The sequence below is a fragment of the Streptomyces sp. NPDC001868 genome, from assembly GCF_040297125.1.
GTDB lineage: Bacteria > Actinomycetota > Actinomycetes > Streptomycetales > Streptomycetaceae > Streptomyces.
The window spans coordinates 55,716-112,886 of record NZ_JBEOYO010000008.1; the positions used below are offsets into that span (position 1 = coordinate 55,716).

Annotated in this window: 45 protein-coding genes and 6 pseudogenes (2 of these 51 running past the window's edge); 32 read left to right on the forward strand and 19 right to left on the reverse strand. The window is 71.3% G+C overall.

Annotation, left to right across the window (positions count from 1 at the left end; translation table 11 throughout):
* The 4 genes and pseudogenes from ABT147_RS12275 to ABT147_RS12290 all read left to right on the forward strand — a co-directional run.
* Positions 1-265: pseudogene (locus ABT147_RS12275) on the forward strand (IS5 family transposase) (its annotated part extends 431 nt beyond the left edge of the window); the annotation flags it as partial.
* A 57-nt stretch (positions 266-322) separates the two neighbouring features.
* Positions 323-527 (forward strand): annotated as a pseudogene (locus ABT147_RS12280) (helix-turn-helix domain-containing protein); the annotation flags it as partial.
* 150 nt (positions 528-677) lie between these two features.
* The gene (locus ABT147_RS12285; RefSeq protein ID WP_351404752.1) at positions 678-1,958 is read left to right on the forward strand and encodes a DUF418 domain-containing protein; all 1,281 of its coding nucleotides are present in this window, start codon (positions 678-680) and stop codon (positions 1,956-1,958) included.
* 46 nt (positions 1,959-2,004) lie between these two features.
* Complete coding sequence (locus ABT147_RS12290; protein WP_351404754.1) at positions 2,005-2,397, forward strand: RICIN domain-containing protein; 393 nt, start codon at positions 2,005-2,007, stop codon at positions 2,395-2,397.
* A 379-nt stretch (positions 2,398-2,776) separates the two neighbouring features.
* Here ABT147_RS12290 and ABT147_RS12295 read toward each other — a convergent pair whose 3' ends face one another.
* Positions 2,777-3,346, reverse strand: a complete 570-nt coding sequence (locus ABT147_RS12295; protein WP_351404756.1) for an acyl-CoA dehydrogenase family protein — start codon at positions 3,344-3,346, stop codon at positions 2,777-2,779.
* Between the two features lie 439 nt (positions 3,347-3,785).
* Here ABT147_RS12295 and ABT147_RS12305 point away from each other — a divergent pair, with 439 nt between their 5' ends.
* The gene (locus ABT147_RS12305; RefSeq protein WP_351404758.1) at positions 3,786-4,592 is read left to right on the forward strand and encodes an SGNH/GDSL hydrolase family protein; all 807 of its coding nucleotides are present in this window, start codon (positions 3,786-3,788) and stop codon (positions 4,590-4,592) included.
* Positions 4,593-5,135: 543 nt separating this feature from the next.
* On the opposite strand, the gene ABT147_RS12310 is transcribed toward ABT147_RS12305, so the two are convergent.
* A complete protein-coding gene (locus tag ABT147_RS12310) occupies positions 5,136-5,711 on the reverse strand; it encodes a PadR family transcriptional regulator (protein WP_351404760.1) in 576 nt (191 codons plus the stop codon).
* Positions 5,712-5,836: 125 nt separating this feature from the next.
* Here ABT147_RS12310 and ABT147_RS12315 point away from each other — a divergent pair, with 125 nt between their 5' ends.
* Positions 5,837-6,229: a nuclear transport factor 2 family protein gene (locus ABT147_RS12315; RefSeq protein ID WP_020269986.1), complete on the forward strand. Its 393-nt coding sequence runs from the start codon at positions 5,837-5,839 to the stop codon at positions 6,227-6,229.
* 251 nt (positions 6,230-6,480) lie between these two features.
* Here ABT147_RS12315 and ABT147_RS12320 read toward each other — a convergent pair.
* A pseudogene (locus ABT147_RS12320) lies at positions 6,481-6,690 on the reverse strand (transposase); the annotation flags it as partial.
* 324 nt (positions 6,691-7,014) lie between these two features.
* On the reverse strand, positions 7,015-7,437 hold the full coding sequence (locus tag ABT147_RS12325) for a pyridoxamine 5'-phosphate oxidase family protein (protein ID WP_351404763.1): 423 nt from the start codon (positions 7,435-7,437) through the stop codon (positions 7,015-7,017).
* A 227-nt stretch (positions 7,438-7,664) separates the two neighbouring features.
* Here ABT147_RS12325 and ABT147_RS12330 point away from each other — a divergent pair, with 227 nt between their 5' ends.
* Positions 7,665-7,838: a hypothetical protein gene (locus ABT147_RS12330; RefSeq protein WP_351404765.1), complete on the forward strand. Its 174-nt coding sequence runs from the start codon at positions 7,665-7,667 to the stop codon at positions 7,836-7,838.
* 146 nt (positions 7,839-7,984) lie between these two features.
* On the opposite strand, the gene ABT147_RS12335 is transcribed toward ABT147_RS12330, so the two are convergent.
* The 3 genes from ABT147_RS12335 to ABT147_RS12345 all read right to left on the reverse strand — a co-directional run bounded on the left by ABT147_RS12335 (position 7,985) and on the right by ABT147_RS12345 (position 10,057).
* The gene (locus ABT147_RS12335; RefSeq protein ID WP_351404767.1) at positions 7,985-8,686 is read right to left on the reverse strand and encodes a response regulator; all 702 of its coding nucleotides are present in this window, start codon (positions 8,684-8,686) and stop codon (positions 7,985-7,987) included.
* A 175-nt stretch (positions 8,687-8,861) separates the two neighbouring features.
* On the reverse strand, positions 8,862-9,560 hold the full coding sequence (locus ABT147_RS12340) for a CBS domain-containing protein (RefSeq protein ID WP_351404768.1): 699 nt from the start codon (positions 9,558-9,560) through the stop codon (positions 8,862-8,864).
* Between the two features lie 32 nt (positions 9,561-9,592).
* Positions 9,593-10,057 carry a Crp/Fnr family transcriptional regulator gene (locus ABT147_RS12345; RefSeq protein WP_351404771.1) on the reverse strand — a complete coding sequence of 155 codons (465 nt, stop codon included), beginning with the start codon at positions 10,055-10,057 and terminating at the stop codon, positions 9,593-9,595.
* Between the two features lie 287 nt (positions 10,058-10,344).
* Between ABT147_RS12345 and ABT147_RS12350 the strand changes: the two are divergent.
* A pseudogene (locus ABT147_RS12350) lies at positions 10,345-10,641 on the forward strand (amino acid permease); the annotation flags it as partial.
* A gap of 199 nt (positions 10,642-10,840) precedes the next feature.
* On the opposite strand, the gene ABT147_RS12355 reads toward ABT147_RS12350, so the two are convergent.
* Positions 10,841-10,969 carry a hypothetical protein gene (locus tag ABT147_RS12355; protein ID WP_351404773.1) on the reverse strand — a complete coding sequence of 43 codons (129 nt, stop codon included), beginning with the start codon at positions 10,967-10,969 and terminating at the stop codon, positions 10,841-10,843.
* 195 nt (positions 10,970-11,164) lie between these two features.
* Here ABT147_RS12355 and ABT147_RS12360 point away from each other — a divergent pair, with 195 nt between their 5' ends.
* From ABT147_RS12360 to ABT147_RS12375, 4 genes are all read left to right on the forward strand, one after another.
* Complete coding sequence (locus ABT147_RS12360) at positions 11,165-11,794, forward strand: DoxX family protein (protein ID WP_351404776.1); 630 nt, start codon at positions 11,165-11,167, stop codon at positions 11,792-11,794.
* Between the two features lie 159 nt (positions 11,795-11,953).
* The gene (locus ABT147_RS12365) at positions 11,954-12,898 is read left to right on the forward strand and encodes a universal stress protein (protein ID WP_351404778.1); all 945 of its coding nucleotides are present in this window, start codon (positions 11,954-11,956) and stop codon (positions 12,896-12,898) included.
* 36 nt (positions 12,899-12,934) lie between these two features.
* On the forward strand, positions 12,935-13,957 hold the full coding sequence (gene adhP / locus ABT147_RS12370) for an alcohol dehydrogenase AdhP (RefSeq protein WP_351404780.1): 1,023 nt from the start codon (positions 12,935-12,937) through the stop codon (positions 13,955-13,957).
* A gap of 5 nt (positions 13,958-13,962) precedes the next feature.
* Entirely contained in the window at positions 13,963-14,841 is an 879-nt protein-coding gene (locus ABT147_RS12375; RefSeq protein ID WP_351404783.1) for a universal stress protein, read from the forward strand.
* 17 nt (positions 14,842-14,858) lie between these two features.
* On the opposite strand, the gene ppk2 is transcribed toward ABT147_RS12375, so the two are convergent.
* A complete protein-coding gene (gene ppk2 / locus ABT147_RS12380) occupies positions 14,859-15,662 on the reverse strand; it encodes a polyphosphate kinase 2 (protein WP_351404785.1) in 804 nt (267 codons plus the stop codon).
* A 48-nt stretch (positions 15,663-15,710) separates the two neighbouring features.
* Between ppk2 and ABT147_RS12385 the strand changes: the two genes are divergently transcribed.
* Entirely contained in the window at positions 15,711-18,092 is a 2,382-nt protein-coding gene (locus tag ABT147_RS12385) for a phosphoketolase family protein (RefSeq protein WP_351404787.1), read from the forward strand.
* Between the two features lie 90 nt (positions 18,093-18,182).
* Here the strand turns inward: ABT147_RS12385 and ABT147_RS12390 are convergent, their stop codons facing one another.
* From ABT147_RS12390 to ABT147_RS12400, 3 genes are all read right to left on the reverse strand, one after another.
* Positions 18,183-18,881: a universal stress protein gene (locus ABT147_RS12390; RefSeq protein WP_351404789.1), complete on the reverse strand. Its 699-nt coding sequence runs from the start codon at positions 18,879-18,881 to the stop codon at positions 18,183-18,185.
* A gap of 84 nt (positions 18,882-18,965) precedes the next feature.
* Positions 18,966-19,547 (reverse strand): Rv1733c family protein, encoded by a 582-nt coding sequence (locus tag ABT147_RS12395; protein ID WP_351404791.1) that lies wholly within the window; start codon positions 19,545-19,547, stop codon positions 18,966-18,968.
* Positions 19,548-19,731: 184 nt separating this feature from the next.
* Positions 19,732-20,124 carry an STAS domain-containing protein gene (locus ABT147_RS12400; RefSeq protein WP_351404793.1) on the reverse strand — a complete coding sequence of 131 codons (393 nt, stop codon included), beginning with the start codon at positions 20,122-20,124 and terminating at the stop codon, positions 19,732-19,734.
* Positions 20,125-20,345: 221 nt separating this feature from the next.
* Between ABT147_RS12400 and ABT147_RS12405 the strand changes: the two genes are divergently transcribed.
* From ABT147_RS12405 to ABT147_RS12425, 5 genes are all read left to right on the forward strand, one after another.
* Positions 20,346-21,416, forward strand: a complete 1,071-nt coding sequence (locus ABT147_RS12405; protein WP_351404795.1) for a zinc-dependent alcohol dehydrogenase family protein — start codon at positions 20,346-20,348, stop codon at positions 21,414-21,416.
* 429 nt (positions 21,417-21,845) lie between these two features.
* A complete protein-coding gene (locus ABT147_RS12410; protein ID WP_351404797.1) occupies positions 21,846-23,561 on the forward strand; it encodes a sensor histidine kinase in 1,716 nt (571 codons plus the stop codon).
* Between the two features lie 215 nt (positions 23,562-23,776).
* Positions 23,777-24,535: an HAD family hydrolase gene (locus ABT147_RS12415; protein WP_351404800.1), complete on the forward strand. Its 759-nt coding sequence runs from the start codon at positions 23,777-23,779 to the stop codon at positions 24,533-24,535.
* Positions 24,532-26,937, forward strand: coding sequence for a glycoside hydrolase family 65 protein (locus ABT147_RS12420; RefSeq protein ID WP_502983079.1), 2,406 nt, complete (start codon positions 24,532-24,534; stop codon positions 26,935-26,937). The genes ABT147_RS12415 and ABT147_RS12420 overlap by 4 nt, the downstream gene beginning before the upstream one ends.
* Positions 26,938-27,066: 129 nt before the next feature.
* Positions 27,067-27,969 (forward strand): universal stress protein, encoded by a 903-nt coding sequence (locus ABT147_RS12425; protein ID WP_351404802.1) that lies wholly within the window; start codon positions 27,067-27,069, stop codon positions 27,967-27,969.
* Positions 27,970-28,042: 73 nt separating this feature from the next.
* Here ABT147_RS12425 and ABT147_RS12430 read toward each other — a convergent pair whose 3' ends face one another.
* On the reverse strand, positions 28,043-29,614 hold the full coding sequence (locus ABT147_RS12430) for an oleate hydratase (protein WP_351404804.1): 1,572 nt from the start codon (positions 29,612-29,614) through the stop codon (positions 28,043-28,045).
* A gap of 414 nt (positions 29,615-30,028) precedes the next feature.
* On the opposite strand from ABT147_RS12430, the gene ABT147_RS12435 reads away from it, so the two are divergent.
* From ABT147_RS12435 to ABT147_RS12465, 7 genes are all read left to right on the forward strand, one after another.
* Entirely contained in the window at positions 30,029-30,940 is a 912-nt protein-coding gene (locus ABT147_RS12435; protein ID WP_351404806.1) for a universal stress protein, read from the forward strand.
* Positions 30,941-31,041: 101 nt separating this feature from the next.
* Positions 31,042-31,773, forward strand: coding sequence for a CBS domain-containing protein (locus ABT147_RS12440; RefSeq protein ID WP_351404808.1), 732 nt, complete (start codon positions 31,042-31,044; stop codon positions 31,771-31,773).
* Between the two features lie 29 nt (positions 31,774-31,802).
* Positions 31,803-32,315 (forward strand): flavodoxin domain-containing protein, encoded by a 513-nt coding sequence (locus ABT147_RS12445; protein WP_351404810.1) that lies wholly within the window; start codon positions 31,803-31,805, stop codon positions 32,313-32,315.
* A 172-nt stretch (positions 32,316-32,487) separates the two neighbouring features.
* Entirely contained in the window at positions 32,488-33,501 is a 1,014-nt protein-coding gene (locus tag ABT147_RS12450) for a 2-hydroxyacid dehydrogenase (RefSeq protein WP_351405183.1), read from the forward strand.
* 167 nt (positions 33,502-33,668) lie between these two features.
* A complete protein-coding gene (gene pflB / locus ABT147_RS12455; protein ID WP_351404812.1) occupies positions 33,669-35,927 on the forward strand; it encodes a formate C-acetyltransferase in 2,259 nt (752 codons plus the stop codon).
* Complete coding sequence (pflA, locus tag ABT147_RS12460) at positions 35,924-36,661, forward strand: pyruvate formate-lyase-activating protein (RefSeq protein ID WP_351404814.1); 738 nt, start codon at positions 35,924-35,926, stop codon at positions 36,659-36,661. Before pflB ends, pflA begins: the two co-directional genes overlap by 4 nt.
* A gap of 100 nt (positions 36,662-36,761) precedes the next feature.
* Complete coding sequence (locus tag ABT147_RS12465; RefSeq protein ID WP_351404817.1) at positions 36,762-37,655, forward strand: universal stress protein; 894 nt, start codon at positions 36,762-36,764, stop codon at positions 37,653-37,655.
* Positions 37,656-37,709: 54 nt separating this feature from the next.
* Here ABT147_RS12465 and ABT147_RS12470 read toward each other — a convergent pair whose 3' ends face one another.
* The 5 genes and pseudogenes from ABT147_RS12470 to ABT147_RS12490 form a co-directional block, all read right to left on the reverse strand.
* Positions 37,710-38,375 (reverse strand): DUF4389 domain-containing protein, encoded by a 666-nt coding sequence (locus tag ABT147_RS12470; protein ID WP_351404819.1) that lies wholly within the window; start codon positions 38,373-38,375, stop codon positions 37,710-37,712.
* A gap of 132 nt (positions 38,376-38,507) precedes the next feature.
* On the reverse strand, positions 38,508-41,174 hold the full coding sequence (gene adhE / locus ABT147_RS12475) for a bifunctional acetaldehyde-CoA/alcohol dehydrogenase (RefSeq protein ID WP_351404821.1): 2,667 nt from the start codon (positions 41,172-41,174) through the stop codon (positions 38,508-38,510).
* A 226-nt stretch (positions 41,175-41,400) separates the two neighbouring features.
* On the reverse strand, positions 41,401-42,120 hold the full coding sequence (locus ABT147_RS12480; RefSeq protein WP_351404823.1) for a CBS domain-containing protein: 720 nt from the start codon (positions 42,118-42,120) through the stop codon (positions 41,401-41,403).
* 22 nt (positions 42,121-42,142) lie between these two features.
* Positions 42,143-44,836, reverse strand: coding sequence for a pyruvate, phosphate dikinase (ppdK, locus tag ABT147_RS12485; protein WP_351405185.1), 2,694 nt, complete (start codon positions 44,834-44,836; stop codon positions 42,143-42,145).
* A 453-nt stretch (positions 44,837-45,289) separates the two neighbouring features.
* A pseudogene (locus tag ABT147_RS12490) lies at positions 45,290-45,340 on the reverse strand (hypothetical protein); the annotation flags it as partial.
* 56 nt (positions 45,341-45,396) lie between these two features.
* Here ABT147_RS12490 and ABT147_RS12495 point away from each other — a divergent pair.
* From ABT147_RS12495 to ABT147_RS12515, 5 genes and pseudogenes are all read left to right on the forward strand, one after another.
* A pseudogene (locus ABT147_RS12495) lies at positions 45,397-45,642 on the forward strand (helix-turn-helix domain-containing protein); the annotation flags it as partial.
* A gap of 141 nt (positions 45,643-45,783) precedes the next feature.
* Entirely contained in the window at positions 45,784-46,812 is a 1,029-nt protein-coding gene (gene gap / locus ABT147_RS12500; RefSeq protein ID WP_351404825.1) for a type I glyceraldehyde-3-phosphate dehydrogenase, read from the forward strand.
* 528 nt (positions 46,813-47,340) lie between these two features.
* Positions 47,341-48,270 (forward strand): oxygenase MpaB family protein, encoded by a 930-nt coding sequence (locus tag ABT147_RS12505; RefSeq protein ID WP_351405187.1) that lies wholly within the window; start codon positions 47,341-47,343, stop codon positions 48,268-48,270.
* Entirely contained in the window at positions 48,252-50,528 is a 2,277-nt protein-coding gene (locus ABT147_RS12510; protein WP_351404827.1) for a serine/threonine-protein kinase, read from the forward strand. Before ABT147_RS12505 ends, ABT147_RS12510 begins: the two co-directional genes overlap by 19 nt.
* 94 nt (positions 50,529-50,622) lie before the next feature.
* On the forward strand, positions 50,623-52,242 hold the full coding sequence (locus ABT147_RS12515) for a phytoene desaturase family protein (protein WP_351404829.1): 1,620 nt from the start codon (positions 50,623-50,625) through the stop codon (positions 52,240-52,242).
* A gap of 34 nt (positions 52,243-52,276) precedes the next feature.
* On the opposite strand, the gene ABT147_RS12520 is transcribed toward ABT147_RS12515, so the two are convergent.
* On the reverse strand, positions 52,277-54,052 hold the full coding sequence (locus tag ABT147_RS12520; RefSeq protein ID WP_351404832.1) for a serine hydrolase domain-containing protein: 1,776 nt from the start codon (positions 54,050-54,052) through the stop codon (positions 52,277-52,279).
* Between the two features lie 489 nt (positions 54,053-54,541).
* On the opposite strand from ABT147_RS12520, the gene ABT147_RS12525 reads away from it, so the two are divergent.
* The gene (locus tag ABT147_RS12525; RefSeq protein ID WP_351404834.1) at positions 54,542-55,654 is read left to right on the forward strand and encodes an NAD(P)H-dependent flavin oxidoreductase; all 1,113 of its coding nucleotides are present in this window, start codon (positions 54,542-54,544) and stop codon (positions 55,652-55,654) included.
* A 233-nt stretch (positions 55,655-55,887) separates the two neighbouring features.
* On the forward strand, positions 55,888-57,171 hold the 5' portion of the coding sequence (locus ABT147_RS12530; RefSeq protein WP_502983080.1) for an acyl-CoA synthetase. It continues 210 nt past the right edge of the window; only the first 1,284 of its 1,494 coding nucleotides appear in the window; it begins with the start codon at positions 55,888-55,890; its stop codon lies off the right edge, out of view.

Genomic DNA, 57,171 nt, shown 5'->3' on the forward strand with positions numbered 1-57,171 from the left:
CGACATCGACCGCCGCCGGCTGCGCGAACGCGGCATCACACCGAAGATCGCCCGGCGCGGCGAGCCGCACGGCTCGGGCCTGGGGTAAATCCGATGGGTTGCCGAGTCCGCCATCGCCTGGCTCCATGGCCCCCGCCGACTGCGGATCCGCTGGGAAGCACGCGACGACATGCACGACGCCTTCCTCCAGCTCGCCCACTCCATGACCCTCGCCCGGAAGAATCCGGCATCTGAAAGGACCCCCGAAAGCCCAACCGGCCGATGACCTCCAGCTCGCCGTACAGAGGCCCTGAACTCCTGGGCACGGCCACCGCGGTCGTCGCAGCAGCGTGTAGCCCGAGCCCGGGACCTGCTGGAGCCCAGCGACCTGTCGGTGGACCAGATCGCCGACCGGGTTCGGCTTCCCCAGGAGCACCTCCCTGCGCCAGCACCTGCACGCGGCGATCGGCATCTCACCCCAGGCGTACCGGCGTACGTTTCAGGCGGCCCGCCAGTGCCCACCCCTAGTCACTACTTCGGTGAACTGATTCGGTGCGGGAAGTGTGCCGGCCGGGCCCGCCGGCCTGTCGGCGCGGCGCGGTTCCGCCGGTCGGCGGGGCAGTCCCAGCCGGTCGGCGGGGGCGTTGCCGAAACCTGTCGGATGTTCCGTCTCCTGGCGGCACCGAAGGATTCGTCGTATGACTCAGGTAAAACCGCCGCAGGAGCCGTCGGCTCCGCAGAGGAACGCGACTCCACCGCCGAAGGCCTCGTCCGAGTCCGCCGGGCAAGTCTCGGGCCGCCCCTCGATGGGACGCCTGGTCGGGCTGGATCTGGCCCGTGCGCTGGCGGTGTTCGGCATGTACATCGTGCACATCGCCCCGATGGACTCCCCCCAGGGCGGCGTCGGCAGCTGGGTGTACTTCCTGGCCGAGGGACGCTCCTCGGCCCTGTTCGCCACCCTCGCCGGGTTCTCACTGATGCTGATCGCCGGCCGCCGTGAGCCGAAGACCGGCCTGGCGGGCCGGCAGGCGAAGGCCCGCATCGCGATCCGCGCCGTGATCCTGCTGGCCCTGGGCACCGTGCTGGCGATGGAGTACGGGGACATCATCATCCTCGCCTACTACGGCGTCTACTTCCTCCTCGCACTGCTCCTGGTACGACTGAGCGCCAGGACACTGGCGCTCATCGCGGTCGGGATCGCGCTGGTCATGCCGCAGCTGGCGTTCGTTCTGAAGATGTGGCTGAGCGACTCCGTCCAGCAGACCATCAACGCCTACGACCCGCTGGAACGCCTCAGCACCGTGGGAGTACTCGATCTGCTGCTGACGGGCCTCTACCCGACCATCACGTGGATGGCGTTCGTGACCACCGGCATGGCTCTGGCCCGCCTCGACCTGTCCGCCCCCGTCGTCCGGCGGCGCCTGGCCGTCCTTGGTGCCGGCCTCGCCACAGCCGCCTACGGCCTGGCCACACTGCTGACCGGCGCGAGCGCGGTATGGAACGTCGGCGGAGGTGGGGGACCCTCCAGCGGCTCCGGTCCGGGCTCCATGGGCAGCGGCTCCGCGGTCTCCGGCTCCATGGGCAGCGCACCCGGCGGGCCCGAGCTGTCGGCCTCGGACCTGCTGGGCGCCGTGTCCCACACCGGCACCACCTTCGACACCATCGGCTGCGCGGGCATCGCGATCCTCGTGATCGTGGGCGCGACGGCGGCGATGGACCGCCTGCCGCTACTGCGCCGCCTGGCGAAGCCGGTCATCGCCGTGGGCACCATGTCCCTGACCGCCTACGTCGGCCACTTCCTCGCCCAGTCGGCGCTGTCCGTGCCCGCCGGGACCGGCACCCAGCAATCATGGGTGCCGCTGATCATGTTCGTCCTCGGGGCGACCGTGTTCGCTGCGATCTGGTCCCGCTTCTTCCGCCGAGGCCCTCTGGAATATCTCCTCAACGCCGCCACCAAGCCGGCGAAGCACATCCGATGAGACCCGGCCGGGGTGGGACGCCCCCTCGCTCCACCGCGGCACCGAGATGCCCGGGCAGTTCCTCATCCCCTTCCCCGACTCCGACTCCGAGCCTCTGTCGGCCCTCGACAGGACGGCACTGCGGCCCCTGAGAAGCACCGCACGGACATGGAGCCCTCGATCTCACTACCGAGCGGCTGCGCCACCTCCAAGACGCCTTCTCATCTCCACCAGCACCGACGGCACGAACTTCACCCAGGTCGCCTCCGGCACCTGGGCCGGCAACCAGACCCTCAAGGTGGCCGAATGGCCCGCCCGGAACGTCGGCTTCGTGTGGCACAGCGGCAAGGCCGCCGACGTGGAGCGCGGGGGCACGGCGAACCGCACCAACGTCCTGCAGTGGCCCTGTCTCAACAAGGCGAACGAGAAGTGGACCTTCTCCAAGACCGGCGACAGCTAAGACGAGATCAAGGGTGGGCAGCGGCAAGCTCCTGGAGGCCGCGGGTCTCTCCCGCGCCGACGGCTGCAACGTGGCCATCTGGGGGGACGCCAACGCCGCCAGCAGCACTGGGCCCTCACGCCCACGGGTGACGGCTACTACTTCCTCATCAACCGCTACAGCGGGCTCTACCTGGGCGACACGCTGGTGCGGGATGCCACCGGCGTACGGCGGCTGCCCGTCAACCTGCTCGACGCCCCGCCCGCCTCTTCGCGCCGGGGGCCGAAGCCCTCGCCCGCGCGCTCCCCCCCCGCGGACGTCTTCTTTGTCCCACGCGATGCCGGCTCGCCTTGCGGCAAGGCGGGAGGCTACGTCATGAGAACGCGAAATCTGGCGGGCTTCACAGTTGAGCTGTGTCGGCGGGGATGCCCAGGAGGATCCGTCCGGTCGTCTCCCACATCGCCGGACTCACCTGGATGTGGGCGGTGATGGCGTTCGCGTCCCGCAACCGGCGCTGGAGCGGCTGGTCTTCGTAGAGCGCTGAGGCGCCACCGAGCTCGTGCATGGAGCGTACGACGTCCGCGGACGTGCGGGCGGCGTGCGTCGCGGCCAGGCGCAGGCCGGTGCGCAGGGCCAGCGGCATCGTGTCCTCGGTGGTCGCCGCCTGCCAGGCGTCCTCGACGGCCGAGCAGAACAGGGCGCGTGCGGCTCGCAGGGCGGCCTCCGCCTGTGCGAGGGCGGACTGCGTCGAGGACTTCTGGGCGAGCATGCGTCGGGCTCCCATGGCGACCTTGCGGCCCGCGAGATCGACGAGGTCGTCGATCGCCCCGCGGGCGTTGCCCAGCGCGGCCGCAGCCGCGGCCAGTGCGAAGTAGCCGAAGACCGGGAACCGGTAGAGGGGGGCGTCGATCCGGGGAGCCTCGGTCAGCGACAGGATGCGGTGGTGGGGCACGAACACCTCGTCGGCCACGGCGTCATGACTGCCGGTTGCCCGCAGTCCGGATGTGTGCCAGGTGTCGAGTATCTCCAGTTCGCGAGTTGTGCGCCCTGTTCGGTGGCCGGCGGGTTCGTCGCGTCGAGAAGTTCGAGTAGGTCGGCCGCGTCCTGTTGGCTGCGCACGCGCCGGTAGAACTCGGGGGACACCCCGAGCAGGTGGCCGAGGTACCACCAGAGCCGGTACGCCTGGTGGCGTGCAGCATCCGGACCCGCAGGCCTGCACCCCCTGGCCATCGGCAAGAAAGCGGTGAACCGCCCTCGACGGCATCAGCATCTGCCTGAGCGGCGTCACTTTGCAGGGAGGTGAGCCCGCAGCTATCCTCTTATTCAACAATGCGACTAGGTGTTTAGTTGCATAGCGGTGGCCGTGTGCCACGTCTATCAGCAAACGTTGACGAGAGGCGGTCGGCCCCGTGTCGAGCAGTGGGTATCTGCGCTATGTCGCCCTGGGTGACAGTCATACCGAGGGGGTCGGGGACGGCGACGACATCTGTGGTCTTCGGGGCTGGGCGGACCGGCTCGCCGAAGAGGTCGCCCGCCACAGCCCCGGCCTGCTCTACGCCAACCTCGCGGTGCGCGGCCGTAAGGCCGGTCAGGTGCGCGCCGAGCAGCTGGCTCCGGCTCTCGCGATGCGGCCCGACCTCGCCACCGTGGTGGCTGGTGTCAACGATGCGTTGCGCCCGGGCTGCGACCTCGACGAGGTGGCCGGCCATGTCGAGGCGATGTTCGCCGCCCTCACAGCGCAGGGCGCCACCGTCGCGACCCTCATGTTTCCCGATGTCGGGCGTATCACGCCGTTGGCCCGCCCGATCGGTCACCGTGTTCTCGCACTCAACGCGCGCATCCGGGAGGCCGCCGACCGCCACGGCGTGGTGGTGGCGGAGACGGCCGCGCACGCGGCGGCGACCGATCCGCGGTTGTGGAGTGCTGACCGGCTGCACGCCGGCCCGCTGGGACACGAGCGCATCGCGGCTGCCGTGGCCCAGGCGCTCGGTCTGCCGGGCAGCGACGACACGTGGACCCTTCCCCTTCCGGTCGAGGGGACAGACAGCTCGGTCTGGAGGACCGTGGGTGCCGAAGTGCGCTGGACCGGCACCTTCCTCGGCCCTTGGGTCGGCCGCCGCCTGCGTGGCCGCTCCTCCGGCGACGGCCGCCAGGCCAAGCGGCCGGCGCTGCTTCCGGTGGCCGTGTCCGCTGGGGACACCTCCCCATCGGTGTGATGCTCCGGCTTGCGACGACGCCGGCGGCTCCTCGTGCTGAACTGCTCATCACCGGACGGGGGCTGGAAATGAGCGGTGGCAGCGGAGCGACCTCGGAGTGCGGATCGTCCAGTCGATCAAAAGTCCTCCCAGGGTGGGAGACAGGATCGCCTGGCAGGTGGTGGACGAGAAGGAGATGACGGAGGAGCTCGGCAAGGGCACGCTGTTCGGCGCGCTCGCCGCCCCGCGACTTCACCTCCACCGTCGCCGCACTCACCAGCCCCGAGGCGGCGCGCAACGCCGTCCGCCCGACACTCACCGTGCTGGCCCGTCGGCCTATGCGCAGGGGGCAGGGAGCTGACCGCTCAGGCGGAGCCGGCCGTTGCCGTGCTCCTCGGTGTGACCCGGTTCTACGACCGCAAGGGACTGCATGGCGATCCCGTCGACAAGGAACCGCAGCCGGTCCTCGCTCGGACACAGGCCGACGACCCCTGAGAGGCTGGGCTGCTCACGACCGTCCAGCTCGTCACTTTGTTGACTGACTGCGTGGGTGGACCGCCGCAGTCAGCCGTCGGCCCGGAGCGCGGCCGTGCGCTGTTCGAGCCTGCGCAGCGCCATGTCCCCCCACTGGAGGTTCTCCCGCTCGAACGACATCCCGCGCAGCAGGGTGAGATACGGGCCGATGCGCTCGGCCTCGGCGAAGTACGCCTCCTCGGAGCGCCCGTCGAGCAGGCGCTGCCGGAGCCGCTCGTAGCGGGCCAGCTTGGCGGTGGCCCACTCCATGCGCTCGGTGACGGCGGCCCGGACCGCTTCCATGTCGCCCGCGTCCAGGCACTGCACCTTGACAAGCAACTCGTCCCGGATCACCGCCGGTTTACCCAAGGGTTCGGCGGTGTAGGCGTGGACGGCCTTCCGCCCGGCCTCCGTCAAGGAGAACAGTCGCTTGTTGGGGCGGCGCTTCTGCTCGACGACGCGGGCCGTGACGAATCCTTCGGCCTCCATACGATCCAGCTCCCGGTAGAGCTGCTGAGGCGTCGACATCCAGAAGTTGGCGACCGTCGCGTCGAACGCCTTCGCGAGGTCGTACCCGGACGCCTCGCCCTCCAACAGCGCGGCCATCACCGCGTTCCGCAAAGCCATGGATGCACGCTAGCAGATTAATCAACAAAGTGACTAACAATCACTCGCTTCCTGTAGACAAGCCTTAACGAGCCCTCTAATCTCCAACGCACCTATTCATATTTCTGAGTATTAAAGGTGGGCTCATGCATCCCTTCCGCAAGGCCGTCGAGAGCGGCGACCTGGACGCAGTGGCCGCTCTGCTGGCAGACGACGTCGTCTTCACCAGTCCCGTCACCTTCAAGCCGTACCCGGGCAAGGCGATCACTGCGGCGATCCTGCGCGGCGTGCTACGGGTCTTCGAGGACTTCACCTACATCCGTGAGATCGCCAACTCCGACGGCCGTGATCACGCCTTCGTCTTCACCGCCACCGTCGCCGGGAAGCAGCTCCAGGGATGCGACTTCCTGCACTTCGACGACGACGGGAAGATCGACGAGTTCACTGTGATGGTGCGCCCGCTCTCCGCCGCCCAGGCACTCGGCGAGGCCATGGGCGCCCAGTTCGAGCAGATCGCCCGAGAAGCCGCCGAACAGTAACCACCACGACGGATTTCGGCGCGGTGGTCATCGGCGCGGGGCAACGCCGGACCGACCGCCGCCACCCTCCAACGCTGGGACCGCGTAACCTCCTGACGGAGCGCCACAACGTCCCCGGCGACTGTGCCACCTCCTCTCGACGAGGCCGCTTCGAGTTCGAGACGGCGCCGCACCAGCTGTCCGGAGTCGGCTCGGAAGTCCAGCCGTACACGCTGCGCGGGCTGTTCGAGAAGCTGGGCGTCGCTGACTCACGGATGCTCGCGCAGCCAAGCTTCCAGCGTGTCGGCGGTGCGGTTGGGCAGCACGGCGATCCGCTCATGAGTCTCGGCGTCGACCACCACGCTGGCATGGCGGTGCCGTCGGCGCAGAGCGAAGTCGTCGACGCCGATCACGCGAGGCGTCCGCCCGGTGGGCAACGGGATGCGCAGCAGGGCGCGCAGGGCCGTGTGGCGAGCAGACCCGCCGCGAGTACCGCAGCAAACGAGATCCCGGATGCGCATCCCGCGATCCGTGACGTGCAAGAGCGCCCACGCTACGGCCGACGCGGCACCCGTTGTCTCCGAGTGCCATCGACAGCATGGTGCGGTAGATGGCAGTGACAACCAGCAGATTCTGTCGACGCGTACGAAAGGCCCGGCGGAACTCAGCGCGATCCACAACAAGGGGGGAACCGGGCTCCGCAGGGATCCTGGTGCCGGCGGCTCGCGTGCCGAGCCCGTTCGGGGGGAAGCGCCCCGCGGTTCGTGGTGTCGGGGGTCAGGCGGCGTGGTGCCGCGGGCCCGTCCTCACAGGGGGGCACGTGCCCCGGTGAGTTCGCGTCCGGTGATCAACTCGCAGGCGATCCGCACGAAGACCTCGTCCCGCATCGGCATCCAGGACGAGGGGCCGCTCCGGGACAGGCGTTCGTGCTCGGCCGGGTCGGTCACCACCTCGGCCCGCCCGGTGACGACGACGCTCCAGCCGGACCGGGTGGCCGGGTCGAACTCGTCCCCCTCGAAGGCGACCACGACACCGTCGATCGCACGAACGAGGTCGGAGGCCGCCGACGTGCACAGCAGGACGGAGGCATCGGTGTCGAGGGCGAAGTTGACCGGGAGGACCGCGGGCAGCGCCTGCCGGGTGTACACCACGCGGCCGACCGGCACCTTGGCCAGCAGGCGCAGGCATTCGTGCCGGTCGAGGGCGCGCAAGGCATCGTTCTGAACCATCAGCCCATCGTCTGCGCGGTAATCGAACAGGGGTAGGGCCGGTCGGCCTCTTCTGAGTCCCTGAGCGGTTGTGGGACGAGACCGGCCGTGCCGTTCCGGCGTGACCGGGAGGAGCGCCTGTGAGCGGAGGCCCGCCGGGTGCCGCACCTGGGGGTGTCCGCGCGTCGACAGGGCCTGAGGCCCGAGCGGGGGACGGACACCGTGTCCGATCGTTGACGGGCGCAGGCGTGCCGACACTGCGTGACGCCCCGGGACGCATCGTGCCGGGGGAACCTTCGATCGGCTCGATCACCGGTGTCGTCGGCGCGGCCGGCGGGGTCGCGGCGACGGCGTCGGCCTTCACCGGCACGGGTGTCCGACACGCGCTCGCCGTCGGCTGTCCCACCACCCTCTCCCACTGAACCGCCGTGGAGCGGAAGCCCCGTGGCACCGGACGTACACGACGCAACCCCGCTGATTCCGCGGAGCAGGGTTGCGTTCGTGGTTCGGGCCGTGCGCGGATCGCCGCTGTGGAGGCGACGCTCGTGCCGGACCGGCCCGTTCTGCCTCACCTCGTTCGGGGCTCGCCTGTCTCCGGCTGTTCCAGATGGGAGGCGAGGACCGCCGCCTGGACCCGGCGCTGTACGCCGAGCTTGGCCAGCAGACGGGAGATGTGGTTCTTGACCGTCTTCTCGGAGAGGTAGAGCTTCTTGCCGATCTCGCGGTTGGTGAGGCCTTCGCCGATCAGCGCCAGGATGTCTCTCTCGCGCGGGGACAGGCTCGCCAGCTCGGACGGCACGGCGGGGGTGCCGACGGGTTCGGCGCGCAGTGAGCGCATCAGGCGGGCCGTGGTCGCGGGATCCAGCATCGACTGGCCCGAGGCGACCGTGCGCACCGCCGAGACGAGGTCGGAGCCCTTGATCTGCTTGAGGACGTAGCCGGAGGCGCCGGCCATGATCGCGTCGAGCAGGGCCTCCTCGTCGTCGAACGAGGTGAGCATCAGACAGGCCAGCTCCGGCATCTGGCTGCGCAGCTCACGGCAGACCGAGATGCCGTCACCGTCGGGGAGGCGCACATCGAGGACGGCGACGTCGGGGCGCAGCGCCGGGCCGCGAACGAGAGCGTGGTCGACCGTGCCGGCGTCGCCGATCACCGAGATGTCCGGCTCGGAGTCGAGCAGGTCGGCCAGGCCGCGGCGGACGACCTCGTGGTCGTCCAGCAGAAACACGCGGATCGGGTTCTGCTCGTCGAAAGTGCGTGGCTCAGGCATTTCGGCCCCTCGTTCCCCGGTGGAGGACGGACTGCGGGTTGTCCATGACGACGATCATCACCCGCCGGGACCGAAGGCACTAGGGCCGGTCGGCCCCACTCGCAAGGGCCACCTGGTGACGGCAGCCCTGCGGAGGGGGCCGGCCGGGGCCACGGACGCCGTCGTGGTGCGTCGGTCATACAGGGCGGAAGCCCTCTCTGCCGTCTGCGGGCACCTGTGCCGGCTCGCCGGGGCGGGTGAGGTCGAATGACACGTCCACGACCCCCTCCACCGCGCGCACCAGCCGTGCCGCCACCGGCACCAGCGAGGTGTCCCGGACATGGCCGACGAGCTTCACGACGCCGTCCCGCACCTCCACACGCACGGACGAGGCCGGTGTGGGGAAGAGGGGGGGGGACACGATCTCGCGGCGGACCTCCTTGGTGATCTCCTCGTCGGTGCGGAGGAAGACCTTGAGCAGGTCGGCTCGGCTGACGACGCCTTGGAGCATCCCCACGGCATCGACCACCGGGAGCCGTTTGACCCTGGCCCGGGCCATGGTGCGGGCGGCCTGGGCCAGCGTGGCGTCGGGGCGCACGGTGAGGGCGGGGGAGGTCATGACGTCCTCCGCCCTCACCCCGCCGGCCTTCGCCAGATCGGACAGGCGGCGCAGCTGGGTGTACCGGTCGGGGTCGCTGTCGCGGAACTCCTCCTTGGGCAGGAGGTCGGCTTCGGAGACGACACCGACGACACGGCCCTCGCCCTCGATCACGGGCAGGGCGCTGACCTTCCAGTCCTGCATGAGCCGCACGATCTCCTTGAAGGTCGCCCGACGACCGACCGCGGCGATCGTCTGGGTCATGACATCGCTGACGATGTACGGGGTGCCGTGCATGGCCACTCCTTGGTGTCTCGTTCCGGGCGCGGTCAGATGACGCTGCCGGCGCCGTACGGGGCGTACAGGTCCAGCAGCCGCGTCCGGGCCGAGCGCAGACGGTGGGCCAGCACCTGGCCCACCCATTGGCCGATGTCGTTGCCCAGGGCCGGGTCGTCCCGGCACATGGACCGGACGGCGACGGCGTCGAACTCGTAGGCCCGGATCGGTGTCGTCGCCTCGGCTCCCATCTGCCAGGCGTGCGGGGGGAAGAGCCAGGACCAGCCGACCAGCTCGTTGTGCCCGAGACTCTCGATGACCGCCGCCCGTCGGCCCGGCACCCGCATGTCGAGTTCGATCGTGCCGGTGCGGATGATCCAGAAGTGGTCGGCGCGTCCACCCTCCTCGAACAGACGCGTTCCCTGAGGGATGGACACCTCCCTGGCCAGGCGCATCAGCCGCTGACGGTGCTCGGCAGTCAGTGTGCGCAACATGCTGGGGGTGGGGGGAGCGTTCATGACGTGCCTCCGCTGCCAGGTGTACGGACTTCCCTCACCAGGGTGTTCCGGAGCGCCGCTGCGGAACATGGGTCACCCGGTCCATCGCACGGGCCGTTCGGTACCGGCGGCGGGCCGCGGAACACCGGCTCGTCGGTGGAGGCCGAGGAGCCGGGACTGAGCGCGCCTTGCGGTCCGGGACCTTCGGGACCCGCGTGGTGGGCACCTCGACCGCCCCGTTCACGGACGCCGCGAACAACATCTTCGGCGGCACCTGGGCCGGGAACGCCGTCGCCGTCGCCGCCATCGTGTCGGGCATCGGCGCCCTCAACGGCTGGACGATGCTGTGCGCCGAAATGCCGTACGCCGCCGCCCGCGACGGCCTGTTCCCCGCCTTCTTCGCGAAGCTGCGCGGGGAGAGCGGCGTTCCGGTCTTCGGCATCGTCGTGTCGACCGTGCTGGCCTCGCTGATCACCGTGTTCAGCTACACGCGCTTCGAGGACGTCTTCACGAAGATCGTGCTGCTGAGCGTGTTCACCGCGGAGATCCCGTACCTGTTCTCCGCCGCCGCGCAGCCGTACCGGCTGCTGGTACGCGGCCGGGCGGGCCTCAGCCCGCGGCGACTGGCCCGCGACGTCACCGTCGCCGCCCTCGCCCTCGCCTTCTCGTACTGGTCGATCCAGGGCCCGGGCGGATCGCCCGCAGCCCTGCCGCCCGATGGCGGCCCGGCGACGCCCGTGCGCGCCCCCGCACGCCATGATCTGCGGCGCCGGACACGCGGCCGTGGTCGCGCCGGCGAGCAGGTCACTGGCCGGCCACGAACGCCGACGGCCGAGCAGAACCGCCGACCCGGACGCCGACCGACGCCACCTCGATCCGTTTCAGCCGCGCGTCCAGGGCCGTGTGCCCGCATGCGCCGGCCCCGTGATCCACCGGTGCACGATCACACCCGAGTCCCTGGCACGACGACACGCGCGGGCGGAGGGGAGCACCGGCCCAACGGGCCTTGCGGCCAGGGCCGTTCAGCCCCACGGCCACGGACCTTCGGCATCCGGCGCCGCCCGGCGCGCGGGACGAGAGTCAGGGGCGCCAGGCAACGACCCGACCGCCCCGAAGGGAATCACGACCATGGCCGTGCACGAGCACCCGCACCGGAGCTCCGGCTTCCACCTGCCGTCCTTCCGCAGGAACCGGACCGCCTCCGCACCCGAGTCCGCCGTGTCGGCACACACCGGCACGCACACGGCGCGGGCCTACGTCCTCGCGTCCCTGCGCCTGCTCACGGGGTTCGTCTTCCTGTGGGCCTTCCTCGACAAGACCTTCGGCCTCGGCTACGCCACCCGGTCCGGCAAGGGCTGGATCGACGGCGGATCGCCCACGAAGGGCTTCCTCGGCTCCGTCGCCACCGGACCGATGGAGTCCACCTTCCACTCCTGGGCCGGCGACACCTGGGCGGACTGGCTGTTCATGCTCGGTCTGCTCGGGATCGGCGTGGCCCTGATCGCGGGGGTCGCGCTGCGGCTCGCCGCCGTCGCCGGCACCTTGATGATGGCGCTGATGTGGATCGCCGAGTGGCCGCCCGCCCAGCACCTGTCGGACGGCTCGCCGAGCATGTCGACGAATCCCTTCGCCGAGTACCACCTGATCTACGCCGTCGTCCTGATCGCCCTGGCCGCCGTCTCGTCCGGCGACACCCTGGGCCTCGGCAAGGCCTGGGCCAGGCTCCCGCTCGTCCGTGACAGCCGCTGGCTGCGCTGACGGCGGGAGGCGCGGCGGGCTCGCCGTTGGGCCCGCCGCACCCGACACCGGCAAGGGCCGGTCGGCCCACGGCAGGGACCTGCGGCCCCTGCCGTGGGCCTCGTCGAAGAACGACGCTGAACCGGGACCCCGATTCAGCGGATCCGGAAGGTGGAGATCATGACCCGCACCATCACCGTCGGCCTCGACGGCTCGCGCGAGAGCCGCGCCGCCGCCGAGTGGGCGGCCCGCGAGGCACGGCTGCTCGGTCTGCCGCTGAAGCTGGTCCATGTCTGGGAGCCGGTACCGGATCCCATCGCGCAGGCGCCGCTGCTGGGTGCGGAGACCCATCGGCACTGGACCTGGCGAAGCGAGATGGGGGTACCCCCGGCCGAAGGCTGGGAGAGGATTCCCCGCGAGGCGGCCGAAGGCCTCCGACTGCGCCACCTCGGCGTCGACGTGACCACCGAGCAGCTGTCCGGCCGCCCCTCCGAGGTGCTGGCGGGTGCGGCGAAGGACGCCGAACTGCTGGTGCTGGGCTCACGCGGTCTGAGCGGGATCGGCGGATTCCTGGCCGGCTCGGTCGGCCTCGCCGTGGTGGCGCACGCCGAACGGCCGGTCGTCCTCGTCCGGGCCGGTGAACAGGCCGCCGACGAGCACGAGATGGACCCGGTCGGCATTCCGTCCGCCGCGACCCCGTTCCGGCCCGTCGTCCTCGGCTTCGACATCGAGAGCCCCGACGAAGAAGTGATCGAGTTCGCGTTCGCGGCGGCCGCCCGCCGTCGTACGTCCCTGCGGGTCGTCCACGGCTGGAACCCGCCCCCGTACTACGCCTACGGGCTCTCCGCGGACCTCGAACTCCACGGAGCCCTCGCCCGCCGCGAGACCACCGCCCTGACCGAGATGCTGCGCCCGTGGCGGGCCAAATACCCGGACGTCGAGGTCACCGAGGAATCCCACTACGGCACCCCCGGCAACCACCTCGTCGACGCCTCCCGCGAGGCCTCGCTGGTCGTCGTGGGCCGCCGCGTCCGCCGTAGTCCGTTCGGCGCCCACATCGGACCCGTCACGCACGCCGTCCTGCACCACTCCGCCGCCCCCGTCGCCGTCGTCCCCCACCACTGACCCCACTTCCGTGACCCATCCCGAGGAGCAACAACCATGAAGGCAGCGGTCGTACGAGCATTCGGCGAGCCCCTGGTCATAGAGGAACGTCCCGACCCCGAGCCCGGCCCCGGCCAGGTCCGTGTCCGCGTCGAGGCCTCCGGGCTGTGCCACACCGACATCCACGCCGCCCACGGCGACTGGCCCGTCAGGCCCAGCCCGCCGTTCGTCCCCGGCCACGAGGGCGTCGGCCTCGTCGAGAAGCTCGGCGACGGCGTCACCCACCTGAGCGTCGGACAGCGGGTCGCCGTGCCCTGGCTCGGCAGGGCCTGCGGACGGTGCGAGCACTGCCTGTCCGGCTGGGAGACGCTGTGCGAGCAGCAGATCAACACCGGCTACGGCTGCGACGGCGGGTACGCCGAGAAGATGCTGGCCTGGGCCGACTTCGCGCAGCCGGTGCCCGAGGGCGTCACCGCCGTCGACGCCGCCCCGCTGACCTGCGCCGGCGTGACCACGTACAAGGCACTGAAGGTCGCCGAGGTGAAGCCCACCCAGCTCGTCGCCGTCTCCGGCGTCGGCGGGCTCGGCCACCTGGCCGTGCAGTACGCGAAGATCGCCGGAGCCACGGTGGCCGCGATCGACGTCACCGACGAGAAGCTCGAACTGGCCGCCGAACTCGGTGCGGACATCGTCATCGACGCCCGCAAGGAGAACGTCGGCGAGGTGCTCAAGCGGCACGGCGGCGCCCACGCGGCCATCGCGCTCGCCGTGAACGACGCGGCCTTCGAGGCCGTCAACACCGGCCTGCGGCGCGGCGGCAAGCTCGTCATGGTGGCCCTGCCCGCGCACGGCACGGTCCGGGTCCCGATCTTCGACACCGTCCTGAACGGCACCAGCGTGATCGGCTCGATCGTGGGTACCCGCCAGGACCTGGCCGAGGTCTTCCAGCTGCACGCGGCCGGCCGCACCAGGGTCATCTGCGAGACCCGCCCGCTGGACTCCGTCAACGACTCCATCGACGAGGTGCTGCGCGGCCAGGTCAAGGCCCGGATCGTGTTCGACCTCGGTACGGGACGGTGAGGGAGATGGCGTTGGACCTGCCGGTCGTCGTCGGCGTCGACGGCTCCGAGGCCGGCCTGAGGGCCGTGGACTGGGCGGCCGACGAGGCCGCCCTGCGCGGGGCGCCGCTGCGCCTGGTGTACGCCTCGCTGTGGGAGCGGTACGAGGGCGCCCGGCTCGCCGAGGACCTGGGAAAGCCGTCCGAGCGGGTACGGGCCGAGGACATCGTGGAGAGCGCCGCCCGGCGTGCCCGTCTCCGCCGGGCGGAGGTGAAGATCACCACGGATGTGCTGCCCGAGGAACCCGAATACACGCTGCTGAGGGAGAGCCGCAACGCCTCCCTGCTGGTGACGGGCACCCGGGGGCGCGGCGCCCTCACCGAGGCGCTGCTCGGCTCGGTGAGCCTGACGGTGGCCGCGCACGCGCACTGCCCGATGATCGTCGTACGCGGCAGCCACGACAACCAGGCCCTGCCCGCCACGCACGGCCGCGTTGTGGTCGGCGTGGGGGAGAAGCCGACGTCTTCGGCGGCGGTGCGCTTCGCCTTCGAGGAGGCGCGGCGACGCGGGGCGCAGGTCGAAGCCGTACGGGCCTGGCGGTGCCCCGCGCACGAGACCACCGACCATCCCCTGCTGGCCGGCGAGCCCGCGCGGCTGCACGAGCAGCGGGCCGCGGAGGAGCTGGAGGCGGCGCTCCGGGACGCGCCCGCCGATGTCGTACTGCGCCGCCGCACGGCCGAGGGCCACGCCCGGAACGTGCTGGTAGACGCCTCGCGCGACGCCGACCTCCTGATCGTCGGGGCCAAGCGCCGGCAGCGGCACTTCGGACTCCAGCTGGGCCGGGTGACGCACGGGGTGCTGCACCACTCCGCCTGCCCGGTCGTGATCGTGCCCGAGCGGGAGTGAGCGCGGTGACCGGCTGCTCAGAGCCTGGCCGCGTGGTCGGGGACGTACGTCTGCAGATCACGCGGCGAGCGCTGGTAGCCGGTCGACGCCGGTCGCGTGGGCAGGTCCAGCACCAGTGGCGGGACCTCGTGGTACGGCACAGACGCCAACAGATGGGCGATCATGTTCAGCCGGGCCCGGCGTTTGTCGTCGCTCTCGACCACGTACCAGGGCGCTTCGCGGATGTCGGTGTGCACCAGCATCTCGTCCTTCGCCCGGGAGTACGCCTCCCAGTGGGTGATCGACTCCAGGTCCATCGGCGACAGCTTCCAGCGCCGCAGCGGGTCCTCCAGTCGGCGCCGGAACCGCTCCTGCTGCTCGGTGTCGCTCACCGAGAACCAGTACTTGCGCAGCAGGATCCCGTCCTCGACCAGCATCCGTTCGAAGATCGGGCACTGGCGGAGGAAGAGCTGGTGCTCCTCCTTCGTACAGAAGCCCATCACGTGCTCGACCCCGGCCCGGTTGTACCAGGACCGGTCGAACAGCACGATCTCCCCGGCGGCCGGCAGATGCTCGGCGTACCGCTGGAAGTACCACTGGGTGCGCTCGCGCTCCGTCGGCTTGGGGAGCGCCGCGATCCGGGCGACACGCGGGTTGAGGTGCTCGGCGACCCGCTTGATGGTGCCGCCCTTGCCCGCCGCGTCCCGCCCCTCGAAGACCACGACCAGCCGGGCACCCTCCGCGCGCACCCACTCCTGCAGCTTCACCAACTCCGTCTGCAAACGCAGCAGTTCCGTCTCGTACGCCGCACGCGGCAGTCTCGTCGCCTTCTTGCCGGCCATGCCGCCTCCACCGCCCGTGATCCCCGTCGATGAGTTCCGGAGTCACCCATGAGCAAGGTCGAACACCAGAACGCCACCGTACTGACCGATGACGAACTGCGCACCCTGGACGCCCACTGGCGGGCCGCCAACTACCTGGCCGCCGGACAGATCTACCTGCTGGCCAACCCGCTCCTTACCGAGCCACTGCGCCCCGAGCACATCAAGCCCCGGCTGCTCGGCCACTGGGGCACCTCGCCCGGCCTCAACCTCGTGTACACGCACCTCAACCGGGTGATCAAGGCGCGCGGCCTCGACGCGCTGTGCGTGTGGGGTCCGGGGCACGGCGGGCCGTCCGTGCTCGCCAACTCCTGGCTGGAGGGCAGCTACAGCGAGACCTACCCGGACGTGTCGCGCGACGCCGAGGGCATGGCACGGCTCTTCCGGCAGTTCTCCTTCCCCGGCGGGGTGCCCAGCCACGTCGCACCCGAGACGCCCGGTTCCATCCACGAGGGCGGCGAGCTCGGCTACTCACTGGCACACGCGTACGGCGCCGCGTTCGACAACCCCGACCTGCTCGTGGCCTGCGTGATCGGGGACGGTGAGGCGGAGACCGGGCCGCTGGCCGCCGCCTGGCACTCCGACAAGTTCCTCGATCCGGTGCACGACGGAGCGGTCCTGCCGATCCTCCACCTCAACGGCTACAAGATCGCCAACCCGACGGTGCTCTCCCGCATCCCGGAGACCGAGCTGGACGAACTGTTGCGCGGATACGGTCATGTGCCGATCCACGTGACCGGCGACGACCCGACGCAGGTGCACCGCGCGATGGCCAGGGCCTTCGACGAGGCACTGGACCGTATCGCCCTGATGCAGCGGACGGCCCGCGAGGACGGTGTCGCCGAGCGCGTGCACTGGCCGGTGATCGTGCTGCGCACCCCGAAGGGCTGGACCGGTCCCGCCGCGGTGGACGGAGTGCCCGTCGAGGGCACCTGGCGCGCGCACCAGGTCCCGCTGTCCGGCGTTCGGGAGAACCCGGAACATCTGCGGCAGCTGGAGGCATGGCTGCGCTCCTACCGGCCCGCCGAGCTGTTCGGCCCGGACGGCCGGCCCGTCGCCGACGTTCTCGCCTGCGTCCCCGAGGGTTCCCGGCGCCTCGGCTCCACCCCGCACGCCAACGGCGGCCTCCTCGTCCGTGACCTGCCCATCCGGTCCCTCGACGACTTCGCCGTGCCGGTCGACAAACCGGGCACGACGCTGCACGAGCCCACCCGGGTCCTCGGCGACCTCCTGGAACAGGTCATGAACGACACCCGCCTGCGCCGGGACTTCCGGGTCGTCGGCCCGGACGAGACCGCCTCCAACCGGCTCCAGGCCGTCTTCGACGCCAGCGGCAAGGCCTGGCAGGCGGAACATCTGCCGGTCGACGAGCACCTGGACCGGCACGGGCGCGTGATGGAGATCCTCTCCGAACACACCTGCCAGGGCTGGCTGGAGGGCTACCTCCTCACCGGACGGCACGGGCTGTTCTCCTGCTACGAGGCGTTCGTCCACATCGTCGACTCCATGGTCAACCAGCACATCAAGTGGCTGAAGACGTCACGCGAACTGCCCTGGCGCGCCCCCATCGCCTCCCTCAACTACCTGCTCACCTCGCACGTGTGGCGCCAGGACCACAACGGTTTCTCCCATCAGGACCCCGGCTTCGTCGACCACGTCCTCAACAAGAGCCCCGAGGTCGTACGCGTCTATCTCCCCCCGGACGCCAACACCCTGCTGTCGGTGGCGGACCACGCGCTGCGCAGCCGCGACCACGTCAACGTCGTCGTGGCCGGCAAACAGCCCTGTTTCGACTGGCTGTCCATCGAGCAGGCCCGCGCCCACTGCGCGCGGGGCGCCGGGATCTGGGACTGGGCCGGCACGGAGAACGGCGGCGAACCCGATGTCGTCCTCGCCTGCGCCGGGGACGTGCCCACCCAGGAGGTGCTGGCCGCCGCCCAGCTGCTGCGCCGCCACCTGCCGCGGCTCGCCGTCCGCGTCGTCAACGTCGTCGACATGACCCGGCTGCTCCCGCGCGAGGAACACCCGCACGGCATGAGCGACTTCGAGTACGACGGCCTGTTCACCACGGACAAGCCGGTGATCTTCGCCTACCACGGCTACCCGTGGCTGATCCACCGCCTCGCCTACCGCCGCACCGGCCACCGGAACCTGCACGTACGCGGCTACAAGGAGTCCGGCACCACCACGACACCGTTCGACATGGTGGTCCGCAACGACCTCGACCGCTACCGCCTGGTCATGGACGTCATCGACCGCGTCCCCGGCCTCGCGGTGCGCGCCGCCGCCGTACGCCAGGAGATGGCCGACGCCCGCACCCGCCACCAGGCCTGGATCCGCGAGCACGGCACCGACCTGCCCGAGGTCGCCGACTGGACCTGGAACACCTGAAAGCTCCTGCGCAGGAGCGGAGGAAGGAACCGGCCCGGGCGACCGGCCCCGACACCCGCGACGAGCCGGGTGCCGGGGCCGGTCTCCCGCTCACCGAGTGGTCGGCCGTCCCGGCACCACGGCGACCGGGCACGACGCGTCGCGGAGAAGACCCTCCGCGGTCTCACCCCACCGCGTGCCGGGCCTCGTGCCCACCACGACCAGCGCGGCCCCGGCGGAGTGGTGGAGCAGCGCCTGGACCGGGGTGAGCAGAACGACGTCTTCGAGTACGGGTACCTCCGGATACTTCTCCCGCCACGGGCGCAGCACGTCTGCCAGGAGCTGGACCTCCTGGTCCTCCCAGGTCGCGCGGTCCCTCTCCGGGACGGCGAAGGGCCACTCGGCCGCGCTGGAGGGAAGAGACCAGGCGTGCACGACACGCAGGCGCGCGATGTGTCCACGGGCGCTGTCGAACGCGAAGTCGATCGCGCCGCCGGCAGGATCGCGGGCGTCCACTCCGAGGGTGATTTCCGGGGAGCGGTACGTGCCGTCGGCCTCGTCCGGAACGAGTACCAGCGGGCAGGCCGCAGCCGCAGCCGAGGCAAGAGGCCACGAGCCGGTCGCTCGGCCGGTGGAGGGGGCCTCCCGGGGCATGCCGCACACGATCATCTTCGCGCCGTACGGGGTCCGCGGTGACTCGGTGGTCACGCACAGGGGCAGACCGCGCCGCCGTGCCTCGTTCCGGGCCCAGTCGATCGCGGACCGGGTGCGCGCCGACGGGTCGACGCAGGCGAGGACCACGGGTTCCATCTCGTCCACCTTTCAGGTCCCGACGGACTCCGGGCCGGACCCCCGACCCGGAGTCCGACACCATCGTGCCGCCGGCGACTGGTGTCAGCTGGTCTTGTGGCCCCACTCCGGCCCGACCAGCTCCCACTCCCGGCCCCACTGGTCGATGCGACGGAGATCGAGCCGCCATCGGGCGACGGCACCGGCACCGGACACGAGACCGGCGAGGGCGATCCCGGCAACGGCACCCAGGACGCCCGACTCGACCGCCGCCACTGTCGGATCCGTCGGCTCGGGGACAAGACGCCCCTTGCCGTCCTGCCAGACCACGGTCTTGGATCCGGCCTCGAGCCCGGTGGTCACCAGGGTCCGGTCCGTGCGAGGCGAGCCGTCGGGTGCCGTCCAGCGCACGGTGGCCGTCCTCCGCCCCGTGGTCCCGCCGAGCGCGGCGGCGGTGCGCGGGACGTCCTCCAGGACGACGGCACGGACGGACCGCCGCTCGACCCGCTCCCGCGCGAACGCCTCACTCGCGGCATGGGCCGTCACCAGCCCGGCGACGGTGCCGCCCACGACGACGACCGTCCAGACGGCGAGCACGATCCAGGCCTCCGTGATGTCGTCGCGGCGCCGCAGCGGATTGCCCCGCCGACGCCACAGCCGCCTCATCGCGTACGTGCCACTGGGCATCGTTCCGCACCTCCTCGTCGTCGTGGTGACCCTCCGACAGTGCCGGGCCGGACCGCGCTCGCGGCATGAGCCGAAGAGGGCTCGCCGTAGGGCTGTTCGGGACCGACTCGGCAGCGGGGAAGGGCCGTTGAGCCCAAGGCGTCGCGCGGCCCGCCGGCCCCCTGCGAGGGCCCGGTGCCGGGGCTCAGTCGGCCGACGCGGAGACGGAGTCGGCGACCGGCGTCCCGGCCGCCTCCTCGGGCAGCCGAGAGCCGATGTCGAAGACGCCGGTCAGTTCGGTGTGGCGCAGGATCCGCAGGAACTGGGAACTGTTCGTGACCAGCCGTAGCCGACCGTTGCGGGCCTTCACCCGGTTCCGTACCCGGCACAGGACGCCCAGCCCGGCGCAGTCGATGAAGGAGACCGGACGCAGGTCGAGCACCAGATCGGGGAGCGGACCGGAGGCCAGCGCGTCCAGACGGGCCGTGAGCGAGGGCGCCGTCATGACGTCGAGCTCGCCCCGCAGAGTGACGACGGTCGTGCCACCCGCGGTGCGATGCGTGCGGTACGGCGTGGACCTCGTGTGGTTGTCGTCCATGGGACGAGACAACCCGCGCGGACAGGGTGCGGGGAAGGGCCGTTCGGTCCCTGTTGCCCGGGTTCGGCAGGGCCTGTAGGCCCTCCCGCTGCGGGCCGACGGGGCAGGGCCCCGTCAGGGGGCGGGGAGGGCCGGACGTCCCGAGCGAAGCGTGCGGCCGAGGCACAAGCTGGATGTGTGGGGCAATCCCGGCACTCGAAAGAAGGACGGTGAGGAGCGAGATGAAAGGCTACGTCTTCCACGGCCCCGGGCAGTCGGCCTGGGAGGAGATCCCTGACCCTGCCGTGAAGGAGCCCACCGACGTCGTGGTGCGGGTCGACGCCGTGACCATCTGCGGCACCGACCTGCACATCCTCAAGGGCGACGTGCCCGAGGTACACCCCGGCACCGTCCTTGGGCACGAGGCCGTCGGTGAGATCATGGAGGTCGGCGGCGACGTCCGGACCGTACGTCCGGGCGATCGCGTGCTGATCTCCTGCATCAGCGCCTGCGGGCGCTGCCGCTACTGCCGGGAAAGCGCCTACGGCCAGTGCCGGGGCGGTGGAGGCTGGATTCTCGGCCACCTGATCGACGGCACCCAGGCCGAGTACGTCCGCGTCCCGTACGCCGACCTGTCCGTGCACGTGCTTCCCAGTGCGGTCGAGAACAAGGACGCCGTCCTGCTGGCGGACATCTTCCCCACCTCGTACGAGGTGGGCGTGCTCAACGGGCACGTGCGCCCGGGAGACACCGTCGCCGTCGTCGGAGCGGGACCCATCGGCCTCGCGGCGATCGCCACGGCACGCCTGTTCGCCCCCGAGCGGATCGTCGCCGTCGACCTGGCCGCGTCCCGGCTGGAGGCCGCCAAACTGCTCGGCGCCGATGCCGTGGCCGACGCCCGTGAGGAACCCGAGCAACTGATCGCCGATCTCACCGACGGGCTCGGCGCGGACGTGGTCATCGAGGCGGTCGGCGTGCCGGAGAGCTTCGAGATGTGCACCCGCGTGGTGCGCCCCGGCGGCCACGTCGCCAATGTCGGCGTACACGGCAAGCCCGCCACCCTGCACCTCGAAGACCTGTGGATCAAGAACGTGACCATCACCACCGGCCTGGTCGACACCCACTCCACACCCACCCTGCTGCGCATGGCGGCCGCCGGCCGCCTGCCCACGGGGCAGCTGGTCACCCACACCTTCCCGCTGGACCGCATGGAGGAGGCCTACGACATCTTCGCCCGGGCCGCCGACACCGGTGCCCTCAAGGTGGTGCTCGGCGAGCAGCCGCACGAGGAGGTCGTCGTCCGCGCGGCCTGACGCCACGAGGCCTCGGCCAGCGGTCCCGAACCCCTTTGGCCCGGGTCCCCGGCATGGACCAACGGCCCTTGATTCCAAGGGCCGTTCGGTTTCTCCACCGGACCCCCTGACCTCTGCCCCGAGAGGCGGCGCACGGCGAGCGTCGTTCGAAGAGGCGGGCCCCTCGGCCCGGCTGTCTCCAACGGACGGTCGCCGACAGAGAGGACGAACGGAGCGGCACCGCGGGGGATCGGTGCCGCTCCTGTCTTCAGTGTCCCTCGGATCACCCGTGCCCCACGCCGATCTTCGGTCCGGACCGGATCCCGGTCCTGAACAGGCAGGAGAGCGTCTCGGCCGGATCCGCTATCACCCCAGGCCGCCGACGACTAACTTGGCAGATGACCGGACCGGTGGGGGTCCGTCGTACCGGGGGATCTGGAGGAGCAACAGGTGGGAAGCCCCGAAGAGGCCCGCGTGCGACTGCCGCAGCTGCGACTGGACGAGCTGTTGGAGGAGCTGCAGGCCCGTCTGGACGCGGCCCGCGGCACCCGCGACCGGGTGCACAGCCTGCTGGAGGCGGTGCTCTCGGTCGGCCGGGAGCTGGACCTGGAGCAGGCCCTGCGCAGCATCGTGGAGGCCGCGGCGGTGCTGGTCGACGCGGAGTACGCGGCGCTCGGCGTGATCGGCCCCGACGGCAAACGGCTCTCCGCCTTCCACACGGTCGGTGTGTCCGAGGAGCAGATCGCCCGGATCGGACCCTATCCGGAGGGCCACGGCATCCTGGGGGAGCTGATCCACCACCCGGCGCCGCTGCGCCTGGCGAAGATCTCGGAGCACTCGGCGTCGTACGGCTTCCCACCCCATCACCCGCCGATGAACACCTTCCTCGGTGTTCCGATCCGGGTGCGTGACCAGATCTTCGGCAACCTCTACCTGACCGAGAAAAGAGGCGGGGCCCAGTTCGACGAGGAGGACGTCTCGGTCACGCTCACCCTGGCCGTCGCGGCCGGAGTGGCCATCGACAACGCTCGGCTGTACGCGGAGTCCCGGTTGCGGGAGCGCTGGCTGCGGGCGAACGCGGAGATCGTCCACCGGCTGATGGCGGGCGGCGAGCGTGCCGAAGTGCTCGGTCTGATCGCCGAACAGGCCCGGGAGATCACCGGCGCGGCCCTGGCCGTCGTCGCGATGCCGATGGAGGGCACGGACGCGCTGTCCGTGGAACTCGCCCTGGGACGGGAAGCCGATGCCCTCCAAGGCCTGGTCCTGCCCATGGACGGCACCCTGATCGGCGAGGCGTTCTCCGGCGCGACCGCCGTCACCAGCGCGGACGTCACCCACGACGAACGCGTCTCGGCGGGACCGCCCAGGTTCTCCGGCCTCGGCCCGGCCGTGGCCGTCCCCGTCGGGACGGGCGACAGCGTACGAGGTGTTCTCCTCCTGGTGAGGGAGGCCGGGCACACGGCGTTCACCGAGAGGGAGATCGACCTCCTGAGAGGCTTCGCGGCGCAGGCGGCGATCGCGATGGAACTGGCGGAACGCCGTCTGGAGGCCGAAGAGGTCGCGGTGCTCAAGGACCGTGACCGGATCGCCCGCGATCTGCACGACCTGGCGATCCAGCGGCTGTTCGCCACGGGCATGACCCTGCAGAGCGCCGGCCGTTTCATCGAGCACGCGGAGGCGTCCGAACGCGTGGCACGGGCGGTGGACGACCTCGACGAGACCATCAAGATCATCAGGTCGACGATCTTCGGCCTCCGCACACGCGACGGCGGGGAGGGCAGTGGGCTGAGGGCCCGCGCCGTGAGGGTGGTGGGGGAAGCGGCACCTGTGGTGGGCTTCGCCCCCAGCGTGCGGATGGAAGGTCTCCTGGACACCGATGTACCGAAGGAGACCGCCGACAACGTGGTGGCCGTCCTGTCCGAGGCCCTGACCAACATCGCCCGGCATGCCCGAGCCGACCGCGCGGAGGTCGTGCTCGCGACCGACGGACGGGAGGTCCGGCTGTCGGTCACGGACAACGGCGTCGGCATCCCGCCCGACGGCCGCCGCAGCGGCCTGCGCAACATGGCGGAACGCGCCGAGCACCTGGGCGGACGGCTCGAACTGGCGGAGCCCGCCGACGGCGGTACCTCGCTGATGTGGCGCGTGCCGGTGAGGAAGGTCTAGGGCCCTTCTGCCGGCGGTGCGAAAGTGACGATCAAGCCCCGCGCACCCCTGCGGCCCGGCGCGGACAGCGATACTCCGGGCTCCGGCTCGGCCGGGTTGCCCACACGCAGCCGCGCACACGCCGTGTCCGCCGGCGTTCGCCGGCAACAGATGTGGTCGACTGGCCGAACGTGAGATCAGGACCGACCGGTGACTCGCTCACAGGGAGAGCACTCATGCCCGTACAGTCCCGCGACACGCTCGCGCCCGTGCTGCGGGACGTACGGGCCGTCGTCTTCGACACCGACGGAGTGATCACCGACTCGGCGCGTGTGCACGCCGCGGCCTGGAAGACCGCCTTCGACGCCTTCCTGGGCGCACATCCGCCCGAGGCTCCCGGGCAGCGGCGCCCGTTCGACACACGGGACGACTACCTGCGGTACGTGGACGGCAGGTCCCGGCTGGACGGGGCCGCCGCCTTCCTCGCCTCGCGCGGCCTCGACCCGGCGGCCGAGACGGTGCGGGCCGTCGCCGCGGACAAGGAGCGACTGTTCACCGAGCGGCTGCGCGAGCACGGTGTCGACGCGTATCCGGGGACGGTTCGTCTGGTGCGTGCCCTGCGCCGGGCGGGGGTGCCCCTGGCCGCGGCGTCCGCGTCCCGCCACGCCGGTGAGCTGCTCACGCGGGCAGGAGTCCTGGACCTCTTCGAGGTGCTCGTCGACGGTGGGGAGGCCGCTCGGCTGGCGTTGCCGGGCAAACCGCGGCCCGACCTCTTCCTGGAAGCCGTCCGGCGGCTCGGCGTCCCCGCCGACCGCGCCGCCGTCGTCGAGGACGCCCTGGCAGGTGTCGAGGCGGGCCGGGGCGGAGGATTCGCCCTCGTCGTCGGCGTGGACCGCACCGCGGGTCCGGACACCGCGGAGGCGCTGCGACGGCACGGCGCCGACATCGTCGTACGGGACCTCGGAGAGCTGGTCGGGGGAGGAGCACCGCGGTGACGGGCTGGTTCTGGGAGTACGAGGGTTACGACCCGGTCGCCGAGCGGCTGCGGGAGTCGCTGTGCACGCTCGGCAACGGCTACTTCGCCACCCGTGGCGCACTGCCCGAATGCGCCGCGGACGACGTGCACTACCCGGGCACCTACGCGGCCGGCTGCTACAACAGGCTCACCTCGGACATCGCGGGACACCGGGTGGAGAACGAGGACATGGTCAACCTCCCGAACTGGCTGCCGCTCCGGTTCCGCCTCGCCGGGGAGCACTGGCTGACCCCCGACACCGCGCGGGTCCTGGACCACCGGCAGACGCTGCACCTGGCCTCCGGACTGCTGGAGCGCCGGACACGGTACGCGCTCGGCGGGGACCGGGTGCTGTCGGTGCGTCAGCAGCGTCTCGTGCACATGGCCGACCCCCATCTGGCGGCCCTGCGCACCGAGTTCACCGCCGAAGGGTTCTCGGGCGAGATCGAGGTCGAGGCCATGCTCGACGGCGGCGTCACCAACGCCGGAGTGCCGCGCTACCGCGACCTGGACGGACGCCACCTGACCCACGTGCACACCGGGTCCGCCGCCCCGGACACGGTGTGGCTGCGCTGCCGGACGCGCACCTCCGACATCCGCGTCGGCATGGCGGCCAGGCTGACCACCGATGCAGATGCAGATGCCGATGCCGCCGACGCCCCCGACGCCCCGGTCCTGGCCGGGCACGTACCCTCGCGCGCCGTCCAGCGCGTGCGCCTGCACCTGACACCTGGCGCCATCGCCACCGTCGACAAGACCGTCGCCCTGCACACCTCACGCGACCCCGCGATCAGCGACCCCCTGGACGCCGCGGTCGACCGGGTGGCCGCCGCGCCCGCGTTCCAGGAGTTGCTCGACACCCATCTCACGGCCTGGGACCAGCTGTGGCGACGGGCCGAACTCGACGTCCGCGGGGAGGCGGGCGACATCCTGCGGCTGCACCTCTTCCACGTCCTGCAGACCCTCTCCCCGCACACGGCCGACCTCGATGTCGGCGTCCCGGCCCGGGGGCTGCACGGCGAGGCGTATCGCGGCCACGTCTTCTGGGACGAGCTGTTCGTGCTGCCCTACCTCAACCTGCACTTCCCCGAGGTGTCCCGCGCCCTGCTCCGCTACCGCCACCGCCGTCTGGACCAGGCCCGTACCGCGGCCCGCGCGATCGGGCGGCGCGGCGCGCTGTACCCGTGGCAGAGCGGCAGCGACGGGCGCGAGGAGACGCAGCGACTGCACCTCAACCCCCGCTCGGGGCGCTGGCTGCCCGACCACTCGCGGCTCCAGCACCACGTCGGCTCGGCGATCGCGTACAACGTGTGGCAGTACTGCGAGGCCAGCGGAGACGCGGAGTTCCTGCACACCGAGGGCGCCGAGATGCTGCTCCAGATCGCCCGTTTCTGGGCGGACTCGGCCACCTGGGACGAAAGCCTCGGACGGCATCGCATCCGAGGTGTGGTCGGCCCGGACGAGTACCACGACGCCTATCCCGGAGCGAAGAAGCCCGGTCTCGACGACAACGCGTACACCAACGTCACCGCCGTGTGGGTGCTCACCCGCACGCTTGAGCTGCTGCGGACCCTGCCGGAACCGCGGCGACGCGAACTCGCCGAACGCACCGGCCTCGACGACGGTGAACTCGAACAGTGGGAGGACGTCTCCCGCACCCTCCACGTGCCCTTCCACGAAGGCGTCATCAGCCAGTTCGAGGGCTACGGCGACCTCGCCGAACTCGACTGGGACGGTTACCGGAAGAGGTACGGCGACATCCGGCGCCTCGACCGGATCCTGGAGGCTGAGGGTGACACCGTCAATCGCTACCAAGCGTCCAAGCAGGCCGATGTCCTGATGCTCGGATACCTCTTCCCGCCGTCCGAACTCCAAGGCCTGTTAGGCAGGTTGGGCTACGCGCTGGACGAGGACGCCTGGCGGCGCACCGTCGACCACTATCTCGCACGCACCAGCCACGGTTCCACCCTCAGCGGTCTGGTACACGGCTGGGTACTGGCCCGGGCGCGGCGCGCCGAGGCGTGGACGTACTGCCAGGAGGCCCTGCGCGGCGACATCGCCGATCTGCAGGGCGGCACCACGGGTGAGGGAATCCATCTCGGCGCCATGGCCGGCACCCTCGACCTCGTCCAGCGCGGACTGACCGGACTGGAGACCCGTGACGGTGCGCTGTGGCTGGACCCGGTGCCGTTGCCGGAACTGTCGTCGTACGGGTTCACCCTGCGCTACCAGGGGCAGTGGGGCGTGCGCCTGCGGCTTGAGCGCGGGTGGCTGGAGATCGCGGTGCCGTCGTCCGACCGGTCTCCGATCGACGTCCGGCTGCCCGATCGCGGTGTGCGTCTCCAGCCGGGGGAGACGAGCCGACTGGCCCTCCCGGACTGACCCCCGCGGCCGGCCCGCACGAGTAGGGGCCGGACGGTCCCCGACGGTGCCCGGTGGCCCCTCCTGAACAGCTCGATCCTGGGCAACTCTGGTACTGGGACGGGGAATCAAGAGGAGGAGGTACGTGTCATGCTGCCGTTCGTCGTCGCCGGAGTCGACGGATCCGCGGAGAGCCTGGCCGCCGCCGAGTGGGCGGCCCGCGAGGCGGCGCGCCGGGAGCGGCCCCTCACGTTGGTGCACGCGTGGCACTGGCATCCCCGCCAGGGCGAGGGGGAGACCGCGAGCGCCGCTCAGCGATCTCTGGGGCGGCGTGTGCTGAGGGAGGCGGAGGACCGTGTCCGTGCGGCCGTCCACGGTGCGCTGCCGCGTGACGAGCAGGTCGAGGGCACGGCGACCGAGGCGCTGCTCAGGCAGGGCGAGCGGGCCGAGCTGCTGGTGCTGGGATCACGTGGGCTGAGCGGCTTCGCCGGGTTCCTGGTGGGCTCGGTCGCCCTCGGGGTGGTGGCGAGGGCCACCCGTCCCGTCGTCCTCGTACGCGCGGGGGAGGAGGCGGAGGACGAACACGTCCCGGCGGACGACGGCAGTGGCTCGACCCGGACCGCGTACCGGGACGTGGTGCTCGGTCTGGACCTCGGCGATCCGTGCGACGAGGTGGTCGAGTTCGCCTTCGAGGCCGCTCGGGCGCGCGGGGCGAGGCTCCGGGTCGTGTACGCCTGGCAGTCCCCCTCCGCGTTCAGCTTGGGGCCCGGGGACATCGCTCTGGTGGACGAGCGGCGGCGGGCGGAGGAATGGCAGGGGTTCCTGTCCGCGGTGCTTCAGGTGTGGCGTGAGAAGTACCCCGGGACCGAAGTGCTGGAGACCGTCGTCCAGGGCAAGGCCTCCACGGCGCTGGTGCGGGCCGCTTCGTCCGCGAGCCTGCTGGTCGTCGGCCACCGGCTGACCGACCGGCCGGTGGGCCCGCGCACCGGTCCCGTCACTCACGCGGTCATCCAGCACGCGGGCTGCCCCGTGGCCGTGGTCCCCCATGAGTGAGAGCCGCGCACCACGGTGAGTGCGCGTTTCCGCGCCTGGTCCGGAGCGGGCCGGCCGTTCCGGACGGTGCGGGCTACCGGCGGTGCATGGTCTCCAGCGCGGCGGCCAGGACGCGGGGGTCGTGGTGGCCCTTGTGGACCGCGGGCGGGTGCTTGTCGAGCTTGAGGAGTCGGGAGACCGCCGTCCAGGCGGTTCGTATCGAGTACTCGACGGTGAAGGTGACGTCGTCGGGGACTTCGGCGAACTGGCCGATGAAGGCGAGGTTGACCGATCCGTCGGGGACGACCTCGGGGCGGTCTTCGCGTCGGCGGGGCAGGAACTGACTGGTGATGTAGGGCATCAGGCAGGGCACGACCGTGGAGGTCTCCAGGACACGGGTCGCGGTCCGGTCGTCGAAGGGCAGGTGGTGGAGGACCTCTTCGAGGATCTCCCGGCCGGAGCACATGGTCATGGGTTTGGGCGTGTGGTTGCCGGCGCGGCCGGGGAAGAGGCCGTAGCCCCACCAGACCGAGACGCCCTCGGGCTGGTCGCGGTAGACGGGCTGACGGCCCGCGACGACGGTGAGCAGCCAGTTGGAGTCGGTGAAGGTCATCAGGCCGCCCCGGCCGGTCTCCCGGCCGCTGAACCCGGCCAGCGCGTCGAGGAAGACGGGGTCCGTGGCGGTGACGGTGAACGACTCCCAGCGTGACTCCTTGACGTGCTTGTCGAAGACGGCCGGGTCGCCGAAGTCCTCACGTCCCCTGGACACTCGGTGCCAGAGCAGCCAGGCGTCCGAGGTGCGGGGAGGCGGAGGCGGTGCCGAGGTGTGTGTGCCGAGGCTGGAGGCGTCGGTCATCGAACCGTTGGTGACCAGGACGAGGTCCTCGGGGGCCACCTCGATCCGCTCGTCGCGGCCGGCCCGGGAGAGGTGGATGCCCTTGACCGTGCCGCTCCGGGCCCCGGGCGTGAACGCCAGGTCGGTGACGTGGCAGCCCGTGTGGACGGTGACGCCGCGCTCGCGCAGCCAGGCGGCGAGGGGCCGCACGATCGAGTCGTACTGGTTGTAGCGGGTCCGGTGGATGCCCGCCAGGGACGCGAACTCGGGCAGGAGGTGGATGAAACGCTTGAGGTAGCGGCGGAACTCGATCGCGCTGTGCCAGGGCTGGAAGGCGAACGTGGTGCACCACAGGAACCAGAAGTTGGTGGTGAAGAAGTGGTCGCCGAAACAGTCGGTGATCCGCTTGCCGTCCAGGTGCCCCTCGGGTGTGACCAGACAGCGCACCAGGTCCAGCCGGTCCCGCTCGGAGAACCCCATCGACGTGGTGTCGACGATCTTCCCGTTCCCGTCGACGAGGCGGGCGACGTCGTCCCAGGCGAAGTCCTCGTGTCCGGCCAGGATCTCCCGCGTCACCGAGATCGAGGGGTCGTCGAGGGAGGGGATGCCGGACAGCAGGTCGTACGTGCAGCGGTACTCGGCCTCGAACATCCGACCGCCGCGCATGGTGTAGCCGGTGTCCGGAGTGCCGCCCGCGTCCAGGCTGCCGCCGATGGTGCGCTGCTCCTCGAAGAGATGGATGTCCGCTCCGTCGAAACCGCCTTCGCGGATCAGGTATGTCGCCGCGGCGAGCGCCGCGATCCCGCTGCCCACCAGATACGCCTTCGCCATCACACAACTCCTCGTACTCGCCTGCTGATCGGGAACCACGTGCCACCCTGTCCCCCCGCCGACGGACACCATCAGGGGCCGTAGGTCACCGGTGGAGGCCGGACGGCCCAGAGCGGCCGGCCCGCCCGTGCGCGGGGCGTCGCGGGGCAGTGGACCGCGGCCCGGTCGGTGGACGGTCACCGGCCGGGCCGGACGGTGTTCGGCCCAGGCTCACGTCGGGCGATTGCGTCGCCGCGTCGCTTCCCCAGGAACGAGGAGAACTTTGGACGCCGCCGCGCCACGGCGGTGCCGCCGCCTGCCGCACCTGCGGGCTTCAGGGCCGTTCGGGCCGCCGGCGGGAGACCTGTGGCCCCTGCACGGGCCGCTCCCCGGCAGCGACGCTGGAAGCACATCCCCGTTGAGGAGGCAGGAACCATGGTCAACACCGTTGTCGCAGGTCTCGACGGCTCGGCCGAGAGCCTGGCCGCCGCGGAGTGGGCGGCCCGCGAGGCGAAGCAGCGCGGCCTGCCGCTGAGGCTCGTCCACGTCTGGGAACCCGTGCCCGAGCCCATGGCCCAGGCACCGCTCCTCGGCGCCGAGACGATGCAGCACTGGAGCGAGCGGGTACCGCGAGAGGCGGCCGACAGTCTGAGGCCGCGGCACCCCGAGGTGGACATGACCGTGGAACAGATCAGCGGCCGGCCCGCCGAGGTGCTGACACGCGTGGCGAAGGACGCCGAACTGCTGGTCCTCGGCTCCCGCGGCCTGAGCGGCGTCGGCGGCTTCCTGGTGGGCTCCGTCGGCCAGCTGGTAGTCGCCCACACCGGGCGGCCGGTGATCCTTGTCCGAGCCGGGGAACAGGCCGCGGACGAGCACTCGGTGGACCACCCGGCCGGAATCCCGTCCGGTGGCGGTACTCCCTTCCGGCCCGTCGTCCTCGGCCTCGACACCGGCCACCCGCACGAGACGGTGATCGAGTTCGCCTTCGACGCGGCGGCTCGGCGGAAGACCTCCCTGCGGGTCGTCCACGGCTGGAACCCACCGCCGTACTACGCGTACGCCATCCCGGCCGACGCGGAACTCGGTCCCGAGCTGAGGAAGCAGCAGGCGGCCGTCCTGTCCGAGGTCCTGAGCCCGTGGCGGCGGAAGTTCCCCACCGTCGAGGTCGTCGAGGAGCCCCGCTGGGGCAGCGCCGCCCCCCACATCGTCGATGCCTCTCGCGGTGCCTCCCTCGTGGTCGTCGGCCGCCGGATCCGCCGCAGCCCCTTCGGCGCGCACATCGGCCCGGTCACCCACGCCGTCCTGCACCACGCCGCCGCCCCCGTCGCCGTCATCGCACACGACTGACGCGACGACCGTCGCCGCATCCCAAAACGAACGAGGGACATCCCCTCGCGACCTCCCCCGCACTCACTTCTGCGAGGACTCCGCCGAGAAGGGAAAGGGACGTGAGACACAACAAGATCGGCTCCGTGATGACCACGGACGTCGTCCGTGCCGAGTACGGCACCCCCTTCAAGGAGGTGGTGCGACTGCTGGCCGACCACCGGATCAGCGGACTGCCGGTGGTCGACGACGACGGCAAGGTCATCGGCGTCATCTCCGAGACGGACCTGATGCTGCGGCAGGCGGACACCCCCGATCCCTGGCGGCCGAAGCGTCACTTCCGGCTCACCGGACTGACGCGCGGCGCCCGGAGGCGGGCCTCGAAGGCGAGGGCTCGTACCGCCGGCCGGTTGATGACCAGGCCGCCCGTCACCGCGCACACCGACGACACCATCGTCGAGGCCGCCCGCACCATGGCGCAGCGGTGTGTGGAACGGCTTCCCGTGGTGGACGGGGAGGAGCGGCTGGTCGGCATCGTCACCAGGAGCGACCTGCTTCAGGTCTTCCTGCGTCCGGACCGGGACATCCGACAGGAGGTGATCGAGGAGGTGCTGATGCGCTCGCTGTGGCTGGCGCCGCGATCCGTCGACGTCTCCGTGGAGGAAGGCGTCGTCACACTCGACGGCCATTTGGAGCGCAGGAGCGAGACGGAGATCGCCGTCTCCATGACCCGGAGGATCGACGGTGTGGTCGCGGTCGTCGACCGGCTCACCCACCGGCTGGACGACTCCCGTCCCCTGCCCGGTGAGCCGGTACGGCACGGCGTCGCCGACGACTGGCTGCCGAGGATCTGACCACGACCTGTGAGAGGAGGCGGACCGTCATGCCCACCAGTGTGCTGGTCACCTACGGAACGACGAACGGATCGACCGCACAGATCGCCGAGACCATCGCGGAGGTCCTGAGCAAGGAGGGACTCGCCGCCGAGACACTGCCGGCCCGGTCCGTGGCGAGCGTGGCGTCGTACGACGCCGTGGTGGTCGGCGGCGGACTGTACGCGGGGCGCTGGCACAGGGACGCCCGGCGCTTCGTCCGCCGTCACCGGCACGAACTCGCCGAACGCCCGCTGTGGCTCTTCAGCAGCGGCCCGCTCGACCCCTCCGCCTCGGAGCGGGACATCCCGCCCGTCCCCGGTGTGCAGAAGGCCATGGACCGGCTCGACTCCCGGGAACACGTCACCTTCGGGGGCTGCCTGGAGGAGGGAGCCAAGGGATGGGTCGCCGGGATGATCCTCCGCTCCGGAAAGGGCGGCGACTTCCGTGACTTCGCCGCCGTCCAGGAGTGGGCCACCCGTATCGCGGCCGAACTCGTGGGGGCCGAGGGGGAAAGGAGTTGACCCCCTGCTCGCCGCTGCGCGCTGGAGGTGTCACTTCTCAGGAGGTTTGCGCCAGGTGGCCCAACGGTGGGACCCGTCGCCCCCGTCGCCTCATGGGTGTCGTCCTACGGTGAGGAGGTGGACGATCTGTCCTCATGGCCGCCTCATGGCCGTACCCATGGGAGGAACGCACGTGGAGATCGTGGCGTACGGCGTCCAGGCGGACGAGGAGCCGCTGCTGCGGGAGGCGTTCGACCAGGCGTTCGCCGGCCGCCATCGACTCCGCTGCCTGTCGCTCTTCCTGGACAGGGACACCACCCCGACCGCCGACGGCCACGAGATCGTGCTCTGCTGCGTCAACGACACCCTCGACGCGGAGGTGCTGCGCTCGCTGGCCGCGGGTGGCACGCGGATGATCGCCCAGCGTTCCACCGGCTTCAACAACATCGACCTGACGGCGGCCGAGGAGCTGGGTCTGACGGTGGCGCGGGTGTCGGCCTACTCGCCGTACGCGGTCGCCGAGTTCGCCTGGGCGCTGGCGCTGGCCGTCGACCGCCGGATCGTCCGGGCCGCGCACCGCACCCGGGAGTTCGACTTCCGGCTCGACGGACTGATGGGCCGCGACCTGCACGGCCGGACCGCGGGTGTGGTGGGCACCGGCAGGATCGGGACCGCGTTCACCCGGATCGCCCACGGTTTCGGCATGCGACTGCTGGGCTGGGACATCACCGAGAATCCCGACTGCCTGGCCCTCGGTATGCGGTACACCGCGCGCGAGCGGCTGTTCGCCGAGGCGGACCTGGTCAGCCTGCACGTGCCGCTCCTGTCCGACACCCACCACCTGGTCGACGCCCAGGCCCTGGCCCTGATGAAGGACGACGCGATCCTGGTCAACTCCAGCCGCGGCGGCCTGATCGACACCGACGCCCTGCTGGACACCCTGCGCGCGGGGCGACTACGGGGTGTCGGCCTGGACGTGTACGAGGAGGAGGCCGGCCTGTTCTTCCTCGACAAGTCCCTGGAGGTGATGACGGACGAACGCCTCGCCCGGCTGATGACCTTCAACAACGTGCTCGTCACCTCGCACCAGGCGTACTTCACCCGGGACGCCGTGGAACAGATCGTCGCCACGACTGTCACCAACATGGAGGACTACTTCGCCGGCCGCACCGGCGACAACACCCTCGTCCGGCCCTCGCCGAGTTGAGGGCGGGCTCGGGCAGGGCGTGGGCAGGGCCTTGGGCTGAACGGCCCACCGGCGGGGGACGAACGGCGCCCGTCACGGGCCCTGTCGGGCACTGCCCGCGAGTGCGGCGAAGGACCAGCATCGGAGGTGAGAGGCACACATGTGACACTGGGAGAGGACAACCGGCGATGACCGCAACGGTGACAGCTGGCAACCGCAGGGCCGAGGCCTGGAGCGGCTTCGCGGGAAAACGGTGGCGCACGGAGATCGACGTGCGTGACTTCATCCAGGCGAACTACACGCCGTACGAAGGCGACGCGTCCTTCCTGACCGGTCCCACGGATCGCACGCGCGCCGTCTGGCAGAAGGTCAGCGCCCTCTTCCCGGAGGAGCGGCGCAGGGGCGTCCTCGACGTCGACACCGCCACCCCCTCCACCATCACCTCGCACGCCCCCGGATACATCGACCGCGACCGCGAACTGATCGTCGGCCTCCAGACCGACGCCCCGTTGAAGCGCGCGATCATGCCGAACGGCGGCCTGCGCATGGTGGAGAACGGGCTGAGGGCGTACGGCTACGAGCCCGACCCGTTCGTGACGCGCGTCTTCGGCACCTACCGCAAGACCCACAACGACGGTGTGTTCGACGCGTACACCGACGCGATGCGAGCGGCCCGCAGGGTCGGCATTATCACCGGGCTGCCGGACGCGTACGGCCGGGGCCGCATCATCGGCGACTACCGGCGGGTCGCGCTGTACGGCACCAACCGGCTGATCGAGGCGAAACGCGCCGAACGGGCCCTGCTGGACGCCGAACCGTCCACCGAGCACGTCATCCGTGACCGTGAGGAACTGGCCGAGCAGATCCGCGCTCTCGGCGAGCTGATGCGGATGGCGGCCGGCTACGGCTGTGACGTCTCCCGGCCCGCCGCCACCGCGCACGAGGCCGTGCAGTGGCTGTACCTCGGCTATCTCGCCGCCGTGAAGGAACAGAACGGCGCCGCGATGTCGCTGGGCCGCACATCGACCTTCCTGGACGTCTACCTTCAGCGGGACCTGACGCGAGGGCTCATCGACGAGACCCGCGCCCAGGAACTGATCGACGACTTCGTGATCAAGCTGCGGATCGTGCGGTTCCTGCGCACCCCCGAGTACGACGCGCTGTTCTCCGGCGACCCCACCTGGGTCACCGAGTCCATCGGCGGCATGGGTGGCGACGGCCGGACGCTGGTCACCCGCACCTCCTTCCGCTTCCTCCGGACCCTCTACAACCTCGGCCCCGCGCCCGAGCCCAACCTCACCGTGCTCTGGTCGCCTCGCCTCCCGGCCGGCTTCAAGGAGTTCTGCGCCCAGGTGTCCATCGACACCAGTGCAGTCCAGTACGAGTCGGACGAGCTGACGCGTCCGCGCACCGGCGACGACACCGCCATCGCCTGCTGCGTCTCGGCCATGGCGGTAGGCAGGCAGATGCAGTTCTTCGGTGCGCGCGTGAACCTGGCGAAGGCGCTGCTGTACGCCGTCAACGGCGGTCGCGACGAGATGACCGGCGACCAGATCACTCCCGAGACGCCTCCTCTGACGGGGGAGTACCTGGACTACGAGGAGTTGTCGGCGGCCTACGACCGTGTCCTGGACTGGCTGGCGCAGACGTACGTCGACACGCTCAACGTCATCCACTGCATGCACGACAAGTACGCCTACGAGCGCATCGAGATGGCCCTGCACGACCATCCCGTGCACCGCTTCATGGCCTGCGGTGTCGCCGGCCTGTCGGTCGCGGCCGACAGTCTGTCCGCGGTGAAGTACGCACGGGTGAAGGTCATCCGGGACGCCACGGGGCTGGCCGTCGACTTCGAGACGGAGGGCGAGTTCCCGGCGTACGGCAACAACGACGACCGCGTGGACTCGCTCGCCGTCGGCCTGGTCGAGTCCTTCATGGCGAAGGTGCGCAGGCACCCCACCTACCGGGACGCCGAGCACACCCAGTCGGTGCTGACCATCACCTCCAACGTCGTCTACGGCAAGCACACGGGCAACACCCCCGACGGCCGCCGTGCCGGACAGCCCTTCGCGCCCGGCGCCAACCCGATGAACGGCCGCGACCGGCACGGCGTGGCCGCCTCCGCCCTGTCGGTCGCCAAGCTGCCGTACGAGCAGGCCCGCGACGGCATCTCGCTGACGACCACGATCACTCCTGAGGGGCTGGGGCACTGCCCGCAGGAGCGCGCGGGCAACCTGGTGGGCATCCTCGACGCCTACATGTCCTCGGGCGGCTTCCACATGAACGTCAACGTGCTGGACCGGGCGCTGTTGGAGGACGCGATGGAACACCCAGAGAAATACCCGGAGTTGACCATCCGCGTCTCCGGCTACGCCGTCAACTTCGTCCGGCTGACCCGCGAGCAGCAGCTCGACGTGATCAGCCGCACCTTCCACGGAACGCTGTGAGCTCGGTGACCACCGGCCGGATCCACTCCTGGGACCTGTCCACCGGCGTGGACGGTCCCGGGACCCGGTTCGTGCTCTTCGTCTCCGGCTGTCCGCTGCGCTGCCTGTACTGCGCAAACCCGGACACCTGGCACCTGCGCGACGGCCGGGACACGACCGTGGACGACGTGGTGGCGGAGATCGAGAAGTACCGCCCGTTCATCACCACGGCCGGCGGCGGGGTCACGGTCACCGGCGGAGAGCCACTGCTCCAGCCCGCCTTCACCGGTGAAGTGCTGCGCCGCTGCAAGGAGGCCGGACTGCACACCGCCCTCGACACCTCCGGCTTCCTCGGCGCCCGCGCCGGCGACGACCTCCTCGCGGACACCGACCTGGTGCTGCTGGACATCAAGTCCTTCGACATCAACACCTACCGGAAGCTGACAGGCGGCGAACTCACACCGACGCTGAACTTCGCCACCCGCCTCGACCGGCTCGGCGTCCCGATGTGGATCCGCTACGTCCTGGTCCCCGGCTGGACCGACGACCCGAAGGCCGTCGACGGCCTCGCCCGCTTCGCCGCCGGTCTCGGCGGTGTCGACCGTGTGGACGTCCTGCCGTTCCACAAGCTCGGCGCCCACAAGTACGACGCCCTCGGGATCCCCTTCCCGTTGCGTGACACATCCGCTCCGGGAGAGGAGCTCACGGAGCGGGTGCGCGAGCAGTTCCGCGCACACGGACTGCGGGCGCTGTGACCTGGTCATCATGGTCGGTCCTCAGCGGGGACTTGAGGCCCCTGCCCTCTCCCTCGCGCGGCTCGGAGACTGGCATCGCATCCTGAAGGAGATCCCTCGCATGCCCCGTGTCATCGCCGTCGGCCTCGACGGCTCCCCCGAGAGCCTTGCCGCAGCCGACTGGGCCGCCCGCGAAGCGTTGCTCCGCGACGTACCCCTGCGTCTCGTGCACGCCGGGGAGCTGCCGCTCCACGCCTACACTCCGTTCGGCGGGGAAGCCGTGCCGCCGCCTGGTGCGGACCGCTCCGCACGGATGCTCCGCGAGGTCGGGACCGCCCTCCGTCACCGCCACCCAGCCCTGCGGATCACCGCCGACCAGATCGCCGGACAGCCTGTCGCGGCGCTGTCGGCCGCCGCCGGGGAAGCCGGCCTCCTGGTACTCGGATCCCGCGGCATCGGCACCGTCGCGGGCCTCCTGGTCGGCTCCGTCGCCCTCGCCGTCCTGGCCCGCGCCGAGAGTCCTGTCGTCCTCGTACGGGCGGGTGAGCGCGCCGAGCACGAGCACCTGCCGGACGCCGCGGGAACGTCGTCCGCGGCCACTCCGTACCGGGAGGTCGTGCTGGGGCTGGACCTCGCGGGCCCCGGCGACGCCGTCATCGAGTTCGCCTTCGACGCCGCACGACGCCGCGCGGCTGTGCTGCGCGTCGTGCACGGCTGGAGCGTTCCGTCCTCCAATGGCGACGAGGATGTCCTGGACACCGGGCTCTATGCCGGTCCGGCCGATGTAGCCGATGTACTGGAGCCGTGGAGGGACAAGTTCCCCGACGTCGAGGTGCGTACGCAGAGCGTGGTCGGCGGCGCGGGCGCCCACCTCGTGGACGCGTCGCGGGAAGCGGCGCTGGTCGTCGTGGGACGACGCATCCGCCGCGCACCGGTCGGCAGCCACGTCGGCCCCGTCACTCACGCGGTGCTCCACCACGCCTCGGCGCCGGTGGCGGTCGTCCCGCACGCCTGATCACAGTCGGCCGGGCATGCGGGGGTCACGGCGGCGACGACACCGGTTCGGGGGTCATGACGGCTGCTCCGCAGTCCTCGGCTCGGTGCCGCCCATGTCGAGCCGGAACGGCGGATACGTGTCCGTCATCAGGCAGGCGTAGGCGGCGACCCGCAGCACCCATCGGTTGAGGCCGACAATCAGATCGAACAGATCCGTGGGGTACTTCTCCGTGAAGGCCATGGTCACGGCGGCGATCAACGTCAGTACGGCGACGAGTCCACCGCCCCACCAGCCGGAGTGCCAGCCGCCGACGAAGAAGCCGATGACGATGTAGTGCGGGATGGCCAGCAGCCACCACTTCACCAGGACCAGGCCGCGGGAGAGGCGCTCGGGGTAGGCGATGTCCAGCCGCGCCGGGTAGCCGGGTTCCTCACCCAGGCTGAACGGCGGGTACCGGTCCGTGCCCAGTGCTCCGTACGAGTAGTAGGAGACGCGCCAGGTCCAGCGCAGCACCCCCAGGTTGAAGTCGAACAAGGCGCGTGGATAGCGCTCGGTGAACAGGATGGCGAAGAACGCGATCACGCCGACCACGGTGAACGCGATCCAGAGGAAGAACAGCACCACGTAGTGGGGGATGACCAGGATCCACTTCACCAGCCACAGCCACCGGGACAGCGGTGCGTCGAGCACCGCGTTCACGCGGACGGGGCGGTCCGGTATGCCTGCCACGGTCGTCATGTCGATCAACTCCTTCACCCCAGGACGCCGGCCGCAGGAAGGGGCCTATGACCAGCGTGACCACAGGGCGGGCACGGCCGCGAGGGCAGACCGGTGCCGCCCCGGGGCCACCGGTCCCGGCCGATCGGCCCCTCAGGCGCTCGGCGTGTTCGCGGGGCCGTAGTAGGCGGTACGCATGATCTCCCGCATGTCGTCGAGCATGGGCATCCGTGGGTTGGCGGGGGCGCACTGGTCCTCGTAGGCGTTGAGGGCCTGCTGGGGCAGGGCGTCGAGGAAGGCGCGCTCGTCCACGCCGAGGGACCGGAACGACGGCTCGATGCCCACCGCCTCGCGCAGGCACTCCACGGCGGTGGCGAGCGACTCCACGCCCTCGGCCGGGGTGGTGGCCGGCAGGCCGAGAGCGCGGGCGATGTCCTGGAAGCGTTCGGGGGCGCGGTAGCTCTCGTACCTGGGCCAGCCGGTGAGCTTGGTCGGGACGGTGCCGTTGTGGCGGATGACATGGGGGAGCAGGACGGCGTTGGTGCGGCCGTGGGCGATGTGGAAGGTGGCGCCGAGGGTGTGGGACATGGCGTGGACGATGCCGAGGAAGGCGTTGCCGAAGGCCATGCCCGCGATGGTGCCGGCGTTGTGCATCCTCTCGCGCGCGTCGGGACGGCCGGTGCGGTCGTTCACCGCCGCCTCGATGTTGTCGAAGACCAGGCGGATCGCGTGCAGGGCGAGGCCGTCGGTGAAATCGTTGGCGTAGACGGAGACGTACGCCTCGAGGGCGTGGGTGAGGGCGTCGAAGCCGCTGTCGGCGGCCAGTGCTGCGGGCAGCTCGGTGGTGAGCAGCGGGTCGACGATGGCCACGCTGGGTGTGAGCGCGTAGTCGGCCAGCGGGTACTTCTTGCCGGTGGCGGGGTCGGAGATCACGGCGAACGGTGTGACCTCGGCGCCGGTGCCGGACGTGGTGGGTACGCACACCAGACGGGCGAGCCGGCCCAGGACGGGGAAGCGGAACGCTCGCTTGCGGATGTCGGAGAACTTGTGCCGCATGTCGGCGAAGTCGGTGTCCGGGTGCTCGTAGAGAAGCCACATCACCTTGGCCGCGTCCATGGGCGAGCCGCCGCCGAGCGCGATGATCGTGTCCGGGCGGAAGTCCCGCATGAGGCGGGCACCGCGCTGCACGGAGTCGATGCTGGGTTCCGGTTCCACGTTGTCGATGATCTGCAGCGTCACGGGCTCGGGACGGCGCCTGAGGATTCGGTCGACGCGGTCGACGAAGCCGAGTCGGGTCATGGTCGCGTCGGTGACGACCGTGACGCGGTGGACGTCCGGCATGTCGGCGAGGTACCGGATGGCCTGCGGCTCGAAGTAGATCTTCGGCGGGATCTTGAACCACTGCAGGTTGTTGCGGCGCGTCCCGACCCGTTTGACGTTCAGCAACTGGGCCGCGGAGACGTTGTCGGACACCGACGTGCTGCCCCAGGAGCCGCAGCCCAGCGTGAGCGAGGGCAGCAGGCCGTTGTAGATGCCGCCGATGGCGCCCTGCGAGGACGGGGCGTTGACGATGATCCGTACGGTCTTGATACGCCTGCCGTACGCCTCGGCGAGGTCGCGGTCCTCGGTGTGGATGACCGCGCTGTGCCCCTGGCCGTGGAAGGCGACCATGTCGGCGGCCAGGCCGAAGCCCTGCTCCTCGGAGCGGGCGCGCAGCACGGCGAGCACCGGGCAGAGCTTCTCGCGGGTCAGCGGCTCGTCCGGGCCGACCCGGGCGGCCTCGACCAGGATGAGCGAGGTGCCGACGGGAACGGTGAAGCCCGCCTGCTCGGCGATCCACACCGGGCTCTGCCCGACGGCCGCCGCGTTGACCTTGGGCTCGCAGCCCTTCCCCGTCCGGCCGGTGGGGAACAGGAACGCCTCCAGCTTCGCCTTCTCCTCGGCGGTCGCCAGGTGGGCGTGCAGGGTGCGGAACTCCGTCACCGCCCGGTCGTAGATCTCGTCGTCCAGGATGACGGCCTGCTCGGAGGCGCAGATCATGCCGTTGTCGAACGACTTGGACAGCACCAGGTCGTTGACGGCCCGGCGCAGCTCGGCGCTCCTGTGCACATACGCGGGGACGTTGCCCGCGCCGACGCCCAGGGCGGGCTTGCCGGCCGAGTAGGCGGCCTTGACCATGGCGTTGCCGCCGGTGGCGAGGATCAGTGAGACACCCGCGTGGCGCATGAGCGTGCCGGTGGCCTCGACCGAAGGGGTCTCGATCCACTGGACGCAGTGCTCCGGCGCGCCCGCGGCGACGGCGGCGTCACGCACGATCCGGGCGGCCCGCGCGCTGCACCGCTGGGCGGACGGGTGGAAGGCGAACACGATCGGGTTGCGGGTCTTCAGCGCCATCAGCGCCTTGAAGATCGTGGTGGAGGTCGGGTTGGTCACGGGCGTGATCGCGCACACCACACCCACCGGTTCCGCGATCTCGACCATGTCCTCGATGTCGTCGCGGGCGATGACGCCGACGGTCTTCATGCGGCCCATGCTGTGCGTGACGTACTCGCACGCGAACATGTTCTTGGCGGCCTTGTCCTCGAAGACGCCGCGCCCGGTCTCCTCCACGGCGAGCCGGGCCAGTGCGGTGTGCTGGTCCAGGGCGGCGACCGAGGCCTTGTTGACGATGTGGTCGACCTGCTCCTGGGTGAGTGCCTCGTAGTCGGCCAGTGCCTTGAGGCCGGCCGTCACCAGCCGGTCCACGGCGATGGCGATGTCGGACGGTGCGTCGGCGGTGGCCGTGGCAGCGGTCCGGGGTCGGTCGTCGTGGCGGGTCATGGGTACGCCTCCGTCGTCGGTGGAGCCGCGTGGTCGGCGGCTCGGTAGGGGGAGTGGCACCGTGAGGGATCGGTGCCACTCCCACCAGCAGGCTCTCCCGGACGCCGCGCCGTCCCCAGGTCCCGTCGGTCCCCGGCGAGGTCCCGACAGGCCCGGATCCGCCGGGCCGGACGGCCCCGGGTGTGACCCCGGCCGCCGTACCGCTCAGCCCTCGCACCGCCCGAGGTCAGCGCTCGGGCAGCCAGTGGTGCTCGATCCTTCGTGACGGGTGCTTCTCGGGCGGGTGGATGTCGTCGATGTGGAAGGTGAGGCTGTTCACGACACCGACCACCCCGTCGACGCGCCAGGCATGCCGGACGGCCTGTGCGATGTCGCCACGGAGCTTCAGCCGTCCCTCCAGGGTGGCCAGGCCGTCCCGGACCGAGACGATCACGGTGTGGGGCGGCAGCCCCATGGCGCGGGTCAGCGTGTCGAGCACGTCCTCGCGGATCTCCTCGTCCGTGCGCAAGAAGACCCGCAGCAGGTCACGGCGGGTGGCGATGCCGATCAGCCGGTCCTCCTCGTCCACGACGGGGAGACGTTCGATGTGGTGGCGTTCCATCACACGGGCGGCGTCCGCGACGCGCTGTTCCGGGTGCACGGTGATCGCGGGCGTCGACATCAGGTCCCGCGCGGTCGTGGCGCGCGCGACGGCGGCCGTGCGACGGGCGGCGCGGCGCAGCGCGGGGATCCGGAAACGCCGTTCCCGGCCGAGTGCGAACCGGGCCGCCTGGCCGTGGACCAGGTCGGTCTCGGAGAGCACCCCCAGGACCTTGTCGTCGTGGTCCACCACAGGAAGTCCGCTGATCCGGTGTTCGTCCAGCAGTCGTGCCACTTCCTTGAACGATGTCTCCGGGTGCGCTGCGACGACCTCCCGGGTCATCACCTCGCCGATGGTGCGGGTCATGACGCCCACTCCCTTTCCGCGCTCACCTGCTGTCGCTGGTTTCCGTCCGGGGAAGTGCGGCCCGGCCGGCCTCAAGGCGGGCCACGGGGACCCGGAACGGCGAGCAGGAGACGTAGTCCAGTCCCGCACCGTGGAAGAAGTGCACCGACTCCGGATCCCCGCCGTGCTCACCGCATACGCCGATCTTCAGGCCGGGGCGCGCCGCACGTCCTTCCTCGACCGCGATCTCGACCAGTCGCCCCACGCCCTCGCGGTCGATCGTCTCGAACGGAGAGACCTTGAAGATGCCCTTGTCGAGGTAGGCGGAGAAGAACGCCGCCTCGACGTCGTCGCGGGAGAAACCCCAGGTGGTCTGGGTCAGGTCGTTCGTGCCGAACGAGAAGAACTCGGCCTCTTCGGCGATCCGGCCCGCGGTGAGTGCCGCCCTGGGCAGCTCGATCATCGTGCCGACCGGGCACTCCACGGCGATCCCCGAGGCGGTGGAGACCTCGGCCAGTACCAGCTGCACTTCCTCGCGCACGAGACGCAGTTCCTCGACCGTGTCGATCAGCGGGACCATGATCTCCGCTCGTGGATCTCCACCTGCCCGCTTGCGCTCCACCACCGCCTCGGCGATCGCCCGCACCTGCATGGCGACCAGGCCGGGCGCCACCAGGCCCAGGCGCACGCCGCGCAGGCCGAGCATCGGGTTCTCCTCGTGCATGCGGTTCACGGCGTCCAGCAGTTCGGCGTCGTGCGCGCTGGGCGGGCTGCCCTGTGCCTCGGCGGCCGCGAGACGCACGGCGAGTCCGGTGCGGTCCGGCAGGAACTCGTGCAGCGGTGGGTCGAGGAGCCGGATGGTCACCGGCAGCCCGTCCATCGCCTCCAGAATGCCGATGAAGTCCTGCCGTTGCAGCGGCAGCAGCGCGTCCAGCGCCCGCTCCCGCTCGGCGTCGGTACGGGCCAGGATCATCGCCTCGACCAGCTGCCGCCGATCGCCGAGGAACATGTGCTCGGTACGGCACAGCCCGATGCCCTCGGCGCCGAACCGCCGGGCCCGTGCGGCGTCCTCGGGTGTGTCGGCGTTCGCCCGCACGCCCAGCCGCCGTACACCGTCGGCCTGTCGCATGGCGCGGGCCACGGCGTCGACCAGCTCGGCCGACCGCTCACCGGGCCCGCCGGTCTCGAAGTACCGCATCACCGCCGAGTCCACCAACGAGGCCGCGCCCGGGTACACGGCGCCCTCGGACCCGTCGACGGAGATGACCGTGCCCTCCTCGACCGTGGTGCCGCCCACGGTGAAACGGCGCCCCTGCGGGTCCACGGCGATCTCTTCGGCGCCGCACACGCAGACCTTGCCCATGCCCCGGGCCACCACGGCCGCGTGACTGGTCTTGCCGCCACGGCTGGTCAGCACGGCCTGGGCGGCGACCATGCCGGGCAGGTCGTCGGGGGTGGTCTCCTGCCGTACGAGGACGACCTTCTCCCCGGCGGACGCGCGCCGTACCGCTTCGGCCGAGTCGAAGACGGCCGCGCCGACGGCGGCACCGGGCGAGGCCGGGATGCCGTGCGCGAGAGCCTCACCGACGGCCGAGGTGTCGAACCGCGGGAACATCAGCCGCGCGAGCCCGTCGCCGCTGACCCGCGCCAGGGCCTCTTCCGGCGTGATGAGCCCCTCGTCGACCAGCTCGGCGGCGATGACGAACGCCGCCTCGGCGGTCCGCTTGCCCACCCGCGTCTGCAGCATCCACAGCCTGCCGCGCTCGATGGTGAACTCGATGTCGCACAGATCCCGGTAGTGCGACTCCAACGTCCGCAGATGGTCCCGCAGTCGCGCGTACGACGGCGGATCCAGGCGCTCCAGTTCGGTCAGCGGGACGGCGTTGCGGATGCCGGCGACGACGTCCTCGCCCTGAGCGTTGGACAGGTAGTCGCCGTACAGGCCGGTGTGACCGGTCGCCGGGTCGCGGGTGAAGGCGACGCCGCTGCCGGAGTCGGGGCCGAGGTTGCCGAAGACCATGGTCTGCACGTTCACCGCGGTGCCCAGGTCGTCGGGGATGTGCTCGCGGCGGCGGTAGAGCCGGGCGCGTTCGCCGTTCCAGGACTCGAAGACCGCGAGAACGGCCCGGCGCAGCTGCTCGGCCGGAGCCTGGGGGAAGTAGTCGCCGGTCTCCTGGCGGATCAGTTCCTTGTACGCCTCGACGAGCTCGGCCAGATCGGTCGCGTCCAGGCCCAGGTCGTCGGCGGCCCCGCGGGCCTCCTTGAGGCGGGCCATGACGTCCTCGAACAGCGCACCGTCGACACCCATGACCGTGCTGCCGAACATCTGCACGAGACGGCGGTAGGAGTCCCAGGCGAAGCGCTCGTTCCCGGAGGTCTTGGCCAGCCCCAGCACGGACTCGTCGTTGAGGCCGATGTCGAGGATCGTCTCCATCATGCCGGGCATGGAGAAACGTGCCCCCGAGCGGACGGACAGCAGCAGCGGATCATCCGGCTCCCCGAGCAGCCGTCCGGCCGTGTGCTCCAGTGCGGTCAGGTGCTCGGAGATCTCGCGGGCCAGACCGGCCGGCTCGGAGCCCGTGGCCAGGAAGGCCCGGCAGGCCTCGGTGGTCACGGTGAAACCGGGCGGCACCGGCAGGCCCATTCGGGTCATCTCGGCCAGATTGGCGCCCTTGCCGCCGAGCAGACCGGCCAGGTCCCGGCCGCCCTCGGTGAACTCGTACACATAACGGGCCATGACGTGTGCACTTCCTTCTGACTGTTGGCTTCCGGCTTCCGGATACAGACGGGCCGGGGCTCCGGGGCGGACCGCCTCCCGATCACCAGCGGCTCGGCGAAGGACCGGAGGACTGCTGCCCTCATCCGATGCTCCCCGGAGCGGGCCGCGCCTGTCGGGTACGGTGCGGCTCCAGGTTCGTGCTCCGCGGCGATGCGAAGGCAGGTACCGGATGTCCTCGGCGCTGAGCCCTTCGGCCCTCAGCGCGTGCGGAAACCGGCCCTCCGGCGTCCGGAACCTGCCCCGCCCTCCAGCGGGCCGGCTCTCGGACGTGCGGGACGGCCGCGACGGGGCCGCGGCACGTTTCCAGGACAGCATGGGTGACAGGCCCGACGCACATGCCGAGCGCGGGTTCGCCCGCACCAGGCCCACCGGGTTCTTCGCGCGGGCGAGCACCCGCTGTCCGACGGAGCCGAGCACGAATCCGGCGACGGCGCCATGACCGCTGGAGCCCAGCACCAGCATCTCGGCTTCCCCCGCCCGGCCCGGTCGGCGGCGGCCAGGCTGCCGGACTCGATCACGGCGGGCACACCGGGGAAGCGGAGCCGGACGACCTGCCGAACCTGACCGACCGCGAGCGGGAGATCCTCGCCCTGATCGGCGAGGGCCTGACCAACCGCCAGATCGGCCGGCGGCTCCATCTCGCCGAGAGGACCGTCAAGAACCACCTCTCCTGGCCGCCGGCCAAGCCCGGCGTGGAGCGGCGCGCGCAGGCCGCGGTCCTCGCGAGCCAGGCCCAGGAGCGGCTGAAGCGGGACGGACACTGAGCCCGGTTTCGGGAGGACCACGCGGTCGGCCGGGCCGAACGGCCCTCATCCCGCCCCCGTAAGGCCCATGTTCCGCCCGGCCCGCCTCGCCCAGGCTGTGCATCAGACACAGACCCGGGATCGATCAGGAGGACACGGGACATGGGCGTGCGCGTGGGCATCAACGGCTTCGGCCGCATCGGACGCAACTACCTGCGCTGTGTACTGGAACGCGCGCAGAACGGCACCGGCGCCCCCGTCGAGGTGGTGGCGGTCAACGACCTGACCTCGCCGGCCGCGCTGGCGCATCTGTTGCAGTACGACTCGACGTACGGGCGGCTCGGCCGCACCGTCGACCACGACGACACCTCGCTGACCGTCGATGGACACCGTATCGCCGTGACCGCCGAGCGCGACCCGGCGAAGCTGGCCTGGGGCGAGCACGGCGTGGACGTGGTCATCGAGTCCACCGGCCGCTTCCGCACCCGCGAACAGGCCGGACTGCACCTGACGGCAGGGGCACGCAAGGTGCTGCTCTCCGTGCCGGGCAAGGGAGTCGACGCCACCGTCGTCGTGGGCGTCAACGAGGGGACGTACGACCCCGAGCAGCACCACGTCGTCTCCAACGCGTCGTGCACCACCAACTGCGTGGCCCCCCTGGTGAAGGTGCTGGACGAGCACTTCGGCCTCGTCAAGGGCCTGATGACCACCATCCACGGCTACACCAACGACCAGGTCGTCCTCGACGGCCCGCACAAGGACCTCCGTCGCGGCCGCAGCGCCGCCGTCAACATCATCCCCACCAGCACCGGTGCCGCCCGCGCGGTCGGCCTCGTGCTGCCGGAACTGTCCGGCACCCTGGACGGCATCGCCGTACGCGTCCCCGTCGAGGACGGCTCGCTGACCGACCTGAGCGTGGTCCTGGAGCGGCCCGTGACCGCGGACGAGGTCAACGCCGCCTTCCGGGAGGCCGCCGACGGGCCGCTCAAGGGCGTCCTGCGGGTCTCCGACGCCCCGATCGTCTCCCGTGACATCGTCGGCGACCCCGCCTCATGCGTCCTGGACGCCCCGCTGACCCAGGCGCACGGCGAACTGGTCAAGGTCTTCGGCTGGTACGACAACGAGTGGGGCTACACCAACCGGCTCCTGGACCTCACCGAGTACGTGGCCGCCAGGCTCCCGCGGGCCTGATCCGGGGGTGCTCCGGCTGCGGAGTGACGCCCGGTCTACCGGGGACGACTTGGGCGCGGCACGTCTTGATCTCCGTGGCTGAGCCGTCATGAGCCCGCTTGGCGGCGCAAGGGCTGGGCCCCTGCCCGGCACCATGTCGCAGCACCTCAGGGAGACGGTCCGACGTGCTGTGGTCCTTCGGCCGATCCAGTGAAGGGGAACTGTGCGACCGGGGGCGCCCAGTCCGGCGATGCGGTGCCTTGCCGTGGTGATCCGGACCCGCCCTCCAGGGAATGATTCAGCGGCGCCGGGGGACGATCCGGGGTGACGGCGTGGTTGGGGATGTGCCGATGCACGCGGCCGAGGAAGGAGAGGGCCTTACGGCGGTGCAGGGCGGGAAGATCTGTACATCTGTACCGATGCGCCAAGAATCCCAGATGGACAGCTCCCCGTACTTGCCGGGGCCGGTTTGCGAAAGCGCAGGTCATCGTGATGCTCCGGAGACACCCAGCGGCTGTGGCCACACCCGACGGCGTGGACGACCCTCCCATGGGCACAGGCGACCCCGGACTCTTCGGCCCGCACTCCGTGACCTGGCAGGCGCACGGCGACCCCGTGATGTGGATCGCCGGGATCCGCGCGCTGTACCTCCAGGCCCTGCACCCGCGCGCGGTACGCGGCGTCACGCAGAACTCCGACTTCCACAAGGGCGCCTGGGGCCGGCTGATGCGGACGGCGAGCTTCGTCGGCACGACCACGTACGGCACCACGGAGGCCGCCGAGCGGGCCGGCGCCCGCGTCCGGAAGATCCACCGCCTGCTGTCGGCGACCGACCCGGACACGGGGGAGCGGTACGGCGTCGACGAACCCGGACTGCTGCTGTGGGTGCACTGCGCCGAGATCGACTCCTACCTCCACATCCTGCGCCGCACCGGCTACCCCCTCACCGACGCCGCCGCCGACCGGTACATCGGCGAACACCGCGTCAGCGCCCGCCTGGTGGGCCTCGACCCGGACGACGTACCCGGCGACCGGGCGGAGTTGGCGGCCTACTTCGAGAAGGTGCGCCCCGAGCTGGCCGCCGGGCCCGAGGCGCGGGAGGTCGACGACTTCCTGCGTCGGCCGCCCGCCCACCCGTTGCTCGTACCGGCACGTGAAGCACTGTGGCGGCGCGTGTCGAGCCTGGCGTACGCCTCCCTGCCGCCGTACGCCCACGAGTTGTACGGCAGACCGGCCCCCGCACCGGCCGTCGTCACCCGCCGCCTACGGCTCACCGGAACCTTCCTGCGCTGTGTTCCCGCACGTCTGCGCTGGCAACTCCCGCCCAAACACATCCTCCGCGCCATGTCACGGCTCGGCCCCGGCTCGCGCCCGGCACCGTACAAAGTAGGCAGACAGGTCGCCATACTGGACGGGCCAGGGGAGGGCGGGTCCGTACGGATACGGGGGCATCGTTGGCGATGGCGGACACCAGGCTGATCCAGGGCCGGTACCGGCTGCTCGATCTGATCGGGCGCGGGGGGATGGGCGAGGTCTGGCGCGCGAGAGACGAGTCGCTGGGGCGGCTGGTCGCGGTCAAGTGCCTCAAGCCCGTCAACGCCCAGCCCGACCAGTCCTTCACCCGTGTCCTGCGGGAACGCTTCCGGCGCGAGGCGCGCGTCGCGGCGGCTCTCCAGCACCGGGGGGTCACCGTCGTCCACGACTTCGGTGAGTCCGACGGGGTGCTGTTCCTCGTCATGGAGTTACTGGAGGGCCGTAACCTCAGCCAGCTCCTGGAGGACAACAAACACCATCCGCTGGCCGTCCCCGCGATCGTCGAGATCGCCGACCAGGTGGCCGCGGCCCTCGCCTACACCCATCACCAGGGCATCGTGCACCGCGACCTGAAGCCCGCGAACATCATGCTGCTCACCGACGGCACCGTGAAGATCTGCGACTTCGGCATCGCCCGCCTCGGCCGCGACGTCACCTTCACCTCCCGCCTCACCGGCACCGGTATCGCGATGGGCACCCCGCACTACATGTCGCCGGAACAGATCAGCGGCGACCAGGTCGACCGGCGCAGCGACCTCTACTCGTTCGGCTGTGTGCTCTACGAGATCACCACCGGAGTGCCGCCGTTCGACCTCGACGACGCCTGGGCCGTCCTCATGGGCCACCGCGACACCCCGCCGCGGCCCCCGCGCAGCCACCGCCACGAGGTGCCCGAGTTCCTCGACCGGATCATTCTGGACCTGCTGGCCAAGGAGCCGGAGGAACGACCGTACGACGCCAGCGAGTTGGGCCGCCTGGTCGGCGAGGGACGGGCGGCGACGGCCCTGGCACCGGCCCGCGCCCCTGTGCCGACCGTCCTCGCGCCCGAGGCCGTCGCCGGTGTGCCCGGGCCCTGGGCGCGCCCCGAGCAGCCGCCGTCGCGCGAACCCCGGCTGCCCTCCTGGACCCGTGGCATGACCACCGGCCGCAAGGCCACCGGAGCCGGGCTGGACCTGACCCCGCCGGACGCCTCCGCCGGGCTCACCGGAGAGTGGATCGCCCGCCCGGCGGCCGGCCGCGTCGAGGAACCCGTACGCCCCGAACGGCCCACCCCGTCACCGGAGTTGATCACCACCCTGGCCGGGCGGCACAACGCGGGCCTCAGCCTCGGACGTCTCGGCCGCTGGACGGAGGCCGGCGAGGTGCACCGCGCGGTCGCCGCCGAACGCGAACACGCCCTCGGTCCCGAACACCCCGACACCCTCGCCAGCCGCTACGAGGTCGGCTTCACCCTCAGCCGCACCGGCCGCCCCGCCGACGCGCTGCGCGAGTTCGCCCATGTCGCCCGTGTCCGTGAGCACGCCCTCGGCCCCGAGCACCCCGACACCCTCGCCGCCCGGCAGGAAATGGCGTACGTACTCGGTCAGTTGGGCCGTCATTTCGAGGCCCACCAGGCGTACCTGTCCGTCCTCGGGGCCCGTGAACGCATGGCGGGCCCCGACCATCCGGACACCCTGCGCTGCCGGCACAACCTCGCCTACAACCTCAGCAGGCTCGGCCGGCTGGAGGACTCGTACCGCATGGCGAGCGAGGTCGCCGCCGCCCGCACCCGCGTACTCGGCGCCAACCACCCCGACACCCTCGTCACCCGCTACGAAGTCGCCTACGCCCTCGGTCAGTTGGGCCGCTGGCCCGAGGCGCTGCAGACCTACCAGGAGGTCGCCGACTCTCGCGCCCAGGCCCTCGGCCCCGACCACCCCGACACCCTCGCCGCCCGCCACGAGGTCGGGATCAGCCTCGGCCGGCTCGGCCGCAGCACCGACGCGCTGACCCTGTACCGCGCCCTGGTCGACGACCGCACCCGCGTCCACGGCCCCGCCCACACCGAGACCCTCCGCGCCCGTCACGGCCTCGGCGTCAACCTCGGCCGCCTCAGCCGCTGGGAGGAGGCCCTCGCCGAGTCCCGCGACGTGTGCGCCCTGCGCGAGCGCGTCCTCGGCCCGGACCACCCCGACACCCTCGTCAGCCGCCGCGAGGTCGCCGTCGGCCTCGGCTGGCTGGGCCGCTGGGCCGACGCCCTCACCGAGTACCGCCGCGTCGCCGACGCCCGCGAACGCGTCCTGGGCCCCGACCACCCCGACGCCCTCGCCAGCCGCAACGACGAGGCCCACTGCCTGGAACAACTCGGCCGGGGCCAGGAGGCCGTCGAACTGTACCGGCGGGTGGCGGCGTTACGGCAGCGGGGGGCGACGGGCGGACACTGAGACCCAGCCGTCACGCCGGAGCTGGACCGCACACCGTTGATCCACCTGACACGCCCCCCTGGCCGATCCCGATCATCGCGTGTTACCAAGAGCCATGCCTGCCACCCCCGCACCCACCGCCCGGGCCGGACGCCCGGCCGCACCCCGGCCGCACGACTCGTACGACGCCGTGATCGTCGGCGGCGGACACAACGGTCTCGTCGCCGCCGCCTACCTCGCCCGCGCCGGGCGCTCCGTCCTCGTGCTGGAACGGCTGGACCACACCGGCGGCGCAGCCGTGTCGACGCGACCGTTCGCCGGGGTCGACGCCCGGCTGTCGCGCTACTCCTACCTGGTCAGTCTGCTGCCCCGGAAGATCGTGCGGGACCTGGACCTCGACTTCCGTGTCCGTGGCCGGACGATCTCCTCCTACACCCCCGTCGAACGCGACGGCCGCCCCACCGGCCTGCTCGTCGGCGGCGGCGAGCGTCGCACCCGCGAGGCGTTCGCCCGGTTGACGGGCTCGGGCCGCGAGTACGAGGCCTGGCAGCGCTTCTACGCGATGACGGGCCGCGTCGCCGAACGGGTGTTCCCGACGCTCACCGGACCCCTGCCCACCCGGGACGAACTGCGCCGTCTCGTCGACGACGAGGAGGCCTGGCGGACCCTCTTCGAGGAACCGATCGGCGTGGCCGTCGAATCGACGTTCACCGACGACCTCGTACGCGGCGTCGTCCTCACCGACGCGCTCATCGGCACCTTCGCGGACGCCCACGACCCCTCCCTCCGCCAGAACCGCTGCTTCCTGTACCACGTGATCGGCGGCGGCACGGGCGCCTGGGACGTGCCCGTCGGCGGCATGGGCGCCCTCACGGACGCGCTGGCCAGGGCCGCGCGCGACGCCGGCGCGGTGCTCGCCACGGGCCACGAGGCACACCGGATCGCGACGGACGGACGGTCCGCCGAGATCACCTACCGGACGGCCGACACGGAGGGCGCCGTCGCCGCACGGCACGTCCTGGTGAACGCCTCCCCGCGGGAACTGGCCGCACTGACCGGCGACGAACCGCCCGCCCCCGCCGAGGGCGCCCAGCTCAAGGTGAACATGCTGCTCAAGCGGCTCCCGCGACTCCGCGACGAGTCCGTCGACCCGCGCGAGGCCTTCTCCGGGACCTTCCACATCGCCGAGGGCTACGGCCAACTGGCAGCCGCCTACGCCCAGGCCGCCTCCGGCACGCTGCCCGACGCACCGCCCTCCGAGATCTACTGCCACTCCCTCACCGACCCGACCATCCTCGGCCCGGACCTGGTCGACCAGGGCTACCAGACGCTCACCCTGTTCGGCCTGCACACCCCCGCGCGGCTGTTCGAGGCCGACAACGACGCCGTACGCGAGGAACTCCTCAAGTCCACCCTCGCCCAGCTGGACACCCACCTCGCCGAGCCCCTCGCCGACTGCCTCGCCACCGACGCCGACGGCCGCCCCTGTATCGAGGCCAGGACCCCCCTCGACCTGGAACGCGACCTCGGTCTCCCCGGCGGCAACATCTTCCACCGCGACCTCGCCTGGCCCCACGCCCAGGAGGACACCGGCCGCTGGGGCGTCGAGACCCGCCACGCCAACGTCCTGCTGTGCGGCGCGGGCGCGGTGCGCGGCGGCGGGGTGAGCGGAGTCCCCGGTCACAACGCGGCGATGGCGGTCCTGGAGGACTCCGGGACGGGAGGCCCGCTGTAGGCGGGGCCGCCGCTCGTTCGATTTCGCCCGCCTCCTAGTCGGTGGCGGGCGTCCAGCCCACGGCCGTGATCCGCCCCGCGTCCGCCGGCCGCGCCTCGTCGAAGACGGTCTTGCCGCCTGCCTCGACCCGCAGCCCGTCGACATAGGCACCACGGCCGACGTACAGCCGGTCAGTCGTGTACCGCCAGCGCACGGCGAGCCCGGCGGCCTCCGGCAGTTCCGCGACGACCCGGTGCCACACCCGGCCCGACCACCCCGTGACCGACCCGGACGGATGCTCCTGCCGCGCACCACCCTCGGCTCGTACGGTCGTGAAGGCGACCGGCTGCCAGGTGCCGCCGCCGTCGGTGGAGGCCTCCAGGAAGAGGGCGTCGGCCTGGGGTTCGATGTCCCACCAGAGGTCGCAGCACAGGCGGGGCCGCCGCCCGGTGGCGGCGGTGGCGGTGGTGGCGGTGTCGAGCGGCGGGAGCGCCAGGGACGCTGTCGTGGAGGTCGCCATCCCGGAGAACCAGGACCTGCGGCCACGGGCGGGGCGCACGGGGACCGCGCGGGCGAGATGGTTCGCCGCGGCGACCCGGGGCGCGGAACCGGACCGCCAACTCCTGACCGGGTGGACGGAGTTGCCCAGGATCACGAGGAACGAGTCGGTCGTCGGGTCCAGGACGAGGGACGTGCCGGTGAAGCCGGTGTGTCCGGCGGTGCGCGGGGTGGCCATCGCGCCCATGTACCAGTGCTGGTAGAGCTCGAAGCCCAGGCCGTGCTCGTCGCCGGGGAACCCGCTGTTGAAGTCGGTGAACATCAGCTCCACCGACTCGGGTTCCAGGATGCGGGTCCTGCCGTAGACACCCCCGTTGAGCAGGGTGCGGCCGAGGACGGCCAGGTCCCAGGCGCAGGAGAAGACACCGGCGTGGCCCGCGACGCCGCCGAGGGCGAAGGCGTTCTCGTCGTGCACCTCGCCCCACACCAGCCCCCGGTCGAGGCCCGACCAGGGGAGACGGGCGTCCTCGGTCGCCGCGATGCCCGGCTTCCAGGAGGCCGGCGGATTGAAACGAGTGCGGTGCATCCCGAGTGGAGCAGTGATCTCGTTTCGGAGCAGCTGATCCAGACGGTGACCGGTGATCTCCTCAAGGACGAGTTGCAGCGAGATCAGATTCAGGTCGGAGTACAGATACGTCGTGCCCGGCGGGTTCAGCGGCGCCTCGTTCCAGATGAGCCGAAGCTTCCCCTCGTACGTCGGCTCCTTGTACAGCGGGATCCAGGCCCGGAACCCCGAGGTGTGCGTGAGCAGTTGGCGCACGGTGATATCCCGCTTGCCCGCCGCCCCGAACTCCGGCAGATAGGAGGCGACCTTCCCCTCCAGGTCCAGCGCGCCCCGCTCGATCTGCTGCACCGCGAGGATCGACGTGAACAGCTTCGACACCGAGGCCAGATCGAACACGGTGTCCTCGGCCATGGGAATTCGCTGATCCGCCGGAAACTCCACCCCGGTGTCCGTCGCCTGGTCGTACGCCGAGTACCGCACCGCCGCCCCGATCGCCCGATGCAGGGCGACGGTCCCACCCCGCCCGGCGAGCAGCACGGCCCCCGCGTACCACGGGTACTTGGGGGAGGGCCCGAGAAACCCCTCCGCCTCGGCGACAAGCCGATGGAGGTGCCCGGGAAGAAGCCCGGCCCGCTCGGGCGACCCACGCCGAAGAGTCGGCCGACCACCCCCGAAGGCCGAAGCGGCGACCGACCCGACAGGAACCGTCACCCCGACAAGCCCACCCCCCACCGCCAACACCCGCCTACCGAGCTCCCGCCGACTCATCCCACGCATAAAACCAAGTCAAGCACCCACCCCCCTAGGGGCGCGAGGAACTGCCCGGCCAACCCCACGAAACCCGCACCCACCAACCAACCCATCACCCCACCCCCCTCAGGGGCGCGAGGAACTGCGCGACAAGCCCCACGAAACCCGCACCCGCCAACCAACCCATCACCTCACCCCCCTCAGGGGCGCGAGGAACTGCGCGACAAGCCCCACGAAACCCGCACCCGCCAACCAACCCATCACCTCACCCCCCTCAGGGGCGCGGGGAACTGCGCGACAAGCCCCACGAAACCCGCACCCGCCAGCCGACCTGTCAGCCCACCCCCCTCAGGGGCGCGGGGAACTGCGCGACCAGCCCCCACAAACCCGCACCCGCCGCACGACCCCCCACCCCACCCCCTCACACGCCCCCGTCCCGCCGACCAATCTGACGGTGCATCAGAAAACCCCTTCCCTCGTCCGGAGGACTACGGCATCCTGCGCACCATGCAGACGGAGCTGAGCAACAACCTCGGAGTCCAGTACGCCGTCTTCGGCTTCACGCCCTTCCCCGCGGTCGCCGCCGCCATCAGCCGCGCCGGCGGCTTCGGAGTGCTCGGCGCGGTCCGCTACACGGCCCCGGACGACCTCAAACGCGACCTCGACTGGATCGAGGCCCACGTCGACGGCATGCCGTACGGCCTGGACGTCGTCATGCCGGCCAAGAAGGTGGAGGGCGTCACGGAGGCCGACGTCGAGGCGATGATCCCCGAGTCGCACCGGCAGTTCGTCAAGGACACCCTCGCCCGGTACGGCGTACCCGAACTCGCCGAGGGGGAGGCCTCCGGCTGGCGTATCACCGGCTGGATGGAACAGGTCGCCCGCAACCAGCTCGACGTCGCGTTCGACTACCCGATCAAGCTCCTCGCCAACGCGCTCGGCTCCCCACCCGCCGACGTCATCGACCGCGCCCACGAACAGGACGTCCTCGTCGCCGCCCTCGCCGGCAGCGCCCGCCACGCCCGCAAGCACGCCGAGGCCGGGATCGACATCGTCGTGGCCCAGGGCTACGAGGCAGGCGGCCACACCGGTGACATCGCCTCCATGGTGCTGACCCCCGAAGTCGTCGACGCCGTCGCCCCGTTGCCGGTCCTCGCCGCCGGCGGCATCGGCAGCGGACAGCAGGTGGCCGCCGCCCTCGCCCTCGGCGCCCAGGGCGTCTGGCTCGGCTCGCTGTGGCTGACCACCACCGAGGCCGAACTGCCCTCGCCCCGCCTGATCGAGAAGCTGCTCGCCGCCGGTTCGGGCGACACCGTCCGCTCCCGCGCCCTCACCGGCAAGCCCGCACGCCAGCTCCGTACCGAATGGACCGACGCCTGGGACGACCCGGCCGGACCCGGCACCCTCCCCATGCCCCTCCAGGGGCTGCTCGTCGCCGAGGCGGTCTCCCGCATCCAGAAGTACGAGGTCGAGCCGCTGCTCGGCACCCCGGTCGGACAGATCGTGGGCCGGATGAACAGCGAACGCAGCGTCCAGGCCGTCTTCGACGACCTCACCCGAGGCTTCGAGAAGGCCGTGGACCGCATCAACCGGATCGCCGGAAGGAGCGAGGAACAGTGAGCCAAGCCCCCCAAGGCCCGCCGCCCCAAGGCAACGCAACCCAGGGCCAAGCCGCCCAGGACCAAGCCCCCCTGGGCCCAGCCGTCCAAGGCCAGACGCCCCTGGGCCGAGCCGTCCCCGGCCAAGCCGCCCAGGGCCAGGCCCCCCAGCGCCGATCCCCTCAAGGTCAGTCGCCGCAAGGCCAGCCTCCCGCCGGCTTCTGGGCCCAGGCCGCCGCCGACCCCGGCCGCCCGGTGCTCATCGCCCCCGACGGGGAGGAATGGACCGCCGGACGCCTGCACGCCGAGACCAACCGCCTGGTGCACGGACTGCGCGCGGCGGGACTCGAACGCGGCGACGCCTTCGCGGTCGTGCTGCCGAACAGCGTCGAGTTCCTCACCGCGTATCTCGCCGCCACCCAGGCCGGTTTCTATCTCGTCCCCGTCAACCACCATCTCGTGGGCCCCGAGATCGCCTGGATCGTCTCCGACTCGGGCGCCAAGGTGCTCATCGCGCACGAACGGTTCGCCGACCCGGCGCGGGCCGCCGCCGACGAGGCCGAGCTCCCCGAGAGCCGGCGGTACGCGGTCGGCACGGTGGAGGGCTTCCGGCCGTACGCCGAACTCCTCGACGGGCAGCCCGAGTCGGCGCCCGGCGACCGCACGCTCGGCTGGGTCATGAACTACACCTCGGGCACCACCGGCCGCCCGCGCGGGATCCGCCGCCCGCTGCCCGGCAAGCTTCCCGAGGAGTCCTACCTCGGCGGCTTCCTCGGCATCTTCGGTATCCGGCCGTTCGACGACAACGTGCACCTCGTCTGCTCACCGCTCTACCACACGGCCGTGCTGCAGTTCGCGGGCGCGTCCCTGCACATCGGGCACCGGCTGGTGCTGATGGACAAATGGACGCCCGAGGAGATGCTCCGCGTCATCGACGCACACCGCTGCACGCACACCCATATGGTCCCCACTCAGTTCCACCGGCTCCTCGCCCTCCCCGAGGAGGTGCGCGCCCGCTACGACGTGTCGTCCATGCGGCACGCCATCCACGGGGCCGCGCCCTGCCCGGACCATGTGAAACGGGCCATGATCGAGTGGTGGGGCGAGTGCGTCGAGGAGTACTACGCGGCCAGCGAGGGTGGTGGTGCCTTCGCGACGGCCGAGGACTGGCTGAAGAAGCCCGGCACGGTCGGCAGGGCCTGGCCCATCAGCGAACTCGCCGTCTTCGACGACGACGGCAACCGGCTGCCGCCCGGTGAACTCGGCACCGTCTACATGAAGATGAGCACCGGCGGCTTCTCGTACCACAAGGACGAGGGCAAGACGCGGAAGAACCGCATCGGTGACTTCTTCACCGTCGGCGACCTCGGGCTCCTCGACGAGGAGGGCTATCTCTTCCTCCGCGACCGGAAGATCGACCTCATCATCTCCGGCGGCGTCAACATCTACCCCGCCGAGATCGAGGCCGCCCTCCTCACCCATCCCGCCGTCGCCGACGCCGCCGCCTTCGGCATCCCGCACGACGACTGGGGCGAGGAG

What these genes read in the sequence shown, in the direction of transcription:
- ABT147_RS12315 (WP_020269986.1), top strand. Translation starts at nt 5,837, where the DNA reads ATGCATCCCTTCCGCAAGGCCGTCGAGAGCGGCGACCTGGACGCAGTG.
- ABT147_RS12310 (WP_351404760.1), bottom strand. Translation starts at nt 5,711, where the DNA reads ATGGCTTTGCGGAACGCGGTGATGGCCGCGCTGTTGGAGGGCGAGGCG.
- ABT147_RS12390 (WP_351404789.1), bottom strand. Translation starts at nt 18,881, where the DNA reads ATGGAACCCGTGGTCCTCGCCTGCGTCGACCCGTCGGCGCGCACCCGG.
- ABT147_RS12400 (WP_351404793.1), bottom strand. Translation starts at nt 20,124, where the DNA reads ATGGACGACAACCACACGAGGTCCACGCCGTACCGCACGCATCGCACC.
- pflB (WP_351404812.1), top strand. Translation starts at nt 33,669, where the DNA reads ATGACCGCAACGGTGACAGCTGGCAACCGCAGGGCCGAGGCCTGGAGC.
- ABT147_RS12285 (WP_351404752.1), top strand. Translation starts at nt 678, where the DNA reads ATGACTCAGGTAAAACCGCCGCAGGAGCCGTCGGCTCCGCAGAGGAAC.
- ABT147_RS12375 (WP_351404783.1), top strand. Translation starts at nt 13,963, where the DNA reads ATGGCGTTGGACCTGCCGGTCGTCGTCGGCGTCGACGGCTCCGAGGCC.
- ABT147_RS12415 (WP_351404800.1), top strand. Translation starts at nt 23,777, where the DNA reads ATGCCCGTACAGTCCCGCGACACGCTCGCGCCCGTGCTGCGGGACGTA.
- ABT147_RS12360 (WP_351404776.1), top strand. Translation starts at nt 11,165, where the DNA reads ATGGCCGTGCACGAGCACCCGCACCGGAGCTCCGGCTTCCACCTGCCG.
- ABT147_RS12385 (WP_351404787.1), top strand. Translation starts at nt 15,711, where the DNA reads ATGAGCAAGGTCGAACACCAGAACGCCACCGTACTGACCGATGACGAA.
- ABT147_RS12405 (WP_351404795.1), top strand. Translation starts at nt 20,346, where the DNA reads ATGAAAGGCTACGTCTTCCACGGCCCCGGGCAGTCGGCCTGGGAGGAG.
- ABT147_RS12325 (WP_351404763.1), bottom strand. Translation starts at nt 7,437, where the DNA reads ATGGTTCAGAACGATGCCTTGCGCGCCCTCGACCGGCACGAATGCCTG.
- ABT147_RS12470 (WP_351404819.1), bottom strand. Translation starts at nt 38,375, where the DNA reads ATGACGACCGTGGCAGGCATACCGGACCGCCCCGTCCGCGTGAACGCG.
- ABT147_RS12425 (WP_351404802.1), top strand. Translation starts at nt 27,067, where the DNA reads ATGCTGCCGTTCGTCGTCGCCGGAGTCGACGGATCCGCGGAGAGCCTG.
- gap (WP_351404825.1), top strand. Translation starts at nt 45,784, where the DNA reads ATGGGCGTGCGCGTGGGCATCAACGGCTTCGGCCGCATCGGACGCAAC.
- ABT147_RS12520 (WP_351404832.1), bottom strand. Translation starts at nt 54,052, where the DNA reads ATGAGTCGGCGGGAGCTCGGTAGGCGGGTGTTGGCGGTGGGGGGTGGG.
- ABT147_RS12510 (WP_351404827.1), top strand. Translation starts at nt 48,252, where the DNA reads ATGGCGGACACCAGGCTGATCCAGGGCCGGTACCGGCTGCTCGATCTG.
- ABT147_RS12345 (WP_351404771.1), bottom strand. Translation starts at nt 10,057, where the DNA reads ATGAACGCTCCCCCCACCCCCAGCATGTTGCGCACACTGACTGCCGAG.
- ABT147_RS12525 (WP_351404834.1), top strand. Translation starts at nt 54,542, where the DNA reads ATGCAGACGGAGCTGAGCAACAACCTCGGAGTCCAGTACGCCGTCTTC.
- ABT147_RS12335 (WP_351404767.1), bottom strand. Translation starts at nt 8,686, where the DNA reads ATGCCTGAGCCACGCACTTTCGACGAGCAGAACCCGATCCGCGTGTTT.
- ABT147_RS12365 (WP_351404778.1), top strand. Translation starts at nt 11,954, where the DNA reads ATGACCCGCACCATCACCGTCGGCCTCGACGGCTCGCGCGAGAGCCGC.
- adhP (WP_351404780.1), top strand. Translation starts at nt 12,935, where the DNA reads ATGAAGGCAGCGGTCGTACGAGCATTCGGCGAGCCCCTGGTCATAGAG.
- ABT147_RS12430 (WP_351404804.1), bottom strand. Translation starts at nt 29,614, where the DNA reads ATGGCGAAGGCGTATCTGGTGGGCAGCGGGATCGCGGCGCTCGCCGCG.
- ppdK (WP_351405185.1), bottom strand. Translation starts at nt 44,836, where the DNA reads ATGGCCCGTTATGTGTACGAGTTCACCGAGGGCGGCCGGGACCTGGCC.
- ABT147_RS12290 (WP_351404754.1), top strand. Translation starts at nt 2,005, where the DNA reads ATGCCCGGGCAGTTCCTCATCCCCTTCCCCGACTCCGACTCCGAGCCT.
- ABT147_RS12395 (WP_351404791.1), bottom strand. Translation starts at nt 19,547, where the DNA reads ATGCCCAGTGGCACGTACGCGATGAGGCGGCTGTGGCGTCGGCGGGGC.
- ABT147_RS12465 (WP_351404817.1), top strand. Translation starts at nt 36,762, where the DNA reads ATGCCCCGTGTCATCGCCGTCGGCCTCGACGGCTCCCCCGAGAGCCTT.
- ppk2 (WP_351404785.1), bottom strand. Translation starts at nt 15,662, where the DNA reads ATGGCCGGCAAGAAGGCGACGAGACTGCCGCGTGCGGCGTACGAGACG.
- adhE (WP_351404821.1), bottom strand. Translation starts at nt 41,174, where the DNA reads ATGACCCGCCACGACGACCGACCCCGGACCGCTGCCACGGCCACCGCC.
- ABT147_RS12480 (WP_351404823.1), bottom strand. Translation starts at nt 42,120, where the DNA reads ATGACCCGCACCATCGGCGAGGTGATGACCCGGGAGGTCGTCGCAGCG.
- ABT147_RS12445 (WP_351404810.1), top strand. Translation starts at nt 31,803, where the DNA reads ATGCCCACCAGTGTGCTGGTCACCTACGGAACGACGAACGGATCGACC.
- ABT147_RS12340 (WP_351404768.1), bottom strand. Translation starts at nt 9,560, where the DNA reads ATGCACGGCACCCCGTACATCGTCAGCGATGTCATGACCCAGACGATC.
- ABT147_RS12435 (WP_351404806.1), top strand. Translation starts at nt 30,029, where the DNA reads ATGGTCAACACCGTTGTCGCAGGTCTCGACGGCTCGGCCGAGAGCCTG.
- ABT147_RS12505 (WP_351405187.1), top strand. Translation starts at nt 47,341, where the DNA reads ATGGGCACAGGCGACCCCGGACTCTTCGGCCCGCACTCCGTGACCTGG.
- ABT147_RS12515 (WP_351404829.1), top strand. Translation starts at nt 50,623, where the DNA reads ATGCCTGCCACCCCCGCACCCACCGCCCGGGCCGGACGCCCGGCCGCA.